Origin of the sequence: Aurantimonas aggregata, from assembly GCF_010500835.1 — a bacterium.
Taxonomy (GTDB): domain Bacteria; phylum Pseudomonadota; class Alphaproteobacteria; order Rhizobiales; family Rhizobiaceae; genus Aurantimonas; species Aurantimonas aggregata.
On record NZ_JAAAMJ010000011.1, the window covers coordinates 1 to 55,365 of the forward strand.

Below are 55,365 nucleotides of genomic sequence, written 5' to 3' on the forward strand. Positions count from 1 at the left end.
GCGGCGTAGTCTCGTCCTTGGCGGGCATGGTCCCTCCGATCTGGAGTTTTTGGCGTCAGCACCCAAAAACTACGCCGGATCAGAGGCTTGGGCTAGGCCCGCCAGCCATGACGCATAATGCGGGCTAGAGCACATCCCGAGACCAGAACTGCTCGAAGCCTACATTGAAGCGATGGCTCATGCAGTGAAACAGATTCTCGTAACAGTTCCTGTCGAGATCGGACCGGTCTTCGCCTCGAAGTACATATACAAGCGCGTGACACAGGGGAAGGGTCACGCGTATTCGTTGAGTGATTACATTTATCAAAGCGTCGGCATGAGCCACAAGGTTGAGCAGGATAATCATAAGGGCTTTGACTATCGCCGCCTCGTATCAATGATGGAAAGGCACTTCCACATTGAGAGGGTTTCTGGAATCACGGGCTTGCCGACCATACTAAACACGCAGGTTGGTATTATTGCTGCATCCAAATACGGAAAGAGAAATCAATACCTTCGGACAGGGGACGCTGCAGCGGCAATCACGGACGGCCAGAAAATTGTATGAGCTACGTCAGTCAGGCTCTTTCCGAGATTGACCGCACCCGTCCATCTTATCCAGTCAACAGCATCGAGCGCTTCATTTCCCAAGGCGAAAACCACTAGTACGAGCCAAGCCAAGAGCCATCGGTGCCTCAACTTCCCGAAGACGGTTAAGGCAACCAAAAATATCACCATTCCGACGTGGATATGGACGGCTTCTCGGGAGAAGCCGGCCGCCTGAACGATAGGTTCTTTGATGTCGAGCCACCGCATACCGAGTGTCACCAATTTCCGTTCTGCGTCTTTGATCGAGCAGACAATTGCCTAAAGGCGCGATCAAACCTGTTCGACTAGTGGGTAAAACGTGTACGGGACCCAGTACTCCGCATACGCAGAGAAGTTGAGCCAGACGAACAATATTGCCATCGAATAAAGCACAATCGCGACAACGCCCAACGTGTGCTGTTTAACGAGAAGCGGCATTCGGGACAATACAGCTATCTGGATGGGGAGCATGTAGAGTGCGATGCGGTCAACAAGGGTCGAGGACGGAAGGGCCCACCATGCGATCAGCGTCGCGAAGGAGCCAATCGAAATCCACCACCAGAGTTTCAGTTCGCGCGGGCGGAAGGGTAATCGCCTCTGGAGTATAAGAAATAAAGACGCGGGGATCACATTCATGATGACTCGTATCAGTGCTCCGTCCGATTCAAGACCACGGTCCAGATACAATGATTGAATGCGATCAATTTCGTCCTCAGACGAAAAGAATAATAACGCAAACAGCCCCCCCAAAGCTATAACGATCCCTGCCCGTCCACGCAATGTAGCTAGAATAATAAAAGGCAGTACTATCGCAGCGGATCTATGGAAGAGAGCAGCGGCCACTATAAGTATTATGGCCCGTACACCTCGCCCTTCCGGCACATAGGTCAGCGCAAACATGACCAACCCAAGAGCAATTCCCTGTCGGGAGTATCCCATCGCCACCACGACGACCAAGTAGGGCACCGCTATAACCATAGCGAGCCAGGGAAAAGGCTGGGCTCTACAAAAGGCTACAAGTCCGGCCGCGAAAATAATACCGCAGATAAGATTTACCCCATGGATACCCCATCCTAGTTGATTGGAGATCCAATTTAGAAAAGCATATCCTGGGTCGCGACCTGTAAGAAGGTCACCGAGGTCTGTGTATCCAGCTACCGAATAGTGGTAAAGATAGCGGTTCCAGTCTGCTCCGACATTATGTCGTAGCCCGATAAATATAGCTAAAGCTAGAGCGCCGACCGCAGCGGCTGCCGTTAGGCGCGGCACCCGCGCAAAATTCGGGCGACTTTGGACAATTGCAGCCAGTGCGGGCCAGGCGAAGAGAATCCAGTACGGTACCATTTTGCTCGCTACGGTTTTCGCCGCCGTCTTAGCGAAGCAGACACGGCCTTCAACCTCTGCGGAAGTTTTTGCTCCGCGAGTAGCCCATCCCTTACCACAGCGCCCGATACGGTAAAGCTGGCGCAAACCGCGCGCTGCACTTGAGGCCGATCGACTGCGGCTACACTGCCACAATCGCCACCACTGGCAGACGAGGAGCCGCAGCATGACCTCCGAGCAGATCTTCCGCTCAAAGGCGCCATGGATCATGGCGACGCTGATGCAGGATTTCCCAATCGGCGTCGATGATGCCGCGGCGATCCTCGGCAATCTCGGCCATGAAAGCGGCGGCCTTACCAAGCTACAGGAGATCTCCCCGACCGCCGCGGGCTCGCGCGGCGGTTACGGCTGGCCGCAATGGACTGGCCCGCGCCGGCGCGCCTACGAAGCCTATTGTGCACGCAACCGGCTCGACCCCGCCAGCGACCGCGCGAACTACGCCTATCTCTTCCTCGAGCTAAAAGGCCCCGAGAGGAAGGCGATCGCCAAGCTGGTCGCGGCCGACGGCCTCGATCGCAAGGTCGAGGCGTTCGAGCTGGCCTTCGAGCGCGCCGGCGCAAAGCACTATCCGTCGCGCAAGCATTGGGCCCGCATCGCCCGCGAGGCATGGAACGCGTCGACGGCCGAACAGCGCCAGGCGCCGCATCTGCCGGCTCCGGCGACGCTGCCGGAGGCCGGCACGGTGCTCGAGCCGGAGATCCTGCCACCAACGGGGAATGAGATCGTGACCACTGATGGCCTGACGCCGATCGAGCAGATGAACAAGCCCGTCCAGGGCGCGATCGCCGGCATGGCGACCACGACGGTGACCGGCGCGATCCTGTTCCTGGCCGCGTCGGCCGGTTGGTTGCCGGACGCGTGGGAATCGCCGGAGGCTCTGGTGGCTCTCGCCCTGGTTGCCACCAACCTGCCGACGCAGATTACAAATTTTATCGCGTCCTATTGGGCCTGCGACAAGCGATTTGCCGGGCCCACGTCGTGAACTATGCTGACTTGCAGTCGAACGTTTTCTTCATCCTGGCTCTGGTCGGCTCGCTGGCGGCGTTCTGGTGGCGCGTGGAAGGCAAGATCGATGCGGCCAAGGCAGACGCGCTCCGCGCCGCCGAGGCGGCCGAGCGGGATGCAACGCTTCGCGCAGACGGTGCTCACACGATCGCCAACCTGTCAGTGACGCAGCTCGCCGAGTATAAGACCCACGTGGCTGAGCACTACGTCACCAAGGTCGGCCTACGGGAATCGACAGAGCACATCATGGAAGCCATTGCCGGCGTGCGAGGATCTGTCGACGCGATCGGGCAGCGGATGGACCGAGTCCTCGAGCGGCGGCCGCACGTAGATACGCGCCGAGACTGACGGATCTGCGAGCGATCCATTGCGGCCGTGAGACGCGGGCGCGCCCCGCGAAACCAAGGCATTGATTTCGGCTGTTTCTCGGATAATTCGTAATGATGGGGTCGCAGGTTCGAGTCCTGCAAGCGGCACCATTTCTCCGACAGATCAGCCGCGTCAACTTCGATGCCCTTTCGCCAGGCACTGTGGTCCGGCAGGGTTTCTTTCCCTACATATGAGGACGCACCTAACCCGACCGATGTTCGCGCTCGCCTCCAGCGCTGAACCCGGGATAAGCTCGCGCAGAGACCCGAGCAGCGCATTGACTCTTTCGACGCCAAGCTCATGCAGGATCGCGGTATAGGTATGAATACATGTCCCCGGACGGTTTACTTTCTCCACATCCCCAAGTCGGGTGGCATGAGCGCGTCACGATTTTTCCAGGACTCCTTCCCCAGCGAAGAACAGTGTCCCCACAAACTCTGGGATGATCTGGTACGGACCGAACCTGACCCTCGATGGCGCGTCTACTATGGCCATTGCGGCGGGCTCCTGCCTGTCTGGCTGCGCTCATGGCCGACCACCGTCAGCCTCCTGCGCGATCCGACGGCGCGGACCATCAGCCTCATCAAGCACGTCCTGCGGGCGAAGATACATCCGCTTCACCAATTGGCTCAGGGCCGGACGGTGGCCGAGTACTGCCTGCACCCGGTCCTGTCGCGATCCGTCCAGAACACCCAGGCCCGGTTTCTGTCCAGCCTTGCGCTTTCCCGGCAACTCGTCGCGCAGGACTCGACTGCCCATGCTGCCGTCCAGTTTGCCTTCTCCAACAGCCTTTACGCGCTGGACAGTCCCGCAGCCTTGCTGGAAACGGCTCTCACATCGATGGACGCCCTGGCTGCGGTTGGCGTCGCTGAAAAACACGATATGAGCCTCACGCTTTTCGCCAGGGTCATCGGGTTGCCGGAACCGACCGCGAGTATCCGAGAAAACGTCGCGCCGCAGTGGCAGCCCGCACTGGACGTCACCGCCGACGATTACGCCGCCGTGCAGAGCGTGACCGAGATCGACCGAATACTTTACGAACGCGGGCTCGAACGCTTCACGCAGCAGTGCAGGGAGTATGGCGTAGCGGAACACGTTCACCCTGACTGATCATCCACACGCAACGCCGGGCCTCGTCCGACCCGCTGATCTTCCGTTCTGCCGCCCGCAGGCCTGCATCGCACCCCCGGTTGCGGCCGGATGGATTTGTGGACAGCTCGAACATCATTCAACCCAGAGCGGACAGGCGGCAGGAGCCGTCAGAACCGGCTCCATCCCCGCATCCGATCAAGCGGTACAGGTAGCTTCACCGCGAAGACGAAGCCTGAGTTCGCGCGCATGCCGCGTGGCCGGATTCTAGAGCCGCGGCGCGGGCGTCCACGTCTGTGAATTTGCGTCCGGCAGCGCTGCCCGGCCACGACGCCAGCGGGGGGCCTTGCGGCCTTCGGTGCCGAACAATTCCTGCGAGAATGGTTCGGGCGTCCAGAGGGCGCGGCGCAGGGCGTCGGCTTCCTGGCGTTCGGCGGCGGACCGATCCCAGCTGGCGCGATGGTCGTTCTGTCCTTCGGCTGCCGGCTCGGCTGGATAAAGCCGGGCGAACGCGCGATTGGCGTCGGCCCAATGCTCGTGTTCGCGACCCGTCGGGCGCCCTTCGCGTTCCCAGATTTCGTAGGCAAGCGTGCGGATGATTTCCGCCTCGTCGCTCCTGCGCATTGCCGCTCCTCCCGTATGATTTTGCATCAAAGATAGGGCAGACTTATCGACTCCAAGACGGACGCATCATGAGGAAATACGCAGCCGGCAACTGACTGCTGCAACCGGCGTTCCGGACGCCGGATCAACGACGGCGGCCGGCATCCGATGATCGCGTCCCAGCAACAACGCAACTTCGCGTTATCCTCTGCCACAACGGTTCCGAGTGCAATGCAAAAACCATGAGGCAAAGCCATCGGTTCGACGATCGGGGCGCACCCTTCTCGAGGGCGAGCCGGGCGGTCACCCGGCGTCGTTGCGGAGCGAGGCCAGAAGTTCCGGGATCGCGTCGAGCCGGTCGACCAGCGCCGTCGCGCCGAGCGTTTCCGGCGCCCGGCTGGTATAGCCGCCCCGTACCGCGATCACCCGCATGCCCGCCGCGCGGGCCGCATCCACGTCGTTCTCGCTGTCGCCGACGAAGACGACGTCGTCCACCGGCAGGTCCAGGCGCTCGCAGGCAAGGAAAAGCAGGCCGGGCTCGGGCTTCTTGGCCGGCCCGGCATCGCCGCCGACAATGATGTCGAGTAGGTCGACGAGGCCGAAATGCGCCAGGATCTCGCGCGTCGCGACTTCCGGCTTGTTGGTGACGACGCCGAGGCGAATGCCGCGCTCGCGCAGGATGCGCGTCGCCTCGCTGGCGCCCGCCGTCAGGGTGGTTAGTTCCGTCGCCCGCGGCTCGTAGATCGCCAGGAAGCGCTCGACCGCCTTGTCGCGGCTGGCCGGATTGATGTCCTTGCCCAGCGCCGCATAGGCGCGCTCGATCAGCACCGGCACGCCGCGCCCGACCATGCCGGTGACAGCCGCGAGGGTGAAGGGCGGCTCGCCGTAGCTGGCGAGTGTCTCGTTGAGCGCGGCGTGGATGTCAGGCGCCGAGTCGATGAGCGTGCCGTCGAGATCGAACAGAACCGCCTTCGGCCAGTTCATGCCGCGTCCTTCCACTTGATCGAGCAGCCGATCGAGGCAACCTGCTCGCGCGGTCCCTCGCCCGTCTCGGCGATCTGGCGCATGGCGTTGAAGAGATCGCGTTCCGTGCCATCCGGCGCCGCCTCCTTGCGCGAGGCATCGATGCGGCCGCGATATTGCAGGCCGAGATCGGCGTTGAAGCCGAAGAAGTCGGGCGTGCAGACGGCGCCATAGGCGCGCGCGACGCTCTGGTCCTCGTCGTAGAGATAGGGAAAGGCGAAGCCGTGCGCGTCGGCGAAGGCGCGCATGTTGTCGAAGGAATCCTGCGGGTAGGCGGTCGCGTCGTTGGAGGAGATCGCGACGGTACCGATGCCGAGGTCTTTCAGCTCCGCCGCATCACGGACCAGCCGGTCGATCACCGCCTTCACATAGGGGCAGTGATTGCAGATAAAGACCACCAGCAGTCCGTTCGGGCCCTTGTGGTCGAAGATCCGGTGGGTCTTCCCATCGACGCCGGGAAGTTCGGCATCCACGGCCTGCCAGCCGAAATCGCAGATCGGAGGATGCGCCGCCATGGCCGTTTCCTTTCTCGCTTGGTGCCTCAGAGGCAATGAAGGGCGGCCAACACGAAAATCGAGCCGGCGCCCCGCTCACGCGTCTTCGTGGATGAGTTCGACAGCCAGCCCGGCCAGCACCGGCACGTTGCGACCGAAGATCGCCGCCTTCTCCGGATTGGAAGCGTTGCCGTCGAGCGAGCGCTTGTAGACGCCCTGCAGGATGGCCGCGAGGCGGAAGAACGAGAAGGCGAGGTAGAATGGCCAGTGCTCGATCGCGTCGAGAGCGCGCCGATCGCAGTAGCGCCGGACATAGTCGGCTTCCGAAGGGATGCCCTGGGCGGCGCGATCGACATTGCCGAGGCCCTTGAAGGCGCCGAGATTGGGCAGGCGCCACTGCATGCACTGATAGGCGAGATCGGCGAGCGGGTGACCCAGCGTCGACAGTTCCCAGTCGAGGATCGCCAGGATCTCCGGCCGGTCCTTGGCGAACATGATGTTGTCGAGGCGATAGTCGCCGTGCACGAGGCTCACCGCGCCGTCGTCCGGCGGCAGGTTATCGGCGAGCCAGGCCGCCAGTGTCTCCATGTCGTCGATCTGGTCGACCTTGGACTGGCGGTACTGCTCGGACCAGCGCGTCAGCTGGCGCTCGAAATAGTTGCCGGGCCGGCCGAAATCCTCGAGCCCCAGCGCTTCCACATCGAGATCGTGCAGGGCGGCCAGCGCGGCGTTCATCGCATCGAAGATCGCCGCGCGCTCGGTCGGATCGTCGATCTCCGGCAACGCCGGATCCCAGAAGATGCGGCCGTCGCAATATTCCATGACGTAGAACATCCGGCCGAAGGGCGAGGCCCGCTCGTCCGCCAGATGCAGCGGCTGCGGCACCGGCACGGCGGTGCCGGCGAGCGCCCGCATCACGCGGAACTCGCGGTCGACCTGATGGGCGGATTTCAGCAGCGGTCCCGGCGGCTTGGTCCGCAGCACATAGATGCCGCTCGCCGCATCGATCCGGTAGGTGGGGTTTGACTGGCCGGCCTGGAATTGCACCAGATGTTCCAGGCCCTCGAAACCGTCGACATGCGCCTCGAGATAGCGGCCGAGCGCCAGTTCGTCGATCGGCTGGTCGGCGGACTCGCGGCTCATTGCGCCGGCGGCTCGAGCACGGCGACGGTGATCCACTGCGCCGAAAGGGCCGGCTTGACGCCACCCTCGATCTCCACCGCTGCATCCCAGCTGGTCTGCAGCGTCACCGCCCGCTCGTTGAGACCGATCATCCTGAAGCGGCCGCGGACCCGCGTGCCGACGCGGACCGGATTGAGGAAGCGGACTTTGTCGAAGCCGTAATTGACGCCCATCTTCGTCCCGATGACGCCGGGCAAGGCATCGTAGGCGAGCGTCGACAGCAGCGACAGGGTCAGGAATCCGTGCGCGATCGTGCCGCCATAGGGGCTTTCTTCCCTTGCGCGAACCGGATCGACATGGATGAACTGGTGGTCGTGGGTCGCGGCGGCGAAACGGTCGATCATCTCCTGATCGACAGTGAGCCAGTCTGAGACGAATTCGTCCTTATCGAGATGCGCCCGGTAGGCCTCGATCGGAATCAGGCGTGCGCGGAGCATCGTCTCCGTTTCCGCCACGGATGCCAGTGCCATCAGGCCTCCTCGAAGAGTTCGTGTCCGGTTTCCACCGCGATGCCGCCGTCGATCGGCAGGATCGCTCCGGTGATATATGCCCCGCCGCGGCCGCAAAGGAACAGCGCCGCACCGGCAATGTCGTCGGGCGAGCCGATCCGCCCCAGCGGCACGCCGCGCCCGACCGCCGCCGCCTGTTCGTCCGTACCCGTGGCGAAGGCCGTCATCTTCGACTGGAAGGGACCCGGCGCAAAAGCGTTGACGGTGACGTGGCGGCCGGCGAGTTCCTTGGCGAGGCAGCGGGTCAGATGATGCACCGCGGCCTTGGACGCGGCGTAGGAATAGACGTTCTGGCCGAGCGGCGCCGAGCCCATCACAGAGCCGAGATTGACGATTCGGGCCGGGTCGTCCGGCGTGGACGACGCCTCGAGCAGCGGCAGCAGGCGCTGCGTCACGGTGAACAGCCCGGCAACGTTGACGTCCATCACCTTCTGCCAGGCGGCGTGCGGAAACGTCTCGAGTGGCGCGCCCCAGGAGACACCGGCATTGTTGAACAGGATCTCCAGCCGGTCCGTCCGCGCCTCGACGGCTTCTGCGAGGGTTGCGATCCCGGCCTCGCTCGAGACGTCGCCGGCAAACCCCTCGACCGTGCCGGGATGGCCCTCGGCGTTGATCGCGGCCGCGGCAGCCTCGCAGGCCTCGGCCTTGCGGGAGGCGATGAGCACCCGCGCCCCGGCGCCGGCCAAAGCGGTGGCGATCATCCGGCCGATGCCGGTCGCCCCGCCGGTGACCAGCGCGGTCTTGCCCTCCAGCGAGAACAGGCGTTGCAGGATCGGCATGTCCATGGGCACTCCCTTGCATGCGGCGTCAGGTAGCCGGCGAGCGCATCCTGGCGCGATCGTTGCCAGAGCCGGAAAGCACGCCCCCTTCATCGGCAGTTGACATCATACCCGTTGGTATGTCCAGACTTCGCCATGGAGACCGACGACCGCCCTTCCGGGGAAGGCAACCCGACCGCAAAAGCCGGCGGCCGGTCCCGGTCGACACGCGACTTTACCGTCGCCCGGGCCCATGCCGAGGCAGACGAGACGCTGGCGGCGATCCTGTCGGCGGCGGCAGCGGCCTTCCGCGAGCATGGCTTTGCCGCCGCGTCGATCGACGACGTGGCGCGCCGGCTCGGCGCGACGAAGGGGCTCGTCTATCACTACTACCGCTCGAAGAACGATCTTTTCCTCGATGTGTGCCAGCGGGGCATGGCGATCGACTTCGCGGCGGTGGCGGCGCCGGCCGCGTCGCGCGACCGTGCGGTGACGCGGCTACGGGCGATGGCCGAGGCGCATCTGACGACGATGCTGCAGCATAACGATTTCCAGCACGCGATCCTGCAGGCCGTCGCCCGCCATCTGGGCGGCCCGGCAACCGGCCAGGACGGCGAGCGGCTGGCCGGGGTAATCGCGGCGCGCGACCGCTATGAAATGCTGTTTCGCCGGACTCTTGCCGAGGCCGTCGCCGAGGGCGATCTGGCCGGCTGGGCGGATGCATCGCTCACCGGCAAGGCGTTCCTGGCGGTGCTGAATGCGCCGGTCTTCTGGTATCGCGAACAGCCGAACGAGACGGAAGCGGATCGCCGCGCCCTTGTCCGCGAACTGGCGCTATTCGCCTTGCGAGGCGCCGGGGCAAGCGAAGCCATCATCGAGGAGGAATTCGGCTCATGACCATCATGGCGCTTGGCATGACCGACCGGCTGAAACCACTCCATGCCGCCGTGCGGGACATGGTCCGCGACGAGATCGCGCCGGCCAGCGAGGAATTCCTTGCCGAAGTGCCGAAGGAAAGCCGATGGGTCTACACCGCCCGGCAGACGGCAATTCTCGAAGGGCTGAAGGCGCGGGCGAAGGCGCGGGGCCTGTGGAACTTCTGGCTGACGGATTCGGCCCGCGGCTACGGCCTGACGACGGTCGAATACGCCTATCTCGCCGAGGAGATGGGCAAGGCGCATCTGGGCGCCGAGACCTTCAACTGCTCGGCGCCCGATACCGGCAACATGGAGGTGTTCGAGCGCTACTGCACGCCGGAGCAGCAGGCGCCCTGGCTGCCGAGGCTGCTCGAGGGCGAGATCCGCTCGGCCTATCTGATGACCGAGCCGGACGTCGCTTCGTCCGACGCCAGCAACATCGCCATGGCCTGCGTCGCCGACGGCGACGACTATGTCATCGATGGCGAGAAATGGTGGTCGTCCGGCGCCGGCGACCCGCGCTGCGCGATCTACATCGTCATGGTCCGGACCGCCGGCGACGAAGCGCCGAAGCACCAGCGCCACTCGATGATCCTGGTGCCGGCAGACACGCCGGGCGTCGAGGTGCTGCGGGCGATGACCGTCTTCGGCGACGACGACGCGCCGCACGGCCACATGCATATCCGCTTTTCCGGCGTGCGGGTACCGAAGGCGAACCTGATCCTTGGCGAAGGCCGCGGCTTCGAGATCGCGCAGGGGCGGCTCGGCCCCGGCCGCATCCACCATTGCATGCGGGCGATCGGCCAGGCGGAGGTGGCGCTGGAGATGATGTGCCAGCGGGCGCTGCGGCGCGAGGCCTTCGGCCGGCAACTGGCCGATCTCGGGGCCAATCACGACATCATCGCCGATTGCCGGATGGAGATCGAGATGGTGCGCCTGCTCTGCCTGAAGGCGGCGTGGATGATGGACCAGGGCGACCGGCGCGCCGCCGCCCCGTGGATCAGCCAGATCAAGGTCGCGGCGCCGCGGATGGCGCTGAAGGTCGCCGACGAGGCGATCCAGATGCACGGCGCCGAAGGCATCAGCCAGGACCAGCCCCTCGCCCGCCTCTGGACGCATCTGCGCACGCTCCGGCTGGTCGACGGGCCGGACGCGGTGCACCGCCGGCAGGTGGCCCGGTGGGAGCTGGCGAAGCATGTGGAGGTGTGAGCGGAGCCCGTGTCAGGCGGCCTCGGCGAGCATGGAAGGCGACAGATGGCGGCTGGCTTCCATCACCTCCATCCCGACGATGCGCCCGTCCGCATCGTAGTCGAGGACGATGCCGTCGGAGACTTCTTCGCTCTCGAGAACGGCTTCGGGCGAAAAGCGGATGTATGCCGCGTCGGATTCGCGATCGTAGCGAACAGTCAGGGTCATGGTCGGCGCGCCCTTCGATCGAAGAATGCGGTGATTATGCGGATTTCGTCGGATTTTTCCATCACCACCACCCGAAGGATGCGATTGCCGTGCTCGGGGATCGCTCGATAACGTCGCTCGACGCCGGGACGCCGCGGATCGGGCAGGATCCATTCAGGCTTGTGGATCGTGCGCACGATCCACGTAAAGGCCAATTCGCGCTCGCCGATGGCATCGCTCGCATGAGCGGAGTATGCCAAGCGCTTCTCTTCCATCGCATCGGCCCCGATCGCCTTTTTCCGTCAGCCGACGATACACCGACAACGAAAGCCGGATCATGAAAGCCATCGTCTGCGAGGCCTACGGGCCGATCGAGACCCTCGCCTATCGCGACATGCCGGACCCTGTCGCGGGGCCGGGTGAGGTGATCGTCGAGGCCGAGGCGATCGGCGTGAACTATCCGGACGGGCTGCTGGTGCAGGGGCTTTACCAGGCGCGGCCGGCGCTGCCCTTCGTGCCCGGCATGGAGGTCGCGGGACGGGTGATCGCGATCGGCGCCGAGGTGATGCGGCTGGCGGTGGGCGACCGGGTCGTCGCATCGCTGCAGTTCGGCGGCTATGCCGAGAAGGTCGCGGTCACCGAAGCAGCGGCGACCCAGCTGCCCGAGGACTTCGACGCCGGTGTCGCCTGCGCCCTCGTCTGCGCCTATGGCACCGCCTATCACGCGCTGAAGCAGCGGGCAGCGCTGCAGCCGGACGAGACCCTGCTGGTGCTGGGCGCGGCGGGCGCCACCGGCCTTGCCGCGGTGCAGATCGGCCAGGCGATGGGCGCCCGGGTCATCGCCGTCGCATCCTCGGAGGACAAGCGGTCGCTCGCAGTCGGCGAAGGCGCCGACGTCGCCATCGGCTACGACGACCTTCGCGAGGACCTGAAGCGGCTGACCGACGGCAAGGGCATCGACGTGGCGTTCGACCCGGTCGGCGGCGACGCGTTCGACGCGGTCGCGCGGTCAATGGCGTGGAATGGGCGCCTGCTGGTGGTGGGCTTTGCCTCCGGCACGATCCCGCAGCTGCCGGTGAACCTTGCGCTGGTCAAGGGCTTCAGCGCCGTCGGCGTGTTCTGGGGCGCCTTCGTCGAGAAGGAGCCGGAGCAGGCCGCCGCCAACATGGCGGAGCTGATCGCCTGGACCGCCGAGGAACGGCTGCAGCCGGTGATCACCGAACGCGGACGGCTGGCCGATGCGGCGGAGATCCTCGGGCGTATCCACGCCCGCCAGACGACCGGCAAGCTGATCCTGGTACCGTAGCCGATAGGGCGGGGCCGGCTGCCGATTTGGCGGCTCATTCGAACCTCGGCCGCTCCGACGCGTTCCGGGACAGACCTCGTTTTATCCGGAGACATGCTATGGCCGCCCTGCCCGACACGATGCACGCGCTCGTCCTCAAACATGACGGCTATTCGGGCACGTCCGACGGCCCGACGATCACCGACCTGAAGGACTGGGTCTCGCTGGAGGAGATTTCGGTGCCGAAGCCCGGCGCGCGTCAGGTCCTGATCAAGATCGGCCTCGCCAACGTCAATCCGTCGGACCTGCATTACATCAAGGGCGAATATGGCCAGCCGCGCCGGCAGGGCGCCGCCGCCGGCTTCGAGGGGATGGGCGAGGTCGTCGCCGCGGGCGAGGACGAGGCCTCGCGAACGCTGATCGGCCAGCGCGTCGCGGTCGCTGCCGGGCGCACCGGCACGGGCGTCTGGGCCGAGTACGCGCTGGCGGATGCGGCCGCCGTGGTGCCGCTGGCGCCGGGCCTGCGCGACGAGGACGCGGCGGCCCTGATCGTCAACCCGATGACCGCCTGGGCGATGGTCGACCTCGTCAGGGACTACGGATCGTCCGCCTTCGTCATGACCGCCGGCGCCAGCCAGCTGTGCAAGCTGATGGCGTCGCTGGCGCGTGACCGCGACATGCATGCGATCGCCGTCGTGCGGCGCGAGGAGCATCGCGCGATGCTCGAAGGCCTCGGCGCCGGCACCGTGCTGAATTCGGCTCGCGAGGATTTCGACGAGCTGCTGGTCCAGGCGATGAAGGAGACGAAGCCGCGGGTGCTGCTCGATGCCGTCGCCGACCAGGATGCGGCCACCATCTTCACCGCGATGCCGGCCGGCGCGCGCTGGGTGATCTACGGCAAGCTCTCGCCAGAGGCGCCGAAGCTGCCGGGGCTCGGCCAGATGGTGTTCATGAAGAAGGTCATCGAAGGCTTCTGGCTGGCCGAATGGATGGCGCGGGCAACGCCCGAGCAGCGGGTCGAGGGCTTCACCGAGGTCCAGAAGCGCTTTCTTTCGGGCGCCTGGCAGACCGACGTGGCCGAGACGATTCCACTGGCCGAGGCACCGGATCGTCTGGCCGCAGCGCTGGATGGGATGAACCGCGGCAAGGTTTTCCTGCGCCCCTGACGGCCGCCCAAGCGGCGCGCTGCGACACCTCATTCTCCCGCAGCGCGGCAAAAACGACGGCTTCCCGGTTCATATGAGGCAGCATGCTTCTATATGGCCGGGGATAGAGCGCAGCGAGCAGACAGGAGACGACATGTGCGGCATTTGCGGTGAGGTCCGGTTCGACGGAAAATCAGCGTCGCCCGAACGGATCTCGCAGATGGCCGCCTGCCTGGAGCGGCGCGGGCCGGACGGGGCCGGCCAGGTGGTGCGCGGCCGGGTGGGCCTCGGCCATCGCCGGCTGAAGATCATCGACCTGACCGACAAGGCCGAGCAGCCGATGGTCGATCCCGACCTTGGGCTGACCATCGCCTTCAACGGCTGCATCTACAACTATCCGGAGCTGCGCCAGGAGCTCTCCGGCCTCGGCTACCGCTTCTTCTCGCATGGCGATACCGAGGTCATCCTCAAGGCGTACCACGCCTGGGGCCGGGACTGCGTCAAGCGCTTCCACGGCATGTTCGCCTTCGCGATCCACGAGCGCGACAGCGGCCGTGTGATGCTGGCGCGCGACCGCTTCGGTATCAAGCCGCTGTATCTGTCGCAGGACGACAAGCGCCTCTACATCGGCTCGTCGCTCCAGGCCATCCTGCGGACCGGCGACGTCGACACCTCGATCGACCGCGAGGCGCTGCACCATTACATGACGTTCCACGCCGTCGTCCCCCCGCCGCTGACCATCGTCAAGGGCGTGCGCAAGCTGCCGCCGGCGACGACGCGGATGATCGAGGCGGATGGCAGCTTCACCGACGAGGTCTACTGGGAGGCGGTCTTCGGCTCCCGCCCGGGCGACGAAAAGCTTTCCTCAAACGACTGGCGCGACCTCGTGCTGGAATCGCTGAAGACCGCCGTCGGCCGGCGCATGGTCGCCGACGTGCCGGTCGGGGTGCTCTTGTCGGGCGGGGTGGATTCGTCGCTGATCGTCGGGCTGCTGGCGGAAGCCGGGCAGGCCAATCTCAACACCTTCTCGATCGGCTTCGAGGATGCCAATGGCGAGGTCGGCAACGAGTTCGAGTTCTCCGACCTGATCGCGCGCCATTACGGCACCGAGCACCACCGCATCTTCATCCCCGGCTCGGAACTGATGGAGCACCTGCCCGGTACGATCCAGGCGATGTCCGAGCCGATGGTTTCCTACGACAATGTCGGCTTCTACCTGCTGTCGCGCGAGGTCTCCAAGCACATCAAGGTGGTGCAGTCCGGCCAGGGCGCCGACGAGGTGTTCGGCGGCTATCACTGGTACCCGCCGATGGTGGGCTCGAACGATCCGCTGGCGGCCTATTCGAGCGCGTTCTTCGACCGCTCCGACGCGACGCTGCGCCAGCAGATCTCCCCGGAATGGCATGCCGAGGGCGACGTCAGCCGCGACTTCGTCGCGCGCCATTTCGCCCAGCCCGGCGCCGAGAACCCGGTCGACAAGGCGCTGCGGATCGACGCGCACGTGATGCTGGTCGACGATCCGGTGAAGCGGGTAGACAACATGACCATGGCCTGGGGCCTCGAGGCCCGCGTGCCCTTCCTCGACCACGAGCTGGTCGAGCTGGCGGCGCGCGTGCCGGCGTCGGAAAAGCTCAAGCAGGACGGCAAGGGCGTGTTGAAGGAAGCCGCCCGGCTGGTGGTCCCGCACGAGGTCATCGACCGCAAGAAGGGCTATTTCCCGGTGCCGCAGCTGAAATACATCTCCGGCCCGTATCTCGAGATGGTCCGCGATACGCTCGGCTCGGAAGCCGCACGCTCGCGCGGCCTGTTCCGGCAGGATTATCTCGACACGCTGTTCGCGGCACCCTCCGACCACATCACGCCGCTGCGCGGCTCCGAACTCTGGCAGGTCTCGCTGCTGGAGATGTGGCTCCAGCAGCAGGGACTGTAGTCTCCGATGGCGGACAACCGGCCGAAGAACCCCTCGCAGCACCGGCTGATGCGGATGCGGACGCAGGCGCTGAAGGCGCCGATCAACCAGCAGCGGGCTGACGGCGGTGGGCCGGAGGAGAACGCCTATCTCGACTGCGGCTGGGGGCGGCTGGTGTTCGCCCAGACCTTCGACGATCCGAAGGAACTCGTCAGCAGCCTGCGCGAGGAAGGCAACGACCGGCGCGACATCGCCTTCTATGTCCGCGACCCGCACGTGCTGCTCAGCCATGCGCCGCAGGAGTTGTTCCTCGACCCGTCGCACACCTACCGCCTGGACCTTTCGACCTACCGCGCCGGCTCGCGGCGGCCGCGCGGCTATTTCATCCGCCGGCTGTCCTCGGAACTCGACGCGACGGAGGTCAACCGCATCTACCAGAGCCGGCACATGGTGCAGGTGCACCCGGCCTTCTTCTGGTCGAACCGCGACAACCGGGCGCTGACCTATTTCGTCGCCGAGGACGAGACGACCGGCGCGATCATCGGCACGGTCACCGGCGTCCACAGCCGCCGTGCCTTCTCGGACCCGGAGAACGGCTCGTCGCTCTGGTGCCTCGCCGTCGATCCGCAGGCGACGCATCCGGGCATCGGCGAAAGCCTGGTGCGGCGGCTCGCCGAGCATTTCCAGGCGCGCAGCTGCGCGTTCATGGATCTCTCGGTCATGCACGATAACGAGATGGCCATCGCCCTCTACGAGAAGCTCGGCTTCTACCGCGTCCCGTATTTCGCGGTGAAGCGGAAGAACGAGATCAACGAGAAGCTCTTCACCGGCTCCGGCGCCGATTACGATGGCCTGAACCCCTACGCTCGGATCATCGTCGACGAGGCGCGGCGTCGCGGCATCCATGCCGAGGTGACGGACGCGGCCGGCGGCTTCTTCCGCCTGACCCAGGGCGGCCGGTCGATCCATTGCCGCGAAAGCCTGACCGACCTCACGTCGGGCGTCGCCATGTCGATCTGCGACGACAAGGCGGTCACCCGGCGTGTCGTGGAAGCGGCCGGGGTCGCCGTGCCCGAGCAGATCGACGCCGATATCGACGAGGCGGCGATCGAGGCGTTCATCGAGAAGCACGGGCAGATCGTCGTGAAGCCGGCGCGCGGCGAACAAGGTCGCGGCATCGCCGTCGGCATCGACAATCTTGCCGATGCCAAGGCCGCCATCGAGGCAGCCCGCCTGCAGTCGGACCGTGTGCTGCTCGAGGCCTGCTTCGAGGGCAGCGACCTGCGCCTCATCGTCATCGACTATCGCCTCGTCGCCGCAGCCCTGCGGCAGCCGCCGGTGGTGACCGGCGACGGCCACACCAGCGTGCGCGAACTGATCGAGCGCCTGTCGCGCCGCCGCGCGGCGGCGACGGGCGGCGAGAGTCGGGTGCCGCTGGACGCCGAGACCGAGCGCTGCGTGAAGTCCGCCGGGTTCGGCCTCGACGACGTCCCGCCGGAAGGCGAGCGGCTCACCGTGCGCAAGACCGCCAATCTCCATACGGGCGGGACGATCCACGACGTCACCGGCGACGTGCATCCGCGGCTGGTCGAGGCGGCGGTGGCCGCGGCCCGGGCGATCGAGATCCCGGTCACCGGCATCGACTTCATGGTCAAGGCGCCGCATCGGCCGGAATACGTCTTCATCGAAGCCAACGAACGGCCGGGCCTCGCCAATCACGAGCCGCAGCCGACCGCAGAGCGCTTCATCGACCTCTTGTTTCCGTTGTCGATTCCGTTTTCAGTGCGCGCCGCCAGGAATCAACGGCAGAAGCCGAGGAAGGACGAGTAGTGCCAAGGCTCGCCATCGATGCCCAGTATCTGACGGACCAGCTCAAGGCGCTCCTGAACATACCCAGCCCGACGGGCTATACCGACACGGTCGTCCGCCATGTCGCCAAGGAGCTCGAGCGGCTCGGCCTGACCGTCGAGCTCACCCGCCGCGGTGCGATCTCGGCGCTGCGCCAGGGCTCGCGGCGCGCGTCGGCACGCGCCATCGTCAGCCATCTCGACACGCTGGGCGCCCAGGTGAAGCGGCTGAAGGAGAACGGCCGGCTGGAGCTCGTTCCGATCGGCAACTGGTCCGCCCGCTTCGCCGAGGGCGCGCGGGTCACCGTGTTTTCGGAAGCCGGGACCTATCGTGGCACGATCCTGCCGCTGAAGGCTTCCGGCCACACCTATAACGACGAGATCGACAGCCTGCCGGTGGGCTGGGACTATATCGAGCTTCGGGTCGACGCACTGGCGCGCGACCGCACCGAGCTCGACCGGCTCTGTATCGAGGTCGGCGACACGGTGGCGATCGATCCGCAGCCGGAATTCATGGACAACGGCTTCATCGTCTCGCGCCATCTCGACAACAAGGCGGGCGTCGCCGTGATGCTCGCCGCGATCGAATCGATGGAGCGGACCGCTGCCGCGACGCCCGTCGACATCCACTGGCTGTTCACCATCGCCGAGGAGGTCGGCGTCGGCGCCGCCTCGATCCTGACGCCGGACGTCGCCTCGATGATCGCCGTCGACAACGGCACGTCCGCGCCCGGTCAGAACTCGTCGGAATTCGGCGTGACCATCGCGATGGCCGACCAGTCCGGGCCGTTCGACTACCATCTGACCAAGAAGCTGGTGCGGCTCTGCCAGGACGAGGACATCCGCTACCAGAAGGACATCTTCCGCTACTACCGTTCCGATTCCGCTTCGGCCATCGAGGCCGGACACGACGTGCGCACGGCGCTGATCACCTTCGGCGTCGACGCTTCGCACGGCTACGAGCGCATCCACACCCATTCGCTGCGCTCGCTGGCCGAGCTGATCACCGCCTATGCGACCTCGCCCGTCGAGATCGAGCGCGACCGCAACATCCATGCCGGGATCAAGGGCTTCACCCGCCAGCCGGCGGTCGAGGCAGCGCAGGCGCGGGCCGAGGACCTTGACCCGGCGGAGTGAGATCCGGTCGCCCGGCATTCGCCGGAGCGACATCGCCAGTGGCGCTCCCGATGCATCTCGCTAATCTCCTGCTCCGGGCCCACGCCGCTGATGCGGCGGGGCCGCATGGGAGCCCGTCATGCCATCGGATGCAATTCTGGCCACGGCGCTGGCCTGGTGGGGCGAGTTGCAGGTAGCTGCGTTCGCCCATCCCGTGGTCGCCACGATCGGACTGACGCTGGTACTGTTGTCGCTGCTCCTCTCGCGCAGCCTCACGATCCTCGTCGCCGCGACATTCCTGGCGATCGCGGCGGTGTTCGGCAGCGAGCCCGTCACCGATCCGCTGAAGCGGCTGGTGTTTGCCGCAGGCTGCTTCGCCGTGATCCTCGTCGTCTCGCTGACGGCGATGACGCTGCGGCTCCGGCTGCGCGATGCGCGCGCCACGGCACGGCAGTCCAGCGCCGAGGCCGCCGAGTGGCGCCGCCTTTACGAGCAAGAGGCAGCCAGCCACGATTCCGCCGACGTTGCGCCCGCATCAGCCAGGTCCACGTTACCCGACGCTTAGGCGCCCCCCGTAGCCGGTGCACCGGTGATGCGCGCCGGATGGCTGAAGATCTCGAACTCCGCCCTGCGCACCACCGCGACCAGCGTGATCCCCGCCGCCTCGGCCTCGCTGATCGCCAGCGCCGTCGGGGCCGAAACCGCGGCGATCAGCCCGCAGCCCATCACCGCGGCCTTCTGGATCAATTCCACCGAGACCCGGCTGGTAATGGTGAGGAAGCCCGTCGCCGGGTCGATGCCCGCTTCGGCGAGGTGGCCGGCGACCTTGTCCAGCGCGTTGTGTCGGCCGACATCCTCGCGCGCGACCACAAGCCCCTGCCCCGGCACATGGAAGGCAGCCGCGTGGACGGCGCGGGTTCGCCGGCTCAGCCCCTGCGCCTTCGCCATGGCGGTGACGGCAGTTTCAAGGGTGGCGGGCGTCAGCGACAGCCCCCCGGCGACGACCGGCGGCAGGGCGCGCTGCGCGAGCTCCAGCGATTCCACCCCGCAAAGCCCGCAGCCGACCGGGCCGGTCATCTGGCGGCGGCGGACGGTGTAGCCGGCCGCCCGGGCCTCGCAGAGCCAGATCCGGCAATCGACGCCGAGGTCGCTCGAGACGATCTCGATCCGCTCGATCTCGGCGGCGGATTCCACGATCCGCTCGTTCAGCGCCAGGCCGATCGCCAGCTCCCGAAGGTGCGACGGTGTCGCCATCATCACGGCGTGGGTCGAGCCGCCCACCGAGATGGCGACGGCGGTCTCCTCCGGCACGTCGCGCGTGGCGGCGGCGAAGACCCCGCCCTTGAAGGCGAGCGTCGCGACGGTGCGCGAGACCGGCTGCGTCACGCGGATCTCGGCCGGGCCCGTCGGAACGGGGCGATCGTCGGATTGCTTGCTCATCGACTCTTTCTAGCAAGCGTCGGCTCACGCTCATACCTGTCCGAAGCGTCAGCCGAACGGGCGAACGCGCCGTTCGCCCCTCGGACATTGCTGTCGATGGCAAGGCCCCGTAGATAGCGCTGACCGGCGACGCCGCGAAGATGGACGGGAAGCATGACGGACCAGGATACACCGCTCGACCGGATCGAGGATGCGATCGAAGCGATCGCCAATGGCGAGCTCGTCGTCGTCGTGGACGACACCGATCGGGAGAACGAGGGCGACCTGATCATGGCGGCGTCCAAGGCGACGCCGGAGAAGATGGCGTTCATGATCCGCCACACCAGCGGCATCATCTGCGTGCCGATGACCGCCGACCGCGCCGACCGGCTCAACCTGCCGCCGATGGTCGCCAACAATCTCGATCCGATGCGCACCGCCTTCACCGTCTCCGTCGACTATCGGGAAGGGATGACCACCGGCATCTCGGCCGAGGAGCGCGCCAACACCGCGCGAGCGCTGACCAATGACAACTGCACCGGCAACGATTTCCTGCGGCCCGGCCATATCTTTCCGCTGATCGCGCGGGACGGCGGCGTGCTGACCCGTTCCGGCCATACCGAGGCCGGCACCGACCTCGCCAAGCTGGCGGGACTCGAACCGGCCGGCGTGCTCGCCGAAATCGTCAATGACGACGGCACGGTGAAACGGCTGCCGGAGCTCATCCCGTTCGCCCGCGAGCACGGGCTGAAGATCATTTCCATCGAGGATCTGATCTCCTATCGAGTGCGGCGGGAATCCTTCGTCACCTGCGTCAAGGAAGAGCCGCTGACGATCGACGGGCTCAACGGCGTGCTGCGCATCTACGAAACGCCCTTCGACGACATGCAGCATGTCGTCGCCGTCTTCGGCGACGTGCGCGCCCGCGAGAAGGTGCCGACCCGCATCCACCGCGAACAGCCGGTGCTCGATCTCTTCGGCCGCGCCAGCGGAACGCGGACCTGGGTGGAGATCGCCGTCGAGAAGCTCAAGAACCACGGCCACGGCGTCCTGATGCTGCTGCGCCAGCCGAATGTCGACCAGGTCAGCCCGCTGGCGGCACCCGAGCCCGTCGACGGCGAGATGCACGGCAGCGCGCTCAAGCGGCAGCAGCGCTGGCGCGAGATCGGCATCGGCGCGCAGATCCTGCGGGACCTCGACATTCGCTCGATCTCCGTACTGGCGACGCACGAGCGCGCCTATGTCGGCCTCACCGGCTTCGGGATCGAGGTCGCCGGCACCATCCTCGTCGAGGACTGACTGCAGAAGGTCCGACGGCCGGGCTTCCCGCCCTCGCCCGGCCACGCGTACCGCGCTGTCCACCGAACGGCGCGGCAACTCCCAGGCAGGATATTCCATCAGCCTGTCTTTCCATCGGCCGTGACATTTGCGAGCCTCGGTGCCGGGTGGAGTCGGCATGGGAGGTGTCATGGGCGTCGGGAGTGGAGACCGTGACCGGCTGGCGCTCGGCATGGCGACCCGTCGCGCCGTGCTGGGCGACCCGCATGTCGATCGCGCCACGGCGCAGGCGACGGAATTCGATGCCGATTTCCAGACCTACATCACCGAGAACGCTTGGGGCGCGGTGTGGTCGCGGCCGCATTTCACCAGGCGCGAGCGCTCCATCGTGACGATCGCGTTGCTCGCCGCGCTCGGTCAGGACGACGAGGTCGCGATGCATGTGCGGGCGACGGCCAATACCGGCGCGAGCCGCGAGGACGTGATCGAGGCGCTGCTGCACGTTGCCGTCTACGCCGGCGTGCCGGCCGCCAACCATGCCATCAAGATCGCCAAGGCGGTCTATGCCGAGATGGATGCGGGAGACGCGGCTTGAGCGACGGGTCGTTCTACCAGCGCGACCGGAGCCGGCATCCGCCGGCCTTCTCGCCGGGCTACAAGACCTCGGTGACGCGCTCGCCGCAGAAGGCGCCGATCTCGCTGGACAACACGATTTCCGAGATGACCGGCCCGGTCTTCGGTCACGGCCTGATCGGCGAGCTCGACAACGACCTCACCCGCAATTTCGCCCATGGCGGCGAGCCGATCGGCCAACGGATCATCGTGCACGGACGCGTGCTGGACGAGGATGGCCGCGCCGTTCCGGAGGTGTTGCTGGAGTTCTGGCAGGCCAATGCCGGCGGGCGCTACCGCCACCGCAAGGAAACCTACCTCGCGCCGCTCGACCCGAATTTCGGCGGTTGCGGGCGAACGCTCACCGGGCCCGACGGCAGCTACCGCTTCCGGACCGTCAAGCCCGGCGCCTATCCCTGGCCGAACGGGCCGAACGACTGGCGGCCGGCGCATATCCATTTCTCGGTGTTCGGCCTCGGCTTCGCCCAGCGGCTGATCACCCAGATGTATTTCGAGGGCGATCCCCTGATCTGGCAGTGCCCGATCGTCCGCACGATCTCCGACCGGGCGGCGATCGAACAACTGATCGCGCCGCTCGACATGGCGAACAGCGTGCCGATGGACGCGCGGGCGTACAAATTCGACATCGTCCTGCGCGGCCGCCGCTCGACCCTCTTCGAGAACCGGCTGGAGGGCAATTGATGGTGCAGACCCTGGACCGCCTGAAGGAGACCGCCTCGCAGACCGCCGGCCCCTACGTGCATATCGGCTGCACGCCGAACACTTGCGGCATCGAGGGCGTGTTCGCCGAGGATCTCGGCGCCCGGATGGTCGACGCGGAGACCAAGGGCGAGCGGATCCGCATCGTCGGGCGGGTGTTCGACGGCGTCGGCACGGTGCTGAAGGATGCGATGGTCGAGATCTGGCAGGCCGATGCGGCGGGGCTCTACCCGTCGCCGCAGGAAAAGCGCGGGACGGCCGATCCGCATTTTTCCGGCTTCGGGCGGTCGGCGGGCGACATGACCACCGGCGAATTCGTGTTCGAGACGATCAAGCCCGGCCCGGTGCCGTTCAAGGACGGCCGGCCGCAGGCGCCGCACGTGACGGTCTGGATCGTCGCGCGCGGCATCAATCTTGGCCTGCACACGCGGATGTATTTCGGCGACGAGGCAGCCGCGAACGAGGCCGATCCGGTGCTGTCGCGCATCGAGCATCGCGCGCGGGTCGCGACTCTCATCGCGCCGCGCAGCGAGGAGGACGGGGTGCCGACCTACCGGTTCGACATCGTCCTGCAGGGCGCGAACGAGACGATCTTCTTCGACATCTGACCACCAACCAGCGAGACCCATGGCAAAGTTCCAGACCCTCGAAGCCGCCGTCGCCGACAATCTGTCGGCGGGCGACAGCGCCGCCTTCGAGGGCTTCACCCATCTCATCCCGCACGCCGCCGCCCACGAGGTGATAAGGCAGGGCATCGGCGACCTGACGCTGATCCGCATGACGCCCGACATCATCTACGACCAGCTGATCGGCTGCGGCCTCGCCCGGAAGCTGGTGTTCTCCTATGCCGGCAATCCGGGCGTCGGCCTGCTGCGACGGCTGCGCGACGCGGTGGAGAACGGCGTGCCGCGGCCCCTGGCGCTGGAGGAGCATTCCCATGCGGCAATGGCGAATGCCTACGAGGCCGGGGCGGCGGGAATGCCGGTGGCGATCTTCCGCGGCTACAAGGGCGCCGGGCTGAAGGCCGTGAACCCGAACATAAAATCGGTCACCTGCCCGTTCACCGGCGAGGAACTCGCCGCCGTGCCGGCGATCCGGCCGGACGTCGCCTTCATCCACGCCCAGAAGGCCGACCGGAAGGGCAACGTGCTGATCGAGGGAATCCTCGGCGTCCAGAAGGAGGCGGTGCTGGCCGCGAAGCGCTCGGTGGTGACAGTGGAAGAGATCGTCGAGGATTTCGACGGGCTGCACCCCAACCTGACGATCCTGCCGCACTGGACCGTGACGTCCGTCGTCGTTGTGCCGGGCGGCGCGCACCCGTCCTATGCCCGCGGCTATTACGGCAGGGACAACGCCGCCTATCTCGAATGGGACGCGATCGCCGCCGACCTCGACCGGTTCCGGGCCTGGATCGACACGCATGTCATGGCATGCGGCCCGGACGTGTTCGCCGAGCGCGTTGCCGGTTTGAGGGGAGCGATGTGATGGGCGACTTCACCCCGGACGAGATGATGACCATCGCCGCGGCGCGGGCGCTCTCCAACGACGACGTCTGCTTCGTCGGCATCGGCGCGCCGTCCGCTGCGTGCAACGTCGCGCGTCTGACCCATGCGCCGGACATCACGCTGATCTACGAATCCGGGACGATCGGCACGGCGCCCAGCACCCTGCCGCTGTCGATCGGCGACGGCGAACTCTGCGAGACGGCGCTGACCACCGTCGCTGTGCCGGAGATGTTCCGCTACTGGCTGCAGGGCGGGCGGATCACCGTCGGCTTCCTCGGCGCCGCGCAGCTCGACCCGTTCGGCAACATCAACACGACGGTCATCGGCGACTACGCCCATCCGAAGACACGGCTGCCGGGTGGCGGCGGCGCGCCCGAGATCGCCTCGTCCTGCGGCGAGGTCTTCATCACCATGAAGCAGTCGAAGCGCGGCATGGTGAAGGCGATCGACTTCTTCACCTCCTTCGGCCACGGCCGGGGCGGCACGGACCGCGAGGACCGCGGCATCACCACGAAAGGGCCGACGCTGCTGGTTACCGACCTCGCCGTGTGGCGCCCGCACCCGGAAACCAAGGCATTCGAGGTCGCCTCGATCCATCCGGGCGCGACGCGCGAGGCGATCGAGGTGAGCTGTGGCTGGGACGTCAGTTACAGCGAGGGCGTCGAGGAGACCATGCCCCCGACCGAGCTCGAGCTCACGACCTTGCGCGACATCAACGCCCGCACGGCCGCGGCGCACCGGCGGAGCGCGGCGTGAGCGTCGATACGCTCGCGAGCGGACCGGGCGCCGCCGTGCGCGAAGCACCGCCTCCCGGGCGCATTCCACGGCGCACCCGCGTCGCCATCGTCGGCGGCGGGCCGGCGGGCCTCCTGCTGGCGCTGCTCCTCTACCGCGCCGGGATCGACTGCGTCGTGCTGGAGCGCAGGAGTCGCGATCACGTGCTGTCGCGGATCCGTGCCGGCGTTCTCGAGCAGGGTACGGTCGATCTGCTGCGCCTCGCCGGGGTCGGCGCCCGGATGGACCGCGAGGGCCTCGTCCACGAGGGGTTCGACATCGCGTGGCGCGGCGAGATGCTGCATGTCGACCTGCGCGGCCTTGCCGGCGGCAAGACGGTGACGGTCTACGGCCAGACCGAGGTCACCCGCGACCTCTACGACGCACTGGATGCGGCCGGCGTTCCGATCGTGCACGGGGCGGAGGATGTCCAGCCGCAAGACCTCACCACCGAGACGCCCTTCGTCACCTTCCGCACCGAGGATGGTGAGCGCCGGCTCGAATGCGACTTCGTCGCGGGGTGCGATGGCTTCCACGGCGTCTGCCGGCAGGCCATTCCCGCCGACCAGATCCGGATCTTCGAGCGGGTCTATCCGTTCGGCTGGCTGGGGTTGCTGACCCGCATGCCGCCGGTCCAGGACGAGCTGATCTACGCCCACCATAGCCGCGGCTTCGCCCTCTGCTCGCTGCGCAGCCCTTTGCTGTCGCGCTACTATGTCCAGTGTCCGGTGGGCGACCGGGTGGAGGACTGGTCGGACGAGCGCTTCTACGACGAGCTGCAGGCGCGGCTGCCCGAGCGCGCTGCGGCGCAGCTGCAGCGTGGGCCCTCGATCGAGAAGTCGATCGCGCCGCTGCGCTCCTTCGTTGCCGAGCCGATGCGGCACGGCCGGCTGTTCCTTGCCGGGGACGCCGCCCATATCGTGCCGCCGACCGGGGCGAAGGGGCTCAACCTCGCGGTCTCCGACATCCATTTTCTCAGCCAGGCGCTGATCGCCCATTTCAAGGAACACGAGGACGGACTGCTCGACGCCTATTCCGCCACGGCGCTCGCCCGGGTGTGGAAGGCGGAGCGCTTCTCGTGGTGGTTCACCTCCATGATGCACCGCTTCGAGGACGATGGCGGCTTCGGCCAGCGGATTCAGGAGGCGGAGTTCGACTATCTCGCCGGCTCCCGCGCCGCGCAGACGGCGCTGGCGGAGAACTACGTCGGCCTGCCGCATCTTTGATGTCCGGGAGCCGGATCGATCAGGCGGCGGTGGCGATCCAGTCGGCGAAGGCTTCCATGGCCGGCGTCGGCGTGCGCGACTGCACCCGCGTCAGCCAGTAGCTGCCCATCGAGGTATAGATCTCGAACGGCTGCCTGACCGCGCCCATCGCCAGATGCCGGGCGAACATCATCGGCGGCGCCAGCGCGACGCCTGCGCCCTGCAGCGCCGCCTCCATCATCGCCAGCGAGGAATCGAAGACGATCCCGCGCAGCAGCGACGACGGCTCGGCGATGCCGGCCGCGGCGAACCAGCTGGTCCACTCGTCGCTGCGATAGGAGCGCAGCAGCGTCTGGTTGGTGAGGTCGGCGGGCCGGCGCAACTCGTCGGCGATGGCCGGCACGCACAGTACCGACAGCGGTGCCTCGAACAGCGGCACCGCATCGATGCCCTGCCAGGCGCCGCGGCCGAAGCGAATCGCATAGTCGAGGCCCTCAGCGGCGAGATCGACGCGGTTGTTGTTGGTCGACAGGCGCAGATCGACATGCGGGTATTTCTCGCGGAAGGCCGGCAGGCGCGGCAGCAGCCACCCGACGGCGAAGGTCCCGACGGCGCCGACCATGACCACCTCGCGCACATGGCCGTTCTCGAAACGCTCCAGCATGTCCGCCATGCGATCGAAGGAGTCGCGCAGCACCGGCAGCAGCGCCTCGCCCTCGGCGGTGATCATCAGGCCGCGCGGCAGGCGCTTGAACAGGATCACGTTGAGCCGGGTCTCCAGCACCTTCACCTGGTGGCTGACCGCCGCCTGGGTGACGTGAAGTTCGATCGCCGCGCGGGTGAAGCTGAGATGCCGGGCCGAGGCCTCGAACGCCCGGAGGGCATTGAGCGGCAAGTATGGCCTGACCATGGATGCCCCAATTCAATTCATGGCAGATGGCAAATATCGTGGTTTGTGACTGCTGCGCCGGGCAGGTAATCTCTTCCTTGTCGGCAGGGCAAGCGGCAGACATGTCCGATTGTCATTAATTCTTCGAGGGCTCCGCTGCGGCGAGCCGTCGATCGATGCTGGCCGACGCACTGCCGAATTCACCCGATGATCGACCCTGGAGGGCAACGTGAAACACACGCTGACGCGGCGCAGCTTTTCGATGATGCTTGGCACGGCACTGGCCGGAGGGTTCACCCTCGGCGGCACGGCCCGCGCTTTTTCGCAAACGGGCGAGGACGGCTTCGCGCGGCGCCTCGCCGAGATCGAGGATGGCCTGACGGCTCGCCTCGGCGTCGCCGTCCTCGACACCGAGACGGGTCAGAGATGGACGCGCCGCGGCAACGAGCGTTTTCCGATGTGCAGCACGTTCAAGGCGGTCGCCAGCGGCGCTGTTCTCGCCCGGGTCGATGCCGGCGAGGAAGACCTCGGCCGCCGGATCGTCTTCGCAAAGAGCGACCTCGTCCCCTATTCCCCGGGTACCGAGAACCGGGTCGGCGGCGATGGCATGACGCTGGCGGAGCTTTGCGAGGCCGCCGTGACCCTCAGCGACAACACGGCGGCGAACCTCATCCTGGCAAGCCTCGGCGGTCCATCGGCTGTAACCGCGTTCGCCCGTTCGCTGGGCGACACCGCCACGCGTCTCGACCGGATCGAGCCCGATCTCAACGAGGCGACGCCGGGCGACCCACGCGACACCACGACGCCGGACGGCATGGTGACGAGCCTTGCCGCGCTGACCGTCGACGGCAGCCTCTCCCCGGCCTCGACCAGGCAGTTCGCCGACTGGATGCTTGCCAACAAGACCGGCGACACGCGGCTGCGCGCTGGCGTGCCCCGGGATTGGCGGGTCGGCGACAAGACCGGCACCGGCGCCTACGGCACGGCGAACGACATCGCCATCCTCTATCCGCCGAACCGCAAGCCGGTGATCGTCAGCGTCTACATCACCGAGACCGAGGCGACGATCGACGACCGCAACGCCGCGATCGCCGATGTTGGCCGCGCCCTCGCGGGCGCTCTGCAAGCCTGATTACGCGATGATCGAGCAGGCAGGGCGGGACGTTCGCGGCGCCCTGCCTCTAGACCTTCATCCACGTCACGGCCGCTTCCGAGCGGCTGTGGCCATCGATCCAAGCCGGCTGCCCCGACTTTCTGCCGGATGTCGGGCGCTGCCGCCCTATCTGCGTTCCGGCCGACAAACTCCATGGAGCGCCGGATGCTGAACCTCTGGTACAAGAACGCCGTCATCTACTGCGTCGACGTCGACGCATTCTACGACCAAGACGGCGACGGGGTGGGCGATTTCAAGGGCCTGACCGACCGTCTCGACCATATCGAGGCGCTCGGAGCCAACTGCATCTGGCTGCTGCCGTTCTATCCTTCGCCGAACAAGGACAACGGCTACGACATCTCCGACTATTTCGGCGTCGATTCCCGCCTCGGCACGCTCGGCGACTTCGTCGAATTCGCCCATGCGGCCCGCGACCGGGGGTTGAAGGTCATCGTCGACCTCGTGGTCAACCATTCCTCGATCGACCATCCCTGGTTCCAGGCGAGCCGGGCCGGCCACCCGAAATACAAGGACTGGTATGTCTGGCAGAAGGAGCGGCCGGCGGACCACGCCAAGGGCGTCATCTTCCCCGGCGTCCAGGAGACCACCTGGACCTTCGACCGCAAGCGGCAGGAATATTACTTCCACCGCTTCTACGAGCACCAGGCCGACCTCAACATCGCCAATCCGGAAGTACGCGAGGAGATCGACCGGATCATGGGGTTCTGGCTGGCGCTCGGCGTCTCCGGCTTCCGGATCGACGCGGTGCCGTTCCTGATCGAGGACCTCGCCGACTCCGAGACGGGCGCCTCACCCTACGACTATCTCGGCCGGATGCGCCAGTTCCTCGACTGGCGGCAGGCAAAGGCGATCCTGCTGGCCGAGGCGAACATCCCGATGGAGGAAGCCGGCGACTATTTCGGCGACGGCGACCGGCTCAACCTGATCTTCAATTTCCCGCTGAACCAGCGCCTGTTCCTGGCGCTGGCGCGCCGCGATGGCGCACCGGTCCGGGAGTTTCTCGAGGCGCTACCGGAAATCCCGGCGACGTCGCAATGGGCGACGTTCCTGCGCAATCACGACGAGATCGACCTCGGCCGGCTGTCGGACGAGGAGCGCCAGGAAGCGTTTGCGGCCTTCGGCCCCGAGAAGTCGATGCAGATCTACGATCGCGGCATCCGGCGGCGCCTGGCGCCGATGCTCGGCGGCGACGAGCGGCGCATCGAGATGGCGATGAGCCTGATGCTCTCGCTGCCCGGCACCCCGGTCATCTGGTACGGCGACGAGATCGGCATGGGCGACAATCTCGACCTGCCGGAGCGGATGGCGGTCCGCACCCCCATGCAGTGGTCGACCGAACCCAATGGCGGCTTCTCGACGGCGGCGGCGGAAGACTGCGTGCGCCAGCCCGTGTCGGAGGGGCCGTTTGCCTATGCGCATGTGAATGCGGAGAGCCAGCGGGTCGACCCGACCTCGATGTTCTCGGTCACCCAGCGCCTGATCCGCGCAAGGCGCAGCGCGCCGGAGATCGGCTGGGGCAGTTGCCGGGTGATCGACCTCGGCGAGACCAGCGTGATCGCGCTGCTCGCCGAATGGCGGGGCGGCCGGGTCCTGACGCTGCACAATCTCAGCGAAGAACCGGTGACGATCGATTGCGGCGAAACGGTCGCCGGCGCGCCTGTCCGGCCGCTGCTGCAGTCGGGCATCGACATCGACCGGACGGATGGGGCCTGCCGCATCCGCCTCGGCCCCTATGGCTACGAATGGCTGCGGGTCGCGGCGGGCAACTGACGCTCTCACGGACAAATGAGGCCTTTGGGGGCGATCGTCCTGTGCATCGGGGCTTCGCCCCAAGGATGATCTCCCGGCGGCGGCAGGCGCGGAAAAATTGATCTCGCCTGCCGGGCGAGCAGGGTCTATCCATGGGTCGAGTACGCGAATCCGAGGATGCGATCATGGCCGAGCGCCCGCATATCCAGCCCGTCGAGACACCGGCGCAAGACCTGACCGGCTCGTCGGAGCGACCGGCGCGGATGGGTCCGCTGTCGAGCCTGCCGGTGTTCTTCGGGCTCTCCGGCCGCCGTGTGGTGATGGCGGGCGGCGGGCCGGGCGCGGCCTGGAAGGTGGAACTGCTGCGCGCAGCCGGCGCGCGCGTCGACCTCTACGTGCCTGTCGACGAGATCGATCCGGAAATGGCCGAACTCCTGGCGACCTCCGGCGGTGCCACGGACGAGACGAACGCGGTCGCATCGGTCGGAACGATCCTCCATCACGACCGGCCATGGGCGGTGGACATCTTCGACCATGCCGCGCTGGCCATCGCCGATACAGAGAGCAACGCCGAAGGCCAGGCCTTTGCCTGTGCCGCCCGGGCGGCGGGCGTGCCGGTCAACGTCGTCGACAAGCGGGCCTTCTGCGACTTCAATTTCGGCTCGATCGTCAACCGCTCGCCGGTGGTCGTCGGCATCTCCACCGATGGCGCCGCGCCGATCCTCGGCCAGGCCATTCGCCGCCGTATCGAGACGCTGCTGCCGCCGGCGCTCGCCGGCTGGGCGCAGATGGCGGTGCGGCTACGCGGCGCGGCGATGGAGAAGCTGGCGCCCGGCCCGCTGCGGCGCGCCTTCTGGGAGCGCTTCACCGACGCGGCCTTCTCGCCGCGCGACCCCGGCCCGATCGACGAGGCGACCGCCAACCGGCTGATCGAGGAACTGGCGCGCGGCCCGGTCTCCGGCGAGGCGACTGGCCGGGTGACCCTCGTCGGCGCCGGTCCCGGCGAAGCGGAACTCCTGACGCTGAAGGCCGTCCGCGCCTTGCAGTCGGCCGACGTCATCCTGTTCGACGACCTGATCTCCGATGCCGTACTGGAACTCGCCCGGCGCGAGGCGCGCCGCTTCCTGGTCGGCAAGCGGGCCGCCCGCGACAGCTGCCGGCAGGAGGACATCAACCGGATGATGGTGGCCTTCGCCAAGGCCGGCAAGCACGTCGTGCGGCTGAAATCCGGCGACGTGTCGGTCTTCGGCCGGGCCGGCGAGGAGATCGCCGCGCTGACGGAAGAGAACATTCCCGTCGCCATCGTGCCCGGGATCACCGCCGCCTCGGCGCTGGCCGCAAGTTTCGGCGTGTCGCTGACGCACCGCGACCGGGCCCAGCAGCTGCGCTTCGTCACCGGCCATTCCCGCAATGGCGGCCTGCCGGACGATCTCGACTGGGCGGCGCTCGCCGACGACCACGTGACGACCGTGTTCTACATGGGCGGGCGGATGGCCGGCCGGATCGCCGAGCAGCTGATCGCCCACGGCCTGTCGCCGGAAACCCCGGTCGCCGTCGCCGCCAATCTCAGCCGCGACGACGAGACCCGCGGCGCCAGCACGCTCGCCGGGCTGGCCGCCCTCGTCGGCGAAATCGGCTACGAAAGGCCGATCCTCATCGGCGTCGGCCGCGTCTTCGCCGAGGCCGCGGCAGCGGCGGGCCTCCTGAACCAGGATACGCCAGCCGCGGCTGCCGAAGCCGGCTAAGCACGAGGCTCGGCGCTTGCGTCCCGGCGCCGCGGGACGCACACTCGAACGAGCGACGCCGGTTCTTCAGCCGTGGCGCGGCGATGCCGCGAGCGCCGGGACCGGCCAACCCCCGCAAGGAGCAACATGCGCGTCGGCTGCCCCCGAGAGATCAAGAATCATGAATACCGCGTCGGCCTGACGCCGTCGGCCGCCCGCGAATATGTCGCGCACGGCCACAGCGTCCTGGTCGAGACCGGCGCCGGCGCCGGCATCGACGCCAGCGATGCCGATTACGAGGCCGCCGGCGCCGAGATCGCCGCCGATGCGGCGACGGTGTTCGCCGGCGCCGACATGATCGTGAAGGTCAAGGAGCCGCAGCCGCACGAATGGGTGCAGCTGCGCGAGGGCCAGATCCTCTACACCTACCTCCATCTGGCCCCGGACCCGGCGCAGACCGAAGGACTGCTCGCCTCCGGCGTCACGGCCATTGCCTACGAGACGGTGACCGACGCGCGCGGCGGCCTGCCACTGCTCGCGCCGATGTCGGAGGTTGCCGGACGGCTGTCGATCCAGGCGGCAGCGCGGGCCCTCGAAAAGGCGCAGGGCGGTCGTGGCGTGCTGCTCGGCGGCGTGCCGGGCGTTGCCTCCGGCAAGGTGGTGATCATCGGCGGCGGCGTCGTCGGCAAGGAAGCGGCGAAGATGGCGATCGGCCTCGGCGCCACGGTCACCATTCTCGACCGGTCGATCCCGCGGCTGCGCGAGCTCGACGACCTCTTCGCTGGCCGCGTCCATACAAGATACTCGACCAAGACCGCCATCGAGGAGGAGGTCTTCGCCGCCGACGCCATCATCGGCGCGGTGCTGATCCCCGGCGCCTCGGCCCCGCAGCTGGTGACCCGGCAGATGCTGTCCGGCATGAGGAAAGGCGCGGTGCTCGTCGACGTCGCCATCGACCAGGGCGGCTGCTTCGAGACCTCGCACCCGACCACCCACGCCGAGCCGACCTTCGAGGTCGACGGCGTCGTACATTACTGCGTCGCCAACATGCCGGGCGCCGTGCCCATCACCTCGGCGCACGCGCTGAACAATGCGACCCTGCCCTTCGGCCTGGCGCTGGCCGACAATGGGCTGGCGGCGCTGCTTGCGGACCCGCATCTGCTGCAGGGCCTCAACGTCCATCGCGGCCAGATCACCAACCGCGCCGTCGCCGAATCGCTCGGGCGCGACCTCGTCGATCCGGCGCGGGCGATCGCCGCCTGAGGCGGCCTTAACTGGCCAGCATCTGGCGCTGGCGCTCGCGCAGCGAAGCGGCCTTCTCCGGCGTCAGGTCGTCGATACAGGCCGGGCAGGAAACGCCCGGCTCGTATTCCGGCGCCCGCAGGTCTTCCGGCGACAGCGGGTTGCCGCAACCGAAGCAGGCCGTCCAGCCGGTCGGCGCGAGGCCATGCCCGACCGCGACACGGCCGTCGAAGACGTAGCATTCGCCCTGCCAGCGGCTGTCTGCCTCGGGCACGTCCTCCAGATATTGCAGGATGCCGCCCTTGAGGTGGAAGACCTCGGGAAAGCCCTTGGCGCGCATGAAGGCCGAGGCCTTCTCGCAGCGAATGCCGCCGGTGCAGAACATCGCCACCTTGGTGTGGAGCGCCGGGTCGAGCGCGCTTTCCACGAAGGCCTTGAAGTCGGTGAAATTGTCGAGGCCGGGATCGACGGCGCCGGCAAAGGTCCCGACCTTGGTCTCGTAGCGGTTGCGGGTGTCGAGCAGTAGCACGTCGGGATCGGCCAAGAGGGCGTTCCAGTCGGCCGGCTCCACATAGGTGCCGGCGAGGACCGCGGGATCGGCTTCCGGCGCGCGCATGGTGATGATCTCCGGGCGGATCCGGATCTTCAGTCGCGCGAAAGGCCATTCCTCCGCCTGCGACAGCTTCACTTCACCCGAGCGGACGCCGCAGCGCTCGTCGAGATCACCCAGCATCGCCTCGATGCCGTCGGCGGGACCGGCAAGCGTGCCGTTGATGCCCTCCGAAGCGATCAGGATCGTGCCGCGCAGGCCGTTTTCGACACAGGCTGCCTGCAGCGCCGGCTGCAGCGAGGGCAGGTCGTCGAGGGGAACGAACCGGTAGAAGGTGGCGACGGTGAGAGTCATTGCGCCGTCATAGCCGCCCGGCCCCCGTCTGTTCAACGCAAACGGCACTGCCCACGGGAAATTGCACCGGCGGCGGTGACCGGCGCGCCGGAGATGCTAAGAGAGGAATACTGTCCCTGCCCTCTTCCCGGAGCCCCCGCGTGATCGACCGCGCCATCGGTACTGTGCTGATCGTCACGGCGATCGCCGTCGTCCTGCGCGAGTGGATCGGCAGCGAGACGGCGTCGCTCGTCGCCTCGGCGGGTCTGGTCGCCTTCCTGGTGCTGGCCACCCCGCGGGCGCACTGGTCGCGCCAGGGCTTCGTCGCCGTCGGGCTGATCCTGGTCGCGGCGGTGGTCGCGCTGCGCCCCGACTGGCAGGCGGTGTCGCTGCGCGGACTGGAACAGGGGGCGTTCATCGCCGCCTTCTTCATCGCGCTCGCCTCGCTGCGCAACCCGGCGTCCGCCTCCCCGGCGATCGAGCGCTGCGGCCAGTATCTGGCGAGCCAGCCGCCCGGCAAGCGCTATCTGTCGCTGACGATGGGCGGCCATCTCTTCGCGCTCATCCTCAGCTACGGATCGATCTCGCTGCTGGGCGGCCTCACGGAGAGCATCGCCAGCCGCGAGGCCAATGCCGAGCTCCGCGAAATCCGCAACCGCCGCATGCTGCTGGCGATCCAGCGCGGCTTCGTCGCCTCCCTCACCTGGTCACCCTTGGCCTTCGCCATGGCCATCTCGACCTCGGTGGTTCCCGGCGCGACATGGAGCGGCGCGGCGCCGATCGCGATCGTCAACGCCGTGCTGATCACCTTCGTCGGCTGGGCGCTGGACACGATCTTCAAGCCGAAGCTGACGCAGCCAGCCCCGGCGCGGCGCCCGATGGGCAGCTGGCGGGACCTGCGCCCGCTCCTCATGCTGCTGCTGCTGCTGTTCGCGGGCGTACTGATCCTCGAGGTGATGACGGGCCTGAGGGTCATCGCGGTGGTGATGCTGCTGGTCCCGGTGATCGCCGTCGCCTGGATCCTCATCCAGACCCATGCTGAGCCCGCGGCGACCGGTCAGCGGCTTGCCCGGATCGCCTTCGTCGACGTGCCGTCCTACCACTCGGAACTCGTGCTCCTGGTGATGGCCGGGATCATCGGCACGGTCGGCGGGGCGCTGCTCGAGCCGATCTTCGCCGGGCAGTCGCTGGGGCTTTCAACGCTGCCCGCCTGGGCGATCCTGGTCATGCTGGTCTGGCTGATCCCGCTGCTCGGCCAGCTCGGCATGAACCCGATCCTGTCGGTGTCGCTGCTCGCGCCGTTGCTACCCGATCCGGCCGCCATGGGCGTTTCGGCGAACGTCGTCGTCGTGGCGCTGACGGCCGGCTGGGCACTGGCCGGCGCGACGTCGCCGTTCACGGCGACCACGCTGCTGGTCGGCCGGCTCGGTCACACCAGCGCCTGGCGCGTCGGCGTGGTGTGGAACCGGTCCTTCACCCTCGTGGCCGGATTGGCCCTTTCCGCCTCCGTCGCCGTCGCCGCATTGCTGTAACGGCCTTGGCAGAGAGCCTCGCCCGATGCCCGTCGTCAGCGTGACATCAGCACCGGCACGGTCATGTGTTCCAGAATGTGCCGCGTGACACCGCCGAACAGCAGCTCGCGAAAGCGGGAGTGGCCGTAACAGCCCATCACCAAGAGGTCGGCGCCCCAATCGGAGATGTCGTTGAGCAGCACGTCGCCCGCGGCCACGTCGCCGCTCTTCGTGCGTGCCGCCTCGATTTGGATCCCATGTCGCGCCAGGGCGACGGCCAGGTCATTGGCGGGGGCAGGACCCGACGACGCGCCGCGCGGCGCGTCGATCATCAGGACGCGCACCTGGCGCGCTGCCTGCAGCAGCGGAGCGGCATCGAACGCCGCACGCGCTGCCTCCCGGCCGCCATTCCACGCGATGAGCACACGGTCGCCGAGCTGCTCGAACGTGCCGGCATAGGGAACGAAGAGGATCGGGCGACCCGAATCGAGCAGGATTTCGGTCAGCAGATCCCCGCCCCGCCATGCACCACCCTCGGGCTGGCCGGTGACGACCAGATCGGCACAACGCACATGGCGGGTGACGGCAGCTTCATAGCCGGGCCCCTGTGCCGGCTCGAGCCGCCATTCCGTGGCGAGACCGCTGGCGTCGGCGAGGCCGCGGAAGGTCGCTTCGTTCGCTGCGGCATCGGCCTCGATCTGCTTCTGCGCCTGCTGGATGTAATCGAGGGAGACCTCCGTCGGAACGCCGACGAAGACGTCCGGCGTGACGTAGAGGCCGACGAGATGGGCCTCGTGCCGCTCCGCCAGCGCCAGCGCCATCGCCGTCAGTGCGGCTGTGCGGCGCGGATCCTTCAGGCAAACCACTATCGTCTTGTACATCGACCCTCACTCCCCGTCGTTCGGGACGCTGCCTCGGATGCCCCGTCGAAGGCACATTGAGGTTCCCGGCCAGGCCACACCTTGACCTGCGTCAAGAACGAAGCGGTCACCGGCCTTTACGCGACGCGAGCCTTGATCCGGCCGCGCAATGCTGGTTCTTGAGCCCGATCCCATCGGGCTGATCCCTGCCCTCCCATCCTGGCAATGCCGCATGTCGACAATCGACCATCTCGCCACCAACGACCGGGTGATCGGCGCGGCCGCGGGCGTGCGCACCGAGGGTGTGACGGCCTATCTGCTTGCCCTGGCGGCGGCTGCCGTCTGGCTTGCCATCGGCATCACCCTTGCCGGTCCCGGCCACGGTCAGCCGGGGCTGTATCTCGCTGTTCCGATCGTCCTCGCCGTGGCGATCTCCGGCGGCGCCGGACCGGCCATTCTTGCTCTAGGCCTATGCCTCATCGGCGCGCTGGCATTCCCGGACATCGCGGCGGGCGGGGCATGGAGCACCGCGGCCCTTGCGGCAACCGGCCTCGTCATGGTCGCAGCGGGCGCCCTCTTCCGTCACAGCGTCGACGTCGCCGATCGAGCCAGCCGGGCGCTCGGTGCCAGCGAGATGCATATCGGCTCGATCCTCGACACGGTGCTGGACGCCACCGTGGTGATCGAGACCAACGGCAACATCGTCTCCTTCAATGCCGCCGCGAAGCGGCAGTTCGGCTACGGCGAGGACGAGGTGATCGGCACGAACGTCCGCATCCTGATGCCGGAGCCCTATCACCGCGAACATGACGGCTACATGCAACGCTACATGGAAACCGGCGAGAAGCGCATCATTGGCGTCGACCGCGTGGTCTTCGGGCGGCGCAAGGACGGCTCCACCTTCCCGATGAAGCTCGCCGTCGGCGAGTTCAGGGTCGGCAACCGGACGCTCTTTACCGGCTTCGTCCGCGACCTCACCGAGCGCGAGGAATCGGCGGCGCGCCTCAACGAAATCGAGGGAGAACTGGCGCGGCTCGCCCGGCTCAACGAGCTCGGCGAAATGGCGTCGACCCTCGCGCACGAGCTCAACCAGCCGCTGTCGGCGATCGCGAATTACGCGCAAGGCTGCGTGCGGCTGCTGCGCGACATGGACGACAGCCTCGCCTCGCGGATGCGCGAGGCGCTGGAGGAGACCGCGCAGCAATCGCTGCGGGCCGGCCAGATCATCCGGCATCTGCGCGAGTTCGTGACGCGCGGCGAGAGCCAGAAGCTGCCGGAGGACATTCGCAGCCTCATCGAGGAGGCCGGAACACTGGCGCTCGTCGGCTCGCGCGAGCGCGGGATCCGATCGGATTTCGAATTCGCGCAGGGGCCGGCCAAAGTGTTGGTCGACCGGGTGCAGATTCAGCAGGTGCTGATCAACCTCATGCGCAACGCCATGGAAGCGATGCGCGACAGCCAGCGACGCGAACTTCTGGTAAGAACCGTGTTCAACGGACAGGGCGATGTCATCGTCGAAGTGTCGGACACCGGGCCCGGCATATCCGACGAGGTCGCTGCCCAATTGTTCCGCCCCTTCGTCACCACGAAGCCGGGCGGCATGGGGATCGGCCTGTCGATCTCCAAGCGGATCGTGGAAGCCCATGGCGGCACGATATCGATCAGCCGGAATCGGCATGGCGGGGCGACGTTCCGCTTTTCGCTGCCGGCCCTGAAAGGCGAGGATATCCATGGAGAGCGGTAGCTACACCGTCCATATCGTCGACGACGAGGAGGCGGTCCGCAAGTCGCTGGCGTTCCTCCTGACCATGTGCGGCTTCACCGTCCGCGTGCATGCTTCCGCGACGTCCTTCCTGACCATCGCGCCGACGCTCGAGAAGGGCTGCCTCGTCACCGATCTGCGGATGCCGGACATGAACGGGGTGGAGCTGCTGCGGCGGCTGGACGAGGCGCAGGCGCTGATGCCCGCGATCGTCGTCACCGGCCACGGCGACGTGCCGATGGCGGTGGAGGCGATGAAGGCCGGCGCTCTCGACTTCATCGAGAAACCGTTCGAGGACGAGGTGCTGGTCGCCGCGGTGCGCAAGGCCGCCGTGGAACTGCTGGCACGCCCCGACAAGGCGCATTCGGTCCCGGCGATCCATGCACGGCTGGACCAACTCACCGACCGCGAGCGCCAGGTCCTGTCCGGCGTCGTCGCGGGACTTCCCAACAAGACCATCGCCTTCGATCTCGACATCAGCCCCCGAACGGTCGAGGTGCACCGCGCCAACATCATGTCCAAGATGCAGGCGGGCAGCCTCGCCGAACTGGTCCGGATGGCGCTGCTCGCCGAACTGGAACCACAAGGCGCCGCAACGCGATCGCCGCGCATTTGATCTGCCGCAAAGCCTGGCGGTGCCGCGATGGCGTAACGGACGGGTTGCCGGATATTCCGTCCGGCCCTTGAGGCGCTCGCGCAGAGCATCGTTATTGGCATCGATGGGCGTGATTTTCGTAATTGCCGCAGACAGCGCCCTCCGGCGATCGCTCAAGTTCGCGCTCGAGGCCGAACACCTGACCGTCCACGCGTATGACGGGCTCGAGTCGGCTCGGCGCTCGCGCCTCCTCGATCAGGCCAGCTGCGCGGTCGTCGACGAGGACGTCCTCGATGGTCGCGGCGCCGCGACGGCGGCGTTGAAGCGTTTCGCCAGGCCGGTCATCCTCTTGGTCGACCGGCCGCCGGGATGCGCTGGCCATGACGAGTTGGCGATCCTCGTCAAGCCGCTGCAGTGGGACGCGCTGATCCGGACGGTGCAGGCGATGACGCGGGACACGATGCCGCCGGGACCTGCCGGCGTGGTTGCCGACCAGCCTGACGATGGCAGCGGCAGGCCCCTGCCGGCGGCGACTACGTAGTTTCCCGCACGGATATAACCGAATACCGGCCGAGGTCCGACTCCGTCATTGCTGCTCCATCGGGAAACGTTGGAGAACAGCCATGCTCGCCCACAGCACCGTCCATTCGGCTACGCACTTCCACCCGGCGGTTCCGCCGCGCGACGACGAGCGCATGCCCTCGGTTTTCTCGCCGACGCAGATGCAGCCTCTGAGCTTCTATCTCGCCGGCGCCGAGATCTACGCCGATGGCGGGCGGGCCGAGGCGATCTACCAGGTCGAGTTCGGAGCGATCCGCATCTATCGGCTGCTCTCCGATGGCCGGCGGCAGATCAGCGCCTTCCATCTCGCCGGCGAGATCTTCGGCTTCGAGGCCGATCACGCGCATCATTTCTTCGCCGAGGCGATCACGTCGACTTCGCTCCGCCGGTTCCGCCTTTCTCCTGGCGCCGACATCTCCCGCGACCTGCTGCCGCTCGCCCTGCGCAGCCTGATGCGGGCGCAGGATCATCTGCTGGTGCTCGGCCGGCACACCGCGATCGAGCGGGTCGCGGCCTTCCTCATCGACATGGCCGAACGCCAGGGCGGATCCGGCCACGTCGACCTGCCGATGTCGCGGATGGATATCGGCGACTATCTCGGCCTCACCATCGAGACCGTCTCGCGGGTGTTCTCGCGGCTCAAGGCAGGCAAGGTCATCAAGCTGACCAATTCCCGCAGTGTCGAGATCCTGAAATGGGACGCGCTGCGCCAGATGGGCGAATGAGCATGATCGGGCGATACCGCCTTCTGCCGCTGGCCTTCGGGGCGGCGATCCTGGCCACCAGCGCGGCGGCGCAGGACACTGCCGTCATCGCCGAAGGCCGGGCGGTGCTGGAAGAGCGTTGCAGCCGCTGCCATGCCATCGATCGGACGGGCGAGAGCCCGCATGCCGAGGCGCCGGCCTTCCGGACGCTGTCGGAGCGCTACCCGGTTTCCGCGCTTCAGGAAGCGCTGGCGGAGGGCATCGTGACCGGTCATCCCGACATGCCGGAATTCGTCGCCGAGCCTGTGCAGATCGCCGCGATCATCGCCTATCTCGAGAGCATCCAGACCCACTGAGCCCGTGCTGCTACAGGCAGAGCGACAGGCCGAGAATCGGGGCGTAGTTGATGACCGTCGCGACCGCGGCGACGATCGTCGCCACCAGCACGTTGCCCACGAAGAACGTATCGACTTCGGCCGTCTCGGCGTCGCTCTCCGCCGCCTGCTTGTGCCGGTAAGTCCACCGCAGCAGGCCGGCGATTAGCGCGAGGTGGAACAGCCAGAGGCCGATCAGGATGGCCCGCAACAGGCTGATCGGGCCGAGGGCCACGTCTTGCCATCCCAGTTCGCAGCCGACCGACAGTCCGGCGTAGAGGATCAGGAAGGCCGAGCCCCAGATCACCATCCCGGCGATCAGCAGCAGCAGGCTGGAGCCCGTGCTCCGGGCGGTCATGGCTGGGTATCCCGGAAGGTGACGAGCAGCGGCAGCAGATAAACCAGCGCCACCGCCGCGAGGCCAGTGAGCGCCGTGTAGTCGTGCCAGAGGCAGGCGGTGCGTAGATCGCCGCTGCGCCGCGACGAGACGTAGCCCGCGCGGCTGCGATAGAGCGTGAACAACGCCAGGACGAGCCCGATCCCGGCGTGCAGCGCGACATAGCCGACCAGCGCCGCCGTGACCGCGAGATAGGCGTGCGAGGTCGGCGCCGGAATGTCTGCGATACAGATCCAGACGGCGAGTCCGGCGGCTACCGCATGGCCGAGAGCCGCGAGGATCAGACCGAGATCGTTCGCCTCGTCGCGCTTCTTGAGCGGCGCGAGGCCGAGATGGCCGGCGGCGGAAGCGAGCACCAGCGCACCGGCGAGACCCAAGGCCTTCAGCAGCGGCAGTTCGACGAGAGCGGGCGGCGGCCAGCCCGGCGCGACCAGCCACAGGAACAGCGCTCCGAAGGCCAGTGATCCGAACAGCGTGGCATTGGCGACGAGCAGAAACAGCATCGCCCACCAGGAGGCCGGATGCGGCACCTCGGCGTGGATCGGCAGGTCGAGACCGTGCCCGACCGGCAGCGGGCCGCGGTCGACATCGGCGCCGGTCGCCCGCGTCCACAGGAGGAACATCACCAGCACCGCCGGGACGGCGACGAGCGACAACAGATAGACCTTGAACAGCAGCGACAGCACGAACACGCCGATGGCGGCGGCGGTGGCCAGCGGCAGGAAGGTCGGTTGCGGCAGGATCGCGATATGCTGCGGCTTGCCGGTCGCCATGTCGACGACGAGCGTTTCCTGCCAGTCGTTGCGGGTGCCCGCGAGGAATCCCTTTCCGGCGGCGAGTTCCGACCCGAGATCGGGGCGGTCGCGCAGCGGCGAACGGCTCGACACCTCGGGCAGCGAGGCGAAGCCGTAGGACGGCGGCGGCGTCGCCGTCGCCCATTCCAGCGAGCCGGCGTTCCACGGGTTGCGCGCCGCGCGCCGGCCGAAGCGCGCCTGCGCGAACATGTCGACGGCGAAGAGCGCGAAGCCCATCGTCATGACGAAGCCGCCGACCGAGGAGATCAGATTGAGCCCGGTCCAGCCGAATTCAGGCGCGTAGGTGTAGTAGCGCCGCGGCATGCCGAGCAGGCCGGTGAGATGCATGATCAGGAAGGTCGTGTTGAAGCCGATGAAGATCAGCCAGAACGCCACCTTGCCGACCCCGTAGAGCGGCTGTCGCCCGGTGAAATGCGGCAGCCAGTAATAGGCCGCAGCCAGCATCGGGAACACGAAGCCGCCGACCAGCACGTAATGCAGATGCGCCACGACGAAATGCGTGTCGTGCGCCTGCCAGTCGAACGGTACGATGGCGAGCATCACGCCGGTCAGCCCACCGCAGACGAAGACGAAGAAGAAGCCAAGCAGATAGAGCATCGGCACCGACATGCGGGGCCGTCCGGCCATCAGCGTGCCGATCCAGAGGAAGATCTGCACCGCCGTCGGGATAGCGACGAGCACGCTGGCGGCCGAGAAGAAGGCCTGCGCCAGATGCGGGATGCCCACCGTGAACATGTGGTGGACCCATAGCCCGAAGGACAAGAAGCCCATCGCGACCAACGCCACGACGATCCAGGCATAGCCGAGGATGTCGCGCCCGGCGAGCACCGGCAGGATCGTCGAGATGACGCCCGCCGCCGGCAGGAAGATGATGTAGACCTCCGGATGGCCGAACAGCCAGAACAGATGCTGCCAGAGCAGCGGATCGCCGCCCCGCGTCGGGTCGAAGAACGGCAGGTCGAAGGCGCGCTCCAGCTCGAGCAGGATCGAGCCGAGGATCAGCGGCGGAAAGCCGACCAGCATCATCCCGGAGGTCACCAGGATGTACCAGCCGAACAGCGGCATGCGGGCGAGCGACATGCCCGGGGCGCGGAACTTCAGGATCGAGACGGTGAACTCGACCGCCGCAGCGACAGCCGAAATCTCGACGAAGGTGACGCCGAGCAGCCAGACATCGGCGTTGATGCCCGGCGAATAGCGACCCGAGGACAGCGGCGTGTACATGAACCAGCCGCTGTCCGGCGCGTAGCCGGCGATCATCGCGACGATCAGGATCGAGCCGCCGAAGATGTAGCAATAAAAGCCGAAGGCCGAGAGCCGCGGAAAGGCGAGGTCGCGCGCGCCCAGCATCTTCGGCAGGAAGTAGATCGACAATCCCTCGAACAGCGGGATGGCGAACAGGAACATCATCACCGTGCCGTGCATGGTGAAGATCTGGTTGTAGACGTCCGGGCCGACGAAGGCGCTGTTCGGCGTCGCCAGCTGGGCGCGGATCAGCATGGCGAGGACGCCGCCGATCGCGAAGAAGGTGAAGGCGGCGATGATGAAACGCCGGCCGACGATCGTGTGGTTGACGGCGGACAGCCGGCCGAGCCCCGGCGGCGTGCGCCAGATCGCCTCGAGCTCGTGGTGCAGCGTCACCGGTTCGGTCGTCGCGGTGGTGTTGCTCACGGCTGGTCCTGCGTTTCGGGTGAGGGTGTCGCCTGCGCGTCGGCCAGCGCCTGCTCGAAGCCTTCTTCGGGATGGGCGATCACCGAAAAGCCCATCGCGACGTGGCCGGTGCCGCAGAACTCCGCGCAGACCCCGCCAAAGGTGCCGGGCCGGTCCGCGGTCAGGCGGATGACGTTGACATGGCCGGGTATGGCGTCGATCTTGCCGCCCAACCGCGGCACCCAGAAGGAATGGATGACGTCGGTCCCGACGACGCGGATGTCGACCGGCACGCCGGCCGGGATGTGCAGGACCTCGTTCGTCACCGTCTCGGTCAGTCCAGGATAGTGGAACTCCCAGTACCATTGATGCGGCCGCGCCTCGACCGTCACGACGCCCGGCGTCTGCGGGTGCGCGAGCAGCCGCTCGCCGGTCAGGAGGGCAAAGGTCAAGAGGGCGCTGAGGACGATGCTGGGGAAGACCAGGCCGCCCCAGACCAGCCAGCGCTTGGGATCGACGTCTCGGCCGATGCCCGGGCGCAGGAAGGCGATGGTCAGGAGGACCATGACCAGGATGAAGATCGCCGTCCCGCCGGCGGCCATCACCCACCAAAGTGTCGCAGTCGATCGCGCCGCCGGACCGGCCGGATCGAGCGCCGAGAGGTTGCCAGCGCAGCCGGAGAGCCCAATTGGCACGACAAGGGCGGCAAGACGCGCCGACCGCCATCCCGACAAAGCGCGCGGAGACGACCCATGAGCAAGACCGAATCGCCCGTCAGCCCGGTGATGAAGCAGATCAGCGAGATGGACACGAGTTCGGCCGTGGCCGTCGCGGGTCACCCGATCCACGCCATGAGCGTCCATTTCCCGATCGCCCTCGTCATCGCGACGCTCGGTTGCGACGTCTTCTACTGGTGGTCGGGCGACGAGTTCTGGCTGCGGGCAAGCGTCTGGTCGGCGGGTTTCGCCTTCTGCCTCGGCGTCGCGGCGGGTATGGCAGGCACGGCCGAACTGCTGCTGGTACGCGGCATTCGCAAGCGCGCGGCCAGCTGGACCCACGCCATCGCGGCGATGATGCTGCTGTCCATCGCCGGCATGAACTGGGGCCTGCGCCTCGTCGATCCGGATGCGGTTCTGCCGCTCGGGCTGGCGCTGTCGGCGCTGGCCAGCGTGTTCACGGGTCTGGCAGGCTGGCATGGGGGCAAGCTGATCCTTCATCATGGCGTCGGGATCATGGTGTCAGACCAGGAATGACATCGGCAGCGAGCCGGCGAAGACCACCCGGCTCCTGGAACACCGATGGCAGGAAGTCGGTCGAGATGTCCGGCTTGGCAAGCACCACCCACAGGATCGCCGAGATCGTGAGGCTGATCGTCACGACCCCCGATATCGCGCGCCAGGGGCGGAAATCCTTGCCCGACTTGAAGACGGACAGGACGAGCAGGCCCAGCCAGACGTGCAGGAAGACGAGAAAGCCGACGCAGACCAGCTTGATCGCCAGCCAGACCGTGAAGATCTCGCGCACCAGGATGAGCGCGGTGCCGGAGCCGATGGCGATGAAGGCGGCAGGCGAGACCAGCGCAATATAGGCGAAGCGGGTAAACCGGTGCAGCCGGTCCACTTCCGCGCCGCGGTCCCCGGCGGCTTCCCGCTGGGTCAGAAGGATCGGCAGCGTCAGCAGCCCGCCGCACCAGATCACCAGCGCCGCGATGTGAAGGCTCTTCAGCCAGACGATGGTCAAACTGCCTGTTCCTTCTGCCCAAACCCGTCACGGATCAGGCCGTCGAGCGCCAGCAATGCCGCCACAAGATACGGCACGATGGCCGGCACCCACATGATCAGCCCGGCGAGTTGCTGGTCGTCCAGCGCCGACAGGCCGTAGGGCGTCGTCGTCAGGAAATGCGGCGCATAAAGCGGCTCCGGCGCGAAGGTGATGAGGGCGCCAAGAAGGCCCATCTGCACGATCAGCGTCAGATGCGCCAACAGCACGCGCCCGACCGGTGCCGCCGGCGCGGTGAGCTCGCGCCAGAGCAGGATGCCCGAGACCAGCAGCGTCATCTCCATCGTCCAGTAGATCGCGTCGCTCGACAGCGCCGCCTCGTAAGGCTGCGGCGCGTGCCAGAACCACACGGCGACGAGATGGACGGCGACGAGCAGCGACAGCAACGCCGTTCCGCCGGCGCGCCGTTTCGGGAAGGCCAGCGCCAGCATCGGCGCCGCGATGGCAATCAGCAGCAGGTGATGGACGACCCGCGCCGAGAACAGCGCCGATGACAGCGCGCAGAGCGGCGAGAGAAACGCCGCGACCAGCATCAGCATCGCGCCGGCGTGCCAGAGGCGCGCCCGACCCTGGCCCTCGCCGCGCAAGGCCCAGAAGCCTGCGCCCGTCGCGAATGCGATCAGGGCGATCAGCACCGGATCGCCGTTCCAGGCGGCAAGAAGCGCACTGGGAGGTGGCGGCGCACCGCAATAGGGATCGAAGGGCGCTGTGAACGGCGTCATGTCGTGGTGTTTCCCTCGGCTCGACGCAAGGACGTAGGCGCCAACCTATGGCCCGAGGCCCACATGACAATACGAAAAAACCTGGCTGGTGCGGTTTTCCGGGCAAGGAATTGCCCCGCCGGCGGGGTGGCCGCGGCCGGTTCGGCCGGTCCTCGCTACGCCGACACCCCAATCCAGGCGAGGTGTGCAGATCCTGCCGTAAAGGAAAGTCGTCTTGACAGGCGTTCCCGCGCCAATATAGATTGAGATATATACTTTACTTCGTCGAATCTGAGTTTCAGACCCTTGGGATAGTCTGACAGGTTTCAGCTTGCGGGCCATGGGCTCGCCTGCGGCGTTCGTGCGAAACAAGCTCGTGATGGGAGGTCGCCATGGCTGAGGTGCATTTCGGTCGCAAGGATGAGCCCGCGACGCCGCTCCGGCAGTCGAACGATTTCATCGCGGTTCGGACCCACCATCCTATCGTCATGAGGCGCCCGCCGGTTCCGGGCCCGCTCGAGCTCGCGCTGCCGGATACCGGCCTGGCGGCGAGTTTTCCCGAGGCGAACGTCGGCATCTATCGGGTACCGGAAGGGACCGCGGCGGCGGTCGCGGATGCCAAGGCGCAACTGCGGGAAATGCCCGATGTCCGCTTTGCCGGGCGGGTGCTGGTGGATGAGGCCGGCACGCCCGTCGCCTATACCGAAAACCTGTTCATCAAGTTCGTCGACCGCATGAGCGAGGCGGATTGCCTCGCCATCCTCGACGAACACGCGGTCACGGTGAAGCACAAGGTCTCCTATGCGCTGAATGCCTGGTTCATTGCGGCCGACGGGCAGGGCCAGAAGGTCTTCGACATCGCCGAGGCGCTGCTCGAACGCAAAGGCGTCGAATATTGCCATCCCGAGATCGTCCGCGAAGGCTCGTCCAAGACGATCTATCCAGAGCAATGGCACCTCGCTGAGACAAAGATCGGCGACACGCCGGTCGTGGCCCATGCCAACGTCGAAGCCGCGCTCGCCGTCGCCACCGGAAAGGGCGTCACCATCGCGGTCCTCGACGACGGCTTCGACATCGACCATCCCGAGTTCGAAGGCAGAATCGTCGAACCGCGCGATGCCATCCTCCGGACCGACGATCCGCGGCCGAAGGATCCCAAACCCCTGGAGCCCGAAAACCACGGTACGGCCTGCGCCGGCGTTGCCTGCGCCGGCGGCGTCCGCGGGGCGTCCGGCGTTGCCCCTGATGCCAATCTCATGCCCATACGCGTTTCAATGACACTCGGAACGGCGGCGGAGGCGGAAGCCTTTCAATGGGCGGCGGATAACGGCGCCGACGTGATCTCCTGCAGCTGGGGACCGCCCGACGGCAACTGGCAGAAGGACAACGATCCCGCCCACCACACGCCTTGGCCGATCCCCGCGAGCACGCGCCTTGCCATCGACTACGCGGCTACGAAGGGTCGTGGCGGGAAGGGCTGCGTCATCGTGTTCTCCGCCGGGAACGGCAACGAGGATGTCGGGCTAGACGGCTATGCCAGCTACGACAAGGTGATTGCGGTCGCCGCCTGCAACGATCGGGGGGTCCGGAGCGGCTACAGCGACCACGGGGACGCGATCTGGTGCACGTTCCCGAGCAACGACGCCCCGCACAATCCGACGGGACGCCCGGCGCCTTTGACGACCGGCATCTGGACGACCGACCGGGTCGGCAGCAGGCGCGGATACAACAGCGGCCACCCGCTCTCGGGGGACGCCGAGGGCTTCTACACCAACAAGTTCGGCGGCACGTCCAGCTCCTGTCCGGGCGTCAGCGGCGTCGTGGCCCTGATGCTGCAGGTCAATCCGAAGCTCACCCGGGACGAAGTAAGGACGATCCTGGCCGAATCCTGCGACCGCATCGACGAGGAGAACGGCGCATATGACGCCCGCGGCTGGAGCCGCTTCTATGGATGGGGCCGGATCAATGCCAAGCGGGCGGTCGACCTGGCTGCCGGCTGGGCCGGCACTGCCTTACGGTCGGCTGCCGAGTGACGGGTGCTCGCGCAGATGCTTGAGCCGCTCGACGTCTGGGCGAATAATGGAGAAAGAGAGCGTCTCGGGAAGTTGCTGGTCGGAGTGGCAGGATTCGAACCTGCGACCCCCTCGTCCCGAACGAGGTGCGCTACCAGGCTGCGCTACACTCCGTGACCTGCGGCGCGGTATATAACCGGGCCACAGGGATGCCGCAAGCGACTTCGTCAAATCTCGTCGGGACCGCCCCGAATGGCGGCGGCGACGGAGAATTTCCGGTTGCCTGCCGATTATCCTTGTAATCGCCGGCGGCGGCGTGCATATAGAGAAGGTCGATAGACGGCCGGACTGGTTGGCCTTGTGCTGTTCGCAGCGCCTTGTTCAAGTATTCGCTCCTGACAGATCGATCTACAACGCTCCGCGACGAATGCGAAGCGGCCTGAATTATATATGAAAGGGTTTCCCATGACGACGGGAACCGTAAAATGGTTTGACTCCCAAAAGGGCTTTGGTTTCATCGCGCCGGATTCCGGCGGCAATGATGCCTTCGTCCACATCAGCGCCGTTGAGCGCGCTGGTCTGAGCGGATTGAAGGATGGCCAGAAGGTCTCCTACGAGCTCGTCTCCGACCGCAAGAGCGGCAAGATGTCTGCCGACAATCTGTCGATCGTCTCTTAAAGTTTGGCGCGCGGCTGAAAAGCCGCGAGCCTGCCGCATCGGCACTGGATCGACCACGGATGTACTGGCGGTCTGATGCATGATGCGTAGCGCGTGATCACCCAAGGGTGGTCCGCCTGGTAAGGCCCTGCTCCCTCTCGGGACGCGGGGCTTTTTGCTGTCTGGGGTCCGAAATGTTCCGGGGTTGGAAGGGCCGACATGGCGCTGCCCCCCTCGTGCGACCCGCCTGGCCTCTCGCGACCAGTCCACGCACCGGCGCGTGTTGACCGCGGGTTTCCCGAATAGTTTCCTATCCCATGGCCACGCCGCCACCAGCTGCTCGCCGCGATCATCTCCCCGGTTCGTGTCGGCGCCGCTGAATTGCGAAGCGACACGAGAGTGCAACAGGCCATCGCTATGGCCGACAGATTGGCATCGCCGCCCGATGGGCCGATTCGGCGGGCGGCACAGGATCGTTGGGACTTTCATGCGTCTGGTAATGATCGGTTCGGGCTATGTCGGCCTCGTCTCCGGGGCCTGCTTCGCCGATTTCGGCCATGAGGTCATCTGCATCGACAAGATCGCCACCAAGATCGAGTCGCTGGAACGAGGCGAGATCCCGATCTTCGAGCCGGGGCTCGGCCCGATGGTCCAGTCGAACCTCGCGGCGGGCCGGCTGCGCTTCACCACCGATTTCACCGGCCCCGTCGCCGAAGCCGATGTCGTCTTCATCGCCGTCGGAACGCCGTCGCGGCGCGGCGACGGCCATGCCGACCTCAGCTACGTCCATGCCGCTGCGCGCGAGATCGCCCGTGCCATGCAGGGTTTCACCGTGGTCGTGACCAAGTCCACCGTGCCGGTCGGCACCGGCGACGAGGTCGAACGCATCATCCGCGAGGAGAACCCGGACGCCGATTTCGCCGTGGTGTCGAACCCCGAATTCCTCCGCGAGGGGGCGGCGATCGCCGACTTCAAGCGGCCCGACCGCATCGTCATTGGCACGGAAGACCCGCGCGCCGAGAAGGTCATGCGCGAGGTCTATCGCCCGCTCTATCTCAACCAGTCGCCGCTGTTCTTCTGCGAGCGCCGGACCTCCGAACTGATCAAATATGCCGGCAACGCGTTCCTGGCGATGAAGATCACCTTCATCAACGAGATCGCCGATCTCTGCGAGCAGGTCGGCGCCGACGTCCAGAAGGTCGCCAAGGGGATCGGTCTCGACCGGCGCATCGGCGACAAGTTCCTGCATGCCGGTCCCGGCTATGGCGGCTCGTGCTTTCCCAAGGACACGGTGGCGCTGGTCAAGACCGCGCAGGATCACGACAGCCCGATGCGGCTCGTCGAGACGACGGTCGCCGTCAACGACACCCGCAAGCGCGCCATGGCGCGCAAGGTGGTCGCGGCCTGCGGCGGCGACGTGCGCGGCAAGACGCTCGCCATTCTCGGCCTGACCTTCAAGCCCAATACCGACGACATGCGCGAGGCCCCTTCCCTCGCCATCATCCAGGCGCTGCAGGACAAGGGCGCGACGATCCGCGCCTACGATCCGGAAGGCGCCGAGGCGGCGCGGGAAATGACCAGCGGCGTCGTCTTCGGCAAGGACCCCTACGAGATTGCTGACGGCGCCGACGCGCTGGTTCTCGTCACCGAATGGGACGAATTCCGCGCCCTCGATTTTGCGCGGCTGCGTGGGCGGATGGCCCAGCCGCTGCTCGTCGACCTGCGCAACGTGTATCCGGCGGAGGAGGTCGAGCGGCACGGCTTCCGCTATGTCGGCGTCGGGCGCAAGCCGATCGACGCCTGATCCCGGCGAGACCTGAGCGGGGCGACCTACCGTTACCCGGCGGGCGCGAAGGCGGCTTGCCAATCGGCCCGATTTGCTGGTTACCTTGCGACATGCAGGGCAATCGGAAACGGGGCCGTGGCATGAACCCAGCGCAGATCAGCGGGCAGCGCCGGCCAGGCGTGAACGGCGACGGGCCAGCATCGCCCGGCGCCAGCGCCCGCCGGCGTCGAAACCGGCCGGCCGGGATGACCCGGGTCGTCATCGGCGCCTTCGGCGTGCTTGCCGTTCTCCTCGCCATCGGCTTTGTCCTGCGCGAGCCGATCGGCGACAAGCCCTATCTGAAGATCGCCGGCGCCGGCTTCATCTTCAATTACCGTGTCGCCGAGGTGTTCTACGGCTTCACGGCAGAGGTCCAGAAGCCGGTACGCAACCTGTCGCTGCTGGAGGCCACGTTCGAGGATCCGGCCGGCGGCCCGCCGATTCGCGTCAGCGAACGGCTGAACCCGCGGACGAAGCGCTACTCGCTGCGGACACCACCGGTGCGGGGCGTCCAGAAGGACCGGCCGTACACGGTGACGGTCCGGCTGATCCAGAACGGCGACAATGCAGTTCTGTTCGAGGATGAACTCACGGTCCGGTCGCAAATGGCCGACGACGTCGTGCCCGACCAGCCGCTGACCGTCGGCCCCGGTTACATGCGCAATCCCGCGCTCGCAGAAGACGCACCCGCGCCGCAGTGACGGGCGGACGCGGACGCTTTCGGGCGGCCCTTCCGCCCGCTGCGGCAGAATGACAGAGCGCCCGTCCGTTGACATTTTAGTTGACGTCAACATATTTTGTGCATGAACATGCGTGAAGACCTGCCGCTTTCCGTCACCATCGAAGTCCGCGACCATTGCCTTTGCCTGCATATGCAACGGGCCGCCCGGGCCCTCGCCCGTCGTTTCGACGAGGCGTTGCGTCCGCACGGCATCACCAGCGGCCAGTTCTCGCTGCTGATGTCGCTCAACCGGCCGTCACCGCCGCGCATCAGCGACATTGCGCCGCTGCTCGGCATGGACCGAACGACGCTGACCGCCAATCTGAAGCCGCTCGAACGGCGCGGTCTGGTGGAAGCCGTGCGGGATCCGGAAGACAAGCGCAGTCGGCGCCTGCGACTGACGGCGGCTGGCCAGGACACGCTGGCGGCGGCCCTGCCCGTGTGGCGCAAGACGCACGAAGCGATAGACCGCCTCCTGCCAGATACCGACCCGGCACAGCTGCGGGCGGACCTGCGCGCGTTGTCCTGATCTCTCGGGATCAACGGCGGGACGCTGACCAGGGGATGGACGCGTGCAGCGCGATACGGTATGAGAACGATCATTCGCTCTCGCTTCATGGGCAAGCCTCGATGAACAGCAGCCTGCCCGTCGATTCGTACGCCTCGGCGGCGACCCTACCGACAGCCCACGACCAGCGCCGGATGCATGTCCTGGCGGCGGCGCGGACGTGCTTTGCGCGATCGGGCTTTCATGGCGCGTCGATGCAGCAGATCTGCGCCGAGGCGCAGATGAGCCCCGGGGCCCTCTATCGGTATTATCCATCCAAGGAAGCAATCATCGAGGCGATCGCCGAGGAGGAGCGGATCGACGCGGCCGCCTGCGTCGCGGCGCTGCACGGCGAGGGCAGCCTCGTTGACCGGATCACCGCCGTCGGCATGGAATATCTGCGCCAGACTCTCGATCCCGACACCGGCGGGCTGATGGTCGAGATCTGGTCCGAGAGCATCCGCAACACGGCGCTCGGCCAGCGCTTCCACGAGATCGAGGCCGAGGTGCGACGGGCTTTCCACGCTGCGCTGCTGCGCGCGCAGGAGGACGGCGAGATCGATCCTGGCATCGATATCGACGTCGTTCTGACCGTGCTGTTCGCCATCGGCGACGGCCTGGTCATGCGCCTGCAGATCGAGGACGACGCCGACATCGAGACGATCGAGCCGTATCTGCGGCGGGTCATCAAGGGACTGCTGGGCGCGCCCTGACGGGCCTGTCTCTCCGAAGCATGCCGCGCCGGCGCATCCGGCAGTTTCGAGACCCTTTGATTTCGCGGGATGCCCCGCCAGTGAGGCCACCATGTCCTTCCGCCCCCCGGTTCTGCTGCTGATGCTCGCGGCGATCATCGCCGCGACGCCCGGCGCCGCGCAGGAAAGCGATGCGCCCGCCACGGCACCCCAGCCGCCGAGCGTCTCGGTCGTCGAGGCGACGGCGCGCGAGATCGTCGCGACCGTGGTGGTCACCGGCACGCTGGTGCCGCGCGAGACGGTCGTCGTGGGGGCCGAAGTGGACGGGCTGCGCATCGACGAACTGCTCGCCGACGAAGGCGACACCGTCGACGCCGGCGCGGTGCTGGCGCGGCTCGAGACCGACATGATCGAGACCGATCTCGCCCGCAACGATTCGCAGGTTGCCCGCGCCGACGCCGCGCTGGCACAGGCGCAGAGCCAGATCGCCGAGGCGGAGTCGGCCAAGGTCGAGGCCGACGCCGCGCTGGCCCGAACCCGGCCGCTGGCCGACAAGGGCATTGTCGGCCGCGACGTGCTCGACCAACGCATCTCCGCCGCGGCGGCGACCGCCTCGCGGCTTGCCAGCGCCTATCAGGGCGTCTCGGTCGCCGAAGCCGACAAGGCGATGACGCAGGCCGAGCGGCGGCAGCTGGAGCTGAAAAAATCCAAGGCGGTGATCACTGCGCCGACAGCTGGCCTCGTGCTGTCGCGATCGGCGCGGCTCGGTGCCATCGCCTCGGCATCCGGTGGTGGCCTGTTCGAGATCGCCCGCGACAATCTCATCGAACTGGACGCGGAAGTCACCGAATCGGTGCTGAATTCGCTGGCCAAGGGCCAGACCGTGACGGTGACGCTGCCCGGCGACCGCGACACGATCGAGGGGACGGTGCGGCTGGTCTCGCCGCTGGTCGACGCGGCCACCCGGCTTGGCCGGGTCCGCATCGCGCTGCCGCCCTCGGACCTTCTGCGCAGCGGCAGCTTCGCCCGCGGCGCCATCGAGATCGCCCGCAGCCAAGGCATCGTCCTGCCGAACACCGCCGTCGTCACCGACGGGGACGAGTCGGTCGTCCAGGTGGTGCGCGACGGCACGATCGAGAGCCGGCCGATCCGGATCGGCATCAACACCGGCAGCGAGGTGGAAATCCTCGACGGGCTGGCGGAGGGCGAAGCGGTGGTGGCGCTGGCAGGCACCTTCGTGCGCGACGGCGACCGAGTCACCCCGACGGAGATGCAATCGGCAGAGGTGCAGGGATGAACTGGAACTTCTCCGCCTGGGCGATCCGCAATCCGGTCCCGCCGATCCTCCTGTTCGTCGTGCTGATCGCGCTCGGCATCGTCAGCTTCATGACGCTGCCAATCACCCGCTTCCCGAATATCGACGTGCCGGTGATCTCGGTGACGATCACCGAATCCGGCGCGGCGCCCTCGGAGCTCGAAACGCAGGTCACCAAGAAGGTCGAGGACGCCATCGCCGGCATCTCGGGCCTCAAGCACGTGACCTCGACGATCACCGACGGCTCGTCGATCACGGCGGCCGAGTTCCGGCTGGAGATCGACGTCGATCGGGCCACCAACGACGTCAAGGACGCCATCGCCAAGATCCGCTCGGACCTGCCGCGCACCATCGAGGAGCCGATCGTCCAGCGCATCGAGGTCGAGAACCAGTCAATCGTCACCTACGCCGCCTCCTCCCCCGGCAAGACGCCGGAACAGCTCTCCTGGTTCGTCGACGACGTCGTGATCCGGGCCTTGCAGGGGCTGAACGGCGTCGGCCGGGTGGAGCGCATGGGCGGCGTCGAGCGCGAGATCCAGGTGCGCCTCGATCCCGACCGGCTGGCGGCGCTCGGCATCACCGCGGCGGACGTCAACCGGCAGCTGCGCGCCACCAATGTCGACCTCTCCGGCGGCAGGGGCGAGTTCGGCGGCCAGGAACAGGCGATCCGCACGCTCTCCTCGGCCGACACGGTCCTCGGCCTCGGTACCGCGAAGATCTCGCTGCCGGGCAGCCGCCAGGTGCGGCTGAGCGAACTCGGCGAGGTCGTCGATTCGTGGGAGGACCCGCGCTCCTTCGCACGGCTGGACGGCCAGCCGGTGGTCGCGTTCTCGATCTATCGCTCGAAGGGCGCCAGCGACACGACCGTCGCGGATCTCGCCGCCGCCAAGGTGGACCAGCTCGCCGCGGCCAATCCGGACGTGCAGTTCACCAAGATCGACGACAGCGTCACCTACACCTACGGCAATTTCGAATCGGCGATGGAGACGCTGGCCGAAGGCGCGCTGCTCGCGGTCATCGTGGTGCTGCTGTTCCTGCGCGACTGGCGGGCGACGGCCGTCGCGGCGATCACCCTGCCGCTGGCGGCGATTCCGACCTTCTGGGCGATGGACCTGATGGGGTTCTCGCTCAACCTCGTCAGCCTGCTCGCCATCACGCTGGTGACCGGCATTCTCGTCGACGACGCAATCGTCGAGATCGAGAACATCGAACGCCACATGGCGATGGGCAAGCCGCCCTACAAAGCCGCCATGGAAGCCGCCGACGAGATCGGCCTTGCCGTCATCGCCATCACCATGACGATCATCGCGGTGTTCGCGCCGGTGAGCTTCATGGGCGGCGTCGCCGGCCAGTATTTCAAGCAGTTCGGCCTGACGGTGGCGGTGGCGGTGTTCTTCTCGCTGCTGGTGGCGCGGCTGATCACGCCCATGCTGGCAGCATATTTCTTCCATCCGCACGCGACGACCGGCCCGAGCTTTGGCCGGATGCTCCGCCGCAACCTGCTTGTGGCCGCGCCGCTCGCGGGCATCGCCATCGGGCTCCTGTTCGCGCTGGCCGCGCTGCCGGGTGCCGCTGCCGAAAACCCGGCCTTCGCCACTGTCGCTGGCTTTGCGGCCATGCTGCCGGCGGTGTCCTTCGACCAGGCGGCCGATCTCTCGCTCGCGATCATGGGCGGCGCCGTCGTGCTGGCGATCCTGTTCGCCTATATCGGCATGCCACATCCGGCGGAGCAGCATGACGGCGTGCTGATGCGGGCCTATACCGGCTTCCTGCGGGCGACCGTGCGCTGGCGCTGGATCACCCTTGCCGCCGGCATCGCGCTGTTCGCGCTGGCCATCGACAGCGTGAAATACCTGCCGACGGGCTTCATCCCGAAGGAAGATGCCTCGCGGATCGTGGTTTCGCTGGAACTGCCGCCCGGCTCGACGCTGGAAACGACCCTTGCCGTGACGGACAAGGCGGTGGCGAGCATTCGCGAACTGCCGGAAGTGCGCAGCGTCCTCGTCATCGGCGGATCCAGTCCCACCGGCACGCTGGAAGTGCGGCGGGCGGCGCTGACGATCAACCTGACCCGCAAGTTCGAGCGCACCCGCAGCCAGGGCGACCTCGAGCCGGTC

General features: G+C 67.1%; 56 protein-coding genes and 1 tRNA gene (1 of these 57 only partly in view). 38 read left to right on the plus strand and 19 right to left on the minus strand.

Annotated features, from left to right (window positions below; translation table 11 throughout):
- The first annotated feature begins 184 nt into the window (after positions 1 to 184).
- Positions 185 to 547: a hypothetical protein gene (locus GTW51_RS14105; protein ID WP_163044641.1), complete on the plus strand. Its 363-nt coding sequence runs from the start codon at positions 185 to 187 to the stop codon at positions 545 to 547.
- A gap of 311 nt (positions 548 to 858) precedes the next feature.
- Here GTW51_RS14105 and GTW51_RS14110 read toward each other — a convergent pair whose 3' ends face one another.
- On the minus strand, positions 859 to 2,118 hold the full coding sequence (locus GTW51_RS14110; protein ID WP_163044643.1) for an EpsG family protein: 1,260 nt from the start codon (positions 2,116 to 2,118) through the stop codon (positions 859 to 861).
- Here GTW51_RS14110 and GTW51_RS14115 point away from each other — a divergent pair.
- The 3 genes from GTW51_RS14115 to GTW51_RS14125 all read left to right on the plus strand — a co-directional run bounded on the left by GTW51_RS14115 (position 2,117) and on the right by GTW51_RS14125 (position 4,434).
- Positions 2,117 to 2,932, plus strand: a complete 816-nt coding sequence (locus GTW51_RS14115; RefSeq protein WP_163044645.1) for a phage tail tip lysozyme — start codon at positions 2,117 to 2,119, stop codon at positions 2,930 to 2,932. The two genes, GTW51_RS14110 and GTW51_RS14115, sit on opposite strands and share 2 nt — an antisense overlap.
- A complete protein-coding gene (locus GTW51_RS14120) occupies positions 2,929 to 3,303 on the plus strand; it encodes a hypothetical protein (RefSeq protein WP_163044647.1) in 375 nt (124 codons plus the stop codon). Before GTW51_RS14115 ends, GTW51_RS14120 begins: the two co-directional genes overlap by 4 nt.
- Positions 3,304 to 3,699: 396 nt before the next feature.
- Positions 3,700 to 4,434, plus strand: a complete 735-nt coding sequence (locus tag GTW51_RS14125) for a hypothetical protein (protein ID WP_163044649.1) — start codon at positions 3,700 to 3,702, stop codon at positions 4,432 to 4,434.
- Between the two features lie 246 nt (positions 4,435 to 4,680).
- On the opposite strand, the gene GTW51_RS14130 is transcribed toward GTW51_RS14125, so the two are convergent.
- The 6 genes from GTW51_RS14130 to GTW51_RS14155 form a co-directional block, all read right to left on the minus strand.
- Entirely contained in the window at positions 4,681 to 5,037 is a 357-nt protein-coding gene (locus GTW51_RS14130; RefSeq protein WP_163044651.1) for a DUF2934 domain-containing protein, read from the minus strand.
- Between the two features lie 282 nt (positions 5,038 to 5,319).
- Positions 5,320 to 6,000: a phosphoglycolate phosphatase gene (gph, locus tag GTW51_RS14135; RefSeq protein ID WP_163044653.1), complete on the minus strand. Its 681-nt coding sequence runs from the start codon at positions 5,998 to 6,000 to the stop codon at positions 5,320 to 5,322.
- Positions 5,997 to 6,554 carry a thioredoxin family protein gene (locus GTW51_RS14140; RefSeq protein WP_163044655.1) on the minus strand — a complete coding sequence of 186 codons (558 nt, stop codon included), beginning with the start codon at positions 6,552 to 6,554 and terminating at the stop codon, positions 5,997 to 5,999. The genes gph and GTW51_RS14140 overlap by 4 nt, the downstream gene beginning before the upstream one ends.
- Positions 6,555 to 6,629: 75 nt before the next feature.
- On the minus strand, positions 6,630 to 7,676 hold the full coding sequence (locus GTW51_RS14145; protein WP_163044657.1) for a phosphotransferase family protein: 1,047 nt from the start codon (positions 7,674 to 7,676) through the stop codon (positions 6,630 to 6,632).
- Positions 7,673 to 8,185 (minus strand): MaoC family dehydratase, encoded by a 513-nt coding sequence (locus GTW51_RS14150; protein WP_163044659.1) that lies wholly within the window; start codon positions 8,183 to 8,185, stop codon positions 7,673 to 7,675. Before GTW51_RS14150 ends, GTW51_RS14145 begins: the two co-directional genes overlap by 4 nt.
- Complete coding sequence (locus GTW51_RS14155) at positions 8,185 to 9,003, minus strand: SDR family oxidoreductase (protein WP_163044779.1); 819 nt, start codon at positions 9,001 to 9,003, stop codon at positions 8,185 to 8,187. The genes GTW51_RS14150 and GTW51_RS14155 overlap by 1 nt, the downstream gene beginning before the upstream one ends.
- Positions 9,004 to 9,138: 135 nt before the next feature.
- On the opposite strand from GTW51_RS14155, the gene GTW51_RS14160 reads away from it, so the two are divergent.
- Entirely contained in the window at positions 9,139 to 9,879 is a 741-nt protein-coding gene (locus GTW51_RS14160) for a TetR/AcrR family transcriptional regulator (protein ID WP_163044661.1), read from the plus strand.
- Positions 9,876 to 11,108: an acyl-CoA dehydrogenase family protein gene (locus tag GTW51_RS14165; RefSeq protein WP_163044663.1), complete on the plus strand. Its 1,233-nt coding sequence runs from the start codon at positions 9,876 to 9,878 to the stop codon at positions 11,106 to 11,108. Before GTW51_RS14160 ends, GTW51_RS14165 begins: the two co-directional genes overlap by 4 nt.
- Positions 11,109 to 11,120: 12 nt before the next feature.
- Here GTW51_RS14165 and GTW51_RS14170 read toward each other — a convergent pair whose 3' ends face one another.
- Complete coding sequence (locus GTW51_RS14170; RefSeq protein ID WP_246233126.1) at positions 11,121 to 11,315, minus strand: DUF2283 domain-containing protein; 195 nt, start codon at positions 11,313 to 11,315, stop codon at positions 11,121 to 11,123.
- Entirely contained in the window at positions 11,312 to 11,569 is a 258-nt protein-coding gene (locus GTW51_RS14175; RefSeq protein WP_163044665.1) for a DUF4258 domain-containing protein, read from the minus strand. The genes GTW51_RS14170 and GTW51_RS14175 overlap by 4 nt, the downstream gene beginning before the upstream one ends.
- Positions 11,570 to 11,631: 62 nt before the next feature.
- On the opposite strand from GTW51_RS14175, the gene GTW51_RS14180 reads away from it, so the two are divergent.
- The 6 genes from GTW51_RS14180 (at position 11,632) to GTW51_RS14205 (ending at position 19,161) form a co-directional block, all read left to right on the plus strand.
- Positions 11,632 to 12,600, plus strand: a complete 969-nt coding sequence (locus tag GTW51_RS14180) for an NADPH:quinone oxidoreductase family protein (RefSeq protein ID WP_163044667.1) — start codon at positions 11,632 to 11,634, stop codon at positions 12,598 to 12,600.
- Between the two features lie 98 nt (positions 12,601 to 12,698).
- Complete coding sequence (locus GTW51_RS14185) at positions 12,699 to 13,745, plus strand: alcohol dehydrogenase catalytic domain-containing protein (RefSeq protein ID WP_163044669.1); 1,047 nt, start codon at positions 12,699 to 12,701, stop codon at positions 13,743 to 13,745.
- Positions 13,746 to 13,878: 133 nt separating this feature from the next.
- Positions 13,879 to 15,654, plus strand: a complete 1,776-nt coding sequence (locus GTW51_RS14190; protein WP_163044671.1) for an N-acetylglutaminylglutamine amidotransferase — start codon at positions 13,879 to 13,881, stop codon at positions 15,652 to 15,654.
- Between the two features lie 6 nt (positions 15,655 to 15,660).
- Positions 15,661 to 17,463: an N-acetylglutaminylglutamine synthetase gene (gene ngg, locus GTW51_RS14195; protein ID WP_163044672.1), complete on the plus strand. Its 1,803-nt coding sequence runs from the start codon at positions 15,661 to 15,663 to the stop codon at positions 17,461 to 17,463.
- Entirely contained in the window at positions 17,463 to 18,617 is a 1,155-nt protein-coding gene (locus GTW51_RS14200; protein WP_163044674.1) for an osmoprotectant NAGGN system M42 family peptidase, read from the plus strand. Before ngg ends, GTW51_RS14200 begins: the two co-directional genes overlap by 1 nt.
- Positions 18,618 to 18,735: 118 nt before the next feature.
- A complete protein-coding gene (locus tag GTW51_RS14205; RefSeq protein ID WP_163044676.1) occupies positions 18,736 to 19,161 on the plus strand; it encodes a hypothetical protein in 426 nt (141 codons plus the stop codon).
- Here the strand turns inward: GTW51_RS14205 and fdhD are convergent.
- Positions 19,158 to 20,036, minus strand: a complete 879-nt coding sequence (gene fdhD / locus GTW51_RS14210) for a formate dehydrogenase accessory sulfurtransferase FdhD (RefSeq protein ID WP_163044678.1) — start codon at positions 20,034 to 20,036, stop codon at positions 19,158 to 19,160. The genes GTW51_RS14205 and fdhD overlap by 4 nt on opposite strands.
- Positions 20,037 to 20,189: 153 nt before the next feature.
- On the opposite strand from fdhD, the gene ribB reads away from it, so the two are divergent.
- The 7 genes from ribB (at position 20,190) to pobA (ending at position 26,130) form a co-directional block, all read left to right on the plus strand.
- Positions 20,190 to 21,314: a 3,4-dihydroxy-2-butanone-4-phosphate synthase gene (ribB, locus tag GTW51_RS14215; RefSeq protein WP_163044680.1), complete on the plus strand. Its 1,125-nt coding sequence runs from the start codon at positions 20,190 to 20,192 to the stop codon at positions 21,312 to 21,314.
- Between the two features lie 169 nt (positions 21,315 to 21,483).
- A complete protein-coding gene (gene pcaC / locus GTW51_RS14220; protein WP_163044682.1) occupies positions 21,484 to 21,888 on the plus strand; it encodes a 4-carboxymuconolactone decarboxylase in 405 nt (134 codons plus the stop codon).
- Positions 21,885 to 22,607: a protocatechuate 3,4-dioxygenase subunit beta gene (gene pcaH, locus GTW51_RS14225; RefSeq protein WP_163044684.1), complete on the plus strand. Its 723-nt coding sequence runs from the start codon at positions 21,885 to 21,887 to the stop codon at positions 22,605 to 22,607. Before pcaC ends, pcaH begins: the two co-directional genes overlap by 4 nt.
- Positions 22,607 to 23,233 carry a protocatechuate 3,4-dioxygenase subunit alpha gene (gene pcaG / locus GTW51_RS14230; protein ID WP_163044686.1) on the plus strand — a complete coding sequence of 209 codons (627 nt, stop codon included), beginning with the start codon at positions 22,607 to 22,609 and terminating at the stop codon, positions 23,231 to 23,233. Before pcaH ends, pcaG begins: the two co-directional genes overlap by 1 nt.
- 19 nt (positions 23,234 to 23,252) lie before the next feature.
- A complete protein-coding gene (locus tag GTW51_RS14235) occupies positions 23,253 to 24,110 on the plus strand; it encodes a CoA transferase subunit A (RefSeq protein ID WP_163044688.1) in 858 nt (285 codons plus the stop codon).
- Complete coding sequence (locus GTW51_RS14240; RefSeq protein WP_163044690.1) at positions 24,110 to 24,886, plus strand: CoA-transferase subunit beta; 777 nt, start codon at positions 24,110 to 24,112, stop codon at positions 24,884 to 24,886. Before GTW51_RS14235 ends, GTW51_RS14240 begins: the two co-directional genes overlap by 1 nt.
- 62 nt (positions 24,887 to 24,948) lie before the next feature.
- Positions 24,949 to 26,130 (plus strand): 4-hydroxybenzoate 3-monooxygenase, encoded by a 1,182-nt coding sequence (gene pobA, locus GTW51_RS14245; RefSeq protein WP_163044781.1) that lies wholly within the window; start codon positions 24,949 to 24,951, stop codon positions 26,128 to 26,130.
- Between the two features lie 19 nt (positions 26,131 to 26,149).
- On the opposite strand, the gene GTW51_RS14250 is transcribed toward pobA, so the two are convergent.
- Entirely contained in the window at positions 26,150 to 27,019 is an 870-nt protein-coding gene (locus tag GTW51_RS14250) for a LysR family transcriptional regulator (protein WP_163044692.1), read from the minus strand.
- Between the two features lie 241 nt (positions 27,020 to 27,260).
- Between GTW51_RS14250 and bla the strand changes: the two genes are divergently transcribed.
- The 4 genes from bla (at position 27,261) to ald (ending at position 32,908) form a co-directional block, all read left to right on the plus strand.
- On the plus strand, positions 27,261 to 28,130 hold the full coding sequence (gene bla / locus GTW51_RS14255; RefSeq protein WP_163044782.1) for a class A beta-lactamase: 870 nt from the start codon (positions 27,261 to 27,263) through the stop codon (positions 28,128 to 28,130).
- A gap of 186 nt (positions 28,131 to 28,316) precedes the next feature.
- Entirely contained in the window at positions 28,317 to 29,942 is a 1,626-nt protein-coding gene (locus GTW51_RS14260) for an alpha-amylase family protein (RefSeq protein WP_163044694.1), read from the plus strand.
- A 242-nt stretch (positions 29,943 to 30,184) separates the two neighbouring features.
- On the plus strand, positions 30,185 to 31,666 hold the full coding sequence (cysG, locus tag GTW51_RS14265) for a siroheme synthase CysG (protein WP_163044783.1): 1,482 nt from the start codon (positions 30,185 to 30,187) through the stop codon (positions 31,664 to 31,666).
- Between the two features lie 126 nt (positions 31,667 to 31,792).
- The gene (gene ald / locus GTW51_RS14270) at positions 31,793 to 32,908 is read left to right on the plus strand and encodes an alanine dehydrogenase (protein ID WP_163044696.1); all 1,116 of its coding nucleotides are present in this window, start codon (positions 31,793 to 31,795) and stop codon (positions 32,906 to 32,908) included.
- A 7-nt stretch (positions 32,909 to 32,915) separates the two neighbouring features.
- On the opposite strand, the gene trhO is transcribed toward ald, so the two are convergent.
- On the minus strand, positions 32,916 to 33,791 hold the full coding sequence (gene trhO / locus GTW51_RS14275) for an oxygen-dependent tRNA uridine(34) hydroxylase TrhO (protein ID WP_163044698.1): 876 nt from the start codon (positions 33,789 to 33,791) through the stop codon (positions 32,916 to 32,918).
- A gap of 140 nt (positions 33,792 to 33,931) precedes the next feature.
- Between trhO and GTW51_RS14280 the strand changes: the two genes are divergently transcribed.
- Positions 33,932 to 35,302, plus strand: coding sequence for a hypothetical protein (locus tag GTW51_RS14280; protein ID WP_343034018.1), 1,371 nt, complete (start codon positions 33,932 to 33,934; stop codon positions 35,300 to 35,302).
- A gap of 35 nt (positions 35,303 to 35,337) precedes the next feature.
- Here the strand turns inward: GTW51_RS14280 and GTW51_RS14285 are convergent, their stop codons facing one another.
- A complete protein-coding gene (locus tag GTW51_RS14285; RefSeq protein ID WP_163044700.1) occupies positions 35,338 to 36,162 on the minus strand; it encodes a universal stress protein in 825 nt (274 codons plus the stop codon).
- Positions 36,163 to 36,373: 211 nt separating this feature from the next.
- Between GTW51_RS14285 and GTW51_RS14290 the strand changes: the two genes are divergently transcribed.
- The 5 genes from GTW51_RS14290 (at position 36,374) to GTW51_RS14310 (ending at position 40,119) form a co-directional block, all read left to right on the plus strand.
- Positions 36,374 to 37,885 carry a PAS domain-containing sensor histidine kinase gene (locus tag GTW51_RS14290; RefSeq protein ID WP_163044702.1) on the plus strand — a complete coding sequence of 504 codons (1,512 nt, stop codon included), beginning with the start codon at positions 36,374 to 36,376 and terminating at the stop codon, positions 37,883 to 37,885.
- Positions 37,872 to 38,519 carry a response regulator FixJ gene (fixJ, locus tag GTW51_RS14295; RefSeq protein WP_163044704.1) on the plus strand — a complete coding sequence of 216 codons (648 nt, stop codon included), beginning with the start codon at positions 37,872 to 37,874 and terminating at the stop codon, positions 38,517 to 38,519. Before GTW51_RS14290 ends, fixJ begins: the two co-directional genes overlap by 14 nt.
- A 103-nt stretch (positions 38,520 to 38,622) precedes the next feature.
- Positions 38,623 to 39,039 (plus strand): response regulator transcription factor, encoded by a 417-nt coding sequence (locus tag GTW51_RS14300; protein ID WP_203566087.1) that lies wholly within the window; start codon positions 38,623 to 38,625, stop codon positions 39,037 to 39,039.
- Between the two features lie 154 nt (positions 39,040 to 39,193).
- On the plus strand, positions 39,194 to 39,784 hold the full coding sequence (locus GTW51_RS14305) for a helix-turn-helix domain-containing protein (RefSeq protein WP_246233153.1): 591 nt from the start codon (positions 39,194 to 39,196) through the stop codon (positions 39,782 to 39,784).
- A gap of 2 nt (positions 39,785 to 39,786) precedes the next feature.
- Positions 39,787 to 40,119, plus strand: a complete 333-nt coding sequence (locus GTW51_RS14310; RefSeq protein WP_163044785.1) for a c-type cytochrome — start codon at positions 39,787 to 39,789, stop codon at positions 40,117 to 40,119.
- 10 nt (positions 40,120 to 40,129) lie between these two features.
- Here GTW51_RS14310 and GTW51_RS14315 read toward each other — a convergent pair whose 3' ends face one another.
- The 3 genes from GTW51_RS14315 to coxB are packed head-to-tail and all read right to left on the minus strand — an operon-like array spanning position 40,130 to position 43,694.
- A complete protein-coding gene (locus GTW51_RS14315) occupies positions 40,130 to 40,495 on the minus strand; it encodes a hypothetical protein (protein ID WP_163044710.1) in 366 nt (121 codons plus the stop codon).
- Positions 40,492 to 43,020 carry a cytochrome c oxidase subunit I gene (gene ctaD / locus GTW51_RS14320; protein ID WP_163044711.1) on the minus strand — a complete coding sequence of 843 codons (2,529 nt, stop codon included), beginning with the start codon at positions 43,018 to 43,020 and terminating at the stop codon, positions 40,492 to 40,494. The genes GTW51_RS14315 and ctaD overlap by 4 nt, the downstream gene beginning before the upstream one ends.
- The gene (coxB, locus tag GTW51_RS14325) at positions 43,017 to 43,694 is read right to left on the minus strand and encodes a cytochrome c oxidase subunit II (RefSeq protein WP_343034019.1); all 678 of its coding nucleotides are present in this window, start codon (positions 43,692 to 43,694) and stop codon (positions 43,017 to 43,019) included. The genes ctaD and coxB overlap by 4 nt, the downstream gene beginning before the upstream one ends.
- Before the next feature lie 57 nt (positions 43,695 to 43,751).
- On the opposite strand from coxB, the gene GTW51_RS14330 reads away from it, so the two are divergent.
- A complete protein-coding gene (locus GTW51_RS14330; protein WP_163044713.1) occupies positions 43,752 to 44,252 on the plus strand; it encodes a DUF2231 domain-containing protein in 501 nt (166 codons plus the stop codon).
- Here GTW51_RS14330 and GTW51_RS14335 read toward each other — a convergent pair.
- The gene (locus tag GTW51_RS14335; protein WP_163044714.1) at positions 44,230 to 44,739 is read right to left on the minus strand and encodes a CopD family protein; all 510 of its coding nucleotides are present in this window, start codon (positions 44,737 to 44,739) and stop codon (positions 44,230 to 44,232) included. The genes GTW51_RS14330 and GTW51_RS14335 overlap by 23 nt on opposite strands.
- Positions 44,736 to 45,500, minus strand: coding sequence for a cytochrome c oxidase assembly protein (locus GTW51_RS14340; protein WP_163044715.1), 765 nt, complete (start codon positions 45,498 to 45,500; stop codon positions 44,736 to 44,738). Before GTW51_RS14340 ends, GTW51_RS14335 begins: the two co-directional genes overlap by 4 nt.
- Positions 45,501 to 45,871: 371 nt before the next feature.
- Here GTW51_RS14340 and GTW51_RS14345 point away from each other — a divergent pair, with 371 nt between their 5' ends.
- Positions 45,872 to 47,512, plus strand: a complete 1,641-nt coding sequence (locus GTW51_RS14345) for a S8 family peptidase (protein WP_203566088.1) — start codon at positions 45,872 to 45,874, stop codon at positions 47,510 to 47,512.
- A gap of 76 nt (positions 47,513 to 47,588) precedes the next feature.
- On the opposite strand, the gene GTW51_RS14350 is transcribed toward GTW51_RS14345, so the two are convergent.
- Positions 47,589 to 47,665: transfer RNA gene (locus GTW51_RS14350), tRNA-Pro, on the minus strand.
- Positions 47,666 to 47,956: 291 nt separating this feature from the next.
- Here GTW51_RS14350 and GTW51_RS14355 point away from each other — a divergent pair.
- From GTW51_RS14355 to GTW51_RS14385, 7 genes are all read left to right on the plus strand, one after another.
- On the plus strand, positions 47,957 to 48,169 hold the full coding sequence (locus tag GTW51_RS14355) for a cold-shock protein (RefSeq protein WP_163044716.1): 213 nt from the start codon (positions 47,957 to 47,959) through the stop codon (positions 48,167 to 48,169).
- A gap of 466 nt (positions 48,170 to 48,635) precedes the next feature.
- Entirely contained in the window at positions 48,636 to 49,952 is a 1,317-nt protein-coding gene (locus tag GTW51_RS14360) for a UDP-glucose dehydrogenase family protein (protein WP_163044717.1), read from the plus strand.
- Positions 49,953 to 50,074: 122 nt separating this feature from the next.
- Complete coding sequence (locus tag GTW51_RS14365) at positions 50,075 to 50,674, plus strand: hypothetical protein (protein ID WP_246233130.1); 600 nt, start codon at positions 50,075 to 50,077, stop codon at positions 50,672 to 50,674.
- Between the two features lie 102 nt (positions 50,675 to 50,776).
- Positions 50,777 to 51,223: a MarR family winged helix-turn-helix transcriptional regulator gene (locus tag GTW51_RS14370; RefSeq protein WP_163044718.1), complete on the plus strand. Its 447-nt coding sequence runs from the start codon at positions 50,777 to 50,779 to the stop codon at positions 51,221 to 51,223.
- A gap of 101 nt (positions 51,224 to 51,324) precedes the next feature.
- Positions 51,325 to 51,954 (plus strand): TetR/AcrR family transcriptional regulator, encoded by a 630-nt coding sequence (locus GTW51_RS14375; RefSeq protein WP_246233132.1) that lies wholly within the window; start codon positions 51,325 to 51,327, stop codon positions 51,952 to 51,954.
- A gap of 91 nt (positions 51,955 to 52,045) precedes the next feature.
- A complete protein-coding gene (locus tag GTW51_RS14380; protein WP_246233134.1) occupies positions 52,046 to 53,230 on the plus strand; it encodes an efflux RND transporter periplasmic adaptor subunit in 1,185 nt (394 codons plus the stop codon).
- Positions 53,227 to 55,365 carry the 5' portion of an efflux RND transporter permease subunit gene (locus GTW51_RS14385; RefSeq protein ID WP_163044720.1) on the plus strand. 1,332 nt of this gene lie beyond the right edge of the window, so only the first 2,139 of its 3,471 coding nucleotides appear in the window; its start codon is at positions 53,227 to 53,229; its stop codon lies beyond the right edge, outside the window. Before GTW51_RS14380 ends, GTW51_RS14385 begins: the two co-directional genes overlap by 4 nt.

What these genes read in the sequence shown, in the direction of transcription:
- GTW51_RS14115 (WP_163044645.1), top strand. Translation starts at nt 2,117, where the DNA reads ATGACCTCCGAGCAGATCTTCCGCTCAAAGGCGCCATGGATCATGGCG.
- GTW51_RS14110 (WP_163044643.1), bottom strand. Translation starts at nt 2,118, where the DNA reads ATGCTGCGGCTCCTCGTCTGCCAGTGGTGGCGATTGTGGCAGTGTAGC.
- GTW51_RS14125 (WP_163044649.1), top strand. Translation starts at nt 3,700, where the DNA reads ATGAGCGCGTCACGATTTTTCCAGGACTCCTTCCCCAGCGAAGAACAG.
- GTW51_RS14130 (WP_163044651.1), bottom strand. Translation starts at nt 5,037, where the DNA reads ATGCGCAGGAGCGACGAGGCGGAAATCATCCGCACGCTTGCCTACGAA.
- gph (WP_163044653.1), bottom strand. Translation starts at nt 6,000, where the DNA reads ATGAACTGGCCGAAGGCGGTTCTGTTCGATCTCGACGGCACGCTCATC.
- GTW51_RS14140 (WP_163044655.1), bottom strand. Translation starts at nt 6,554, where the DNA reads ATGGCGGCGCATCCTCCGATCTGCGATTTCGGCTGGCAGGCCGTGGAT.
- GTW51_RS14145 (WP_163044657.1), bottom strand. Translation starts at nt 7,676, where the DNA reads ATGAGCCGCGAGTCCGCCGACCAGCCGATCGACGAACTGGCGCTCGGC.
- GTW51_RS14150 (WP_163044659.1), bottom strand. Translation starts at nt 8,185, where the DNA reads ATGGCACTGGCATCCGTGGCGGAAACGGAGACGATGCTCCGCGCACGC.
- GTW51_RS14155 (WP_163044779.1), bottom strand. Translation starts at nt 9,003, where the DNA reads ATGCCGATCCTGCAACGCCTGTTCTCGCTGGAGGGCAAGACCGCGCTG.
- GTW51_RS14160 (WP_163044661.1), top strand. Translation starts at nt 9,139, where the DNA reads ATGGAGACCGACGACCGCCCTTCCGGGGAAGGCAACCCGACCGCAAAA.
- GTW51_RS14165 (WP_163044663.1), top strand. Translation starts at nt 9,876, where the DNA reads ATGACCATCATGGCGCTTGGCATGACCGACCGGCTGAAACCACTCCAT.
- GTW51_RS14170 (WP_246233126.1), bottom strand. Translation starts at nt 11,315, where the DNA reads ATGACCCTGACTGTTCGCTACGATCGCGAATCCGACGCGGCATACATC.
- GTW51_RS14175 (WP_163044665.1), bottom strand. Translation starts at nt 11,569, where the DNA reads ATGGAAGAGAAGCGCTTGGCATACTCCGCTCATGCGAGCGATGCCATC.
- GTW51_RS14180 (WP_163044667.1), top strand. Translation starts at nt 11,632, where the DNA reads ATGAAAGCCATCGTCTGCGAGGCCTACGGGCCGATCGAGACCCTCGCC.
- GTW51_RS14185 (WP_163044669.1), top strand. Translation starts at nt 12,699, where the DNA reads ATGGCCGCCCTGCCCGACACGATGCACGCGCTCGTCCTCAAACATGAC.
- GTW51_RS14190 (WP_163044671.1), top strand. Translation starts at nt 13,879, where the DNA reads ATGTGCGGCATTTGCGGTGAGGTCCGGTTCGACGGAAAATCAGCGTCG.
- ngg (WP_163044672.1), top strand. Translation starts at nt 15,661, where the DNA reads ATGGCGGACAACCGGCCGAAGAACCCCTCGCAGCACCGGCTGATGCGG.
- GTW51_RS14205 (WP_163044676.1), top strand. Translation starts at nt 18,736, where the DNA reads ATGCCATCGGATGCAATTCTGGCCACGGCGCTGGCCTGGTGGGGCGAG.
- fdhD (WP_163044678.1), bottom strand. Translation starts at nt 20,036, where the DNA reads ATGAGCAAGCAATCCGACGATCGCCCCGTTCCGACGGGCCCGGCCGAG.
- ribB (WP_163044680.1), top strand. Translation starts at nt 20,190, where the DNA reads ATGACGGACCAGGATACACCGCTCGACCGGATCGAGGATGCGATCGAA.
- pcaC (WP_163044682.1), top strand. Translation starts at nt 21,484, where the DNA reads ATGGGCGTCGGGAGTGGAGACCGTGACCGGCTGGCGCTCGGCATGGCG.
- pcaG (WP_163044686.1), top strand. Translation starts at nt 22,607, where the DNA reads ATGGTGCAGACCCTGGACCGCCTGAAGGAGACCGCCTCGCAGACCGCC.
- GTW51_RS14235 (WP_163044688.1), top strand. Translation starts at nt 23,253, where the DNA reads ATGGCAAAGTTCCAGACCCTCGAAGCCGCCGTCGCCGACAATCTGTCG.
- GTW51_RS14240 (WP_163044690.1), top strand. Translation starts at nt 24,110, where the DNA reads ATGGGCGACTTCACCCCGGACGAGATGATGACCATCGCCGCGGCGCGG.
- GTW51_RS14250 (WP_163044692.1), bottom strand. Translation starts at nt 27,019, where the DNA reads ATGGTCAGGCCATACTTGCCGCTCAATGCCCTCCGGGCGTTCGAGGCC.
- bla (WP_163044782.1), top strand. Translation starts at nt 27,261, where the DNA reads ATGATGCTTGGCACGGCACTGGCCGGAGGGTTCACCCTCGGCGGCACG.
- GTW51_RS14260 (WP_163044694.1), top strand. Translation starts at nt 28,317, where the DNA reads ATGCTGAACCTCTGGTACAAGAACGCCGTCATCTACTGCGTCGACGTC.
- cysG (WP_163044783.1), top strand. Translation starts at nt 30,185, where the DNA reads ATGGGTCCGCTGTCGAGCCTGCCGGTGTTCTTCGGGCTCTCCGGCCGC.
- ald (WP_163044696.1), top strand. Translation starts at nt 31,793, where the DNA reads ATGCGCGTCGGCTGCCCCCGAGAGATCAAGAATCATGAATACCGCGTC.
- trhO (WP_163044698.1), bottom strand. Translation starts at nt 33,791, where the DNA reads ATGACTCTCACCGTCGCCACCTTCTACCGGTTCGTTCCCCTCGACGAC.
- GTW51_RS14285 (WP_163044700.1), bottom strand. Translation starts at nt 36,162, where the DNA reads ATGTACAAGACGATAGTGGTTTGCCTGAAGGATCCGCGCCGCACAGCC.
- GTW51_RS14290 (WP_163044702.1), top strand. Translation starts at nt 36,374, where the DNA reads ATGTCGACAATCGACCATCTCGCCACCAACGACCGGGTGATCGGCGCG.
- fixJ (WP_163044704.1), top strand. Translation starts at nt 37,872, where the DNA reads ATGGAGAGCGGTAGCTACACCGTCCATATCGTCGACGACGAGGAGGCG.
- GTW51_RS14300 (WP_203566087.1), top strand. Translation starts at nt 38,623, where the DNA reads ATGGGCGTGATTTTCGTAATTGCCGCAGACAGCGCCCTCCGGCGATCG.
- GTW51_RS14305 (WP_246233153.1), top strand. Translation starts at nt 39,194, where the DNA reads ATGCCCTCGGTTTTCTCGCCGACGCAGATGCAGCCTCTGAGCTTCTAT.
- GTW51_RS14310 (WP_163044785.1), top strand. Translation starts at nt 39,787, where the DNA reads ATGATCGGGCGATACCGCCTTCTGCCGCTGGCCTTCGGGGCGGCGATC.
- GTW51_RS14315 (WP_163044710.1), bottom strand. Translation starts at nt 40,495, where the DNA reads ATGACCGCCCGGAGCACGGGCTCCAGCCTGCTGCTGCTGATCGCCGGG.
- GTW51_RS14330 (WP_163044713.1), top strand. Translation starts at nt 43,752, where the DNA reads ATGAGCAAGACCGAATCGCCCGTCAGCCCGGTGATGAAGCAGATCAGC.
- GTW51_RS14340 (WP_163044715.1), bottom strand. Translation starts at nt 45,500, where the DNA reads ATGACGCCGTTCACAGCGCCCTTCGATCCCTATTGCGGTGCGCCGCCA.
- GTW51_RS14345 (WP_203566088.1), top strand. Translation starts at nt 45,872, where the DNA reads ATGGCTGAGGTGCATTTCGGTCGCAAGGATGAGCCCGCGACGCCGCTC.
- GTW51_RS14355 (WP_163044716.1), top strand. Translation starts at nt 47,957, where the DNA reads ATGACGACGGGAACCGTAAAATGGTTTGACTCCCAAAAGGGCTTTGGT.
- GTW51_RS14360 (WP_163044717.1), top strand. Translation starts at nt 48,636, where the DNA reads ATGCGTCTGGTAATGATCGGTTCGGGCTATGTCGGCCTCGTCTCCGGG.
- GTW51_RS14365 (WP_246233130.1), top strand. Translation starts at nt 50,075, where the DNA reads ATGAACCCAGCGCAGATCAGCGGGCAGCGCCGGCCAGGCGTGAACGGC.
- GTW51_RS14370 (WP_163044718.1), top strand. Translation starts at nt 50,777, where the DNA reads ATGAACATGCGTGAAGACCTGCCGCTTTCCGTCACCATCGAAGTCCGC.
- GTW51_RS14375 (WP_246233132.1), top strand. Translation starts at nt 51,325, where the DNA reads ATGAACAGCAGCCTGCCCGTCGATTCGTACGCCTCGGCGGCGACCCTA.
- GTW51_RS14380 (WP_246233134.1), top strand. Translation starts at nt 52,046, where the DNA reads ATGTCCTTCCGCCCCCCGGTTCTGCTGCTGATGCTCGCGGCGATCATC.